63 protein-coding genes and 3 pseudogenes (2 of these 66 running past the window's edge) are annotated in these 53,637 nt (G+C 70.9%); 25 read left to right on the plus strand and 41 right to left on the minus strand.

Going from position 1 to position 53,637, the window contains the following annotated elements:
• Positions 1–595, plus strand: partial view of a methyltransferase domain-containing protein gene (locus tag ABZ562_RS23170; protein ID WP_361482847.1) — the 3' portion only. The gene continues 587 nt to the left of window position 1, outside the view; the window shows 595 of its 1,182 coding nt (coding positions 588–1,182); its start codon lies beyond the left edge, outside the window; the stop codon is at positions 593–595.
• Here the strand turns inward: ABZ562_RS23170 and ABZ562_RS23175 are convergent.
• On the minus strand, positions 592–1,053 hold the full coding sequence (locus ABZ562_RS23175) for an ATP-binding protein (protein WP_361482850.1): 462 nt from the start codon (positions 1,051–1,053) through the stop codon (positions 592–594). The two genes, ABZ562_RS23170 and ABZ562_RS23175, sit on opposite strands and share 4 nt — an antisense overlap.
• Before the next feature lie 158 nt (positions 1,054–1,211).
• On the opposite strand from ABZ562_RS23175, the gene ABZ562_RS23180 reads away from it, so the two are divergent.
• The 3 genes from ABZ562_RS23180 (at position 1,212) to ABZ562_RS23190 (ending at position 2,684) form a co-directional block, all read left to right on the plus strand.
• Positions 1,212–2,063 carry a helix-turn-helix transcriptional regulator gene (locus ABZ562_RS23180; protein WP_361482853.1) on the plus strand — a complete coding sequence of 284 codons (852 nt, stop codon included), beginning with the start codon at positions 1,212–1,214 and terminating at the stop codon, positions 2,061–2,063.
• Positions 2,064–2,090: 27 nt separating this feature from the next.
• A complete protein-coding gene (locus ABZ562_RS23185) occupies positions 2,091–2,294 on the plus strand; it encodes a DUF397 domain-containing protein (RefSeq protein ID WP_361482856.1) in 204 nt (67 codons plus the stop codon).
• 75 nt (positions 2,295–2,369) lie between these two features.
• Positions 2,370–2,684, plus strand: coding sequence for a hypothetical protein (locus ABZ562_RS23190; protein ID WP_055557386.1), 315 nt, complete (start codon positions 2,370–2,372; stop codon positions 2,682–2,684).
• Between the two features lie 23 nt (positions 2,685–2,707).
• On the opposite strand, the gene ABZ562_RS23195 is transcribed toward ABZ562_RS23190, so the two are convergent.
• The 6 genes from ABZ562_RS23195 to tsaB all read right to left on the minus strand — a co-directional run bounded on the left by ABZ562_RS23195 (position 2,708) and on the right by tsaB (position 6,557).
• A complete protein-coding gene (locus tag ABZ562_RS23195) occupies positions 2,708–3,331 on the minus strand; it encodes a hypothetical protein (protein ID WP_361482859.1) in 624 nt (207 codons plus the stop codon).
• Positions 3,332–3,411: 80 nt separating this feature from the next.
• A complete protein-coding gene (locus ABZ562_RS23200) occupies positions 3,412–3,987 on the minus strand; it encodes a hypothetical protein (RefSeq protein WP_361482862.1) in 576 nt (191 codons plus the stop codon).
• 33 nt (positions 3,988–4,020) lie between these two features.
• Positions 4,021–4,275: a hypothetical protein gene (locus ABZ562_RS23205; protein WP_361482865.1), complete on the minus strand. Its 255-nt coding sequence runs from the start codon at positions 4,273–4,275 to the stop codon at positions 4,021–4,023.
• Complete coding sequence (gene tsaD, locus ABZ562_RS23210; protein WP_361482868.1) at positions 4,272–5,372, minus strand: tRNA (adenosine(37)-N6)-threonylcarbamoyltransferase complex transferase subunit TsaD; 1,101 nt, start codon at positions 5,370–5,372, stop codon at positions 4,272–4,274. The genes ABZ562_RS23205 and tsaD overlap by 4 nt, the downstream gene beginning before the upstream one ends.
• Positions 5,365–5,856 carry a ribosomal protein S18-alanine N-acetyltransferase gene (gene rimI / locus ABZ562_RS23215; protein ID WP_361483086.1) on the minus strand — a complete coding sequence of 164 codons (492 nt, stop codon included), beginning with the start codon at positions 5,854–5,856 and terminating at the stop codon, positions 5,365–5,367. The genes tsaD and rimI overlap by 8 nt, the downstream gene beginning before the upstream one ends.
• Before the next feature lie 26 nt (positions 5,857–5,882).
• Positions 5,883–6,557 (minus strand): tRNA (adenosine(37)-N6)-threonylcarbamoyltransferase complex dimerization subunit type 1 TsaB, encoded by a 675-nt coding sequence (gene tsaB, locus ABZ562_RS23220; protein WP_361482871.1) that lies wholly within the window; start codon positions 6,555–6,557, stop codon positions 5,883–5,885.
• 128 nt (positions 6,558–6,685) lie between these two features.
• Between tsaB and ABZ562_RS23225 the strand changes: the two genes are divergently transcribed.
• The gene (locus ABZ562_RS23225) at positions 6,686–7,246 is read left to right on the plus strand and encodes a hypothetical protein (protein ID WP_361482874.1); all 561 of its coding nucleotides are present in this window, start codon (positions 6,686–6,688) and stop codon (positions 7,244–7,246) included.
• A gap of 34 nt (positions 7,247–7,280) precedes the next feature.
• Here ABZ562_RS23225 and ABZ562_RS23230 read toward each other — a convergent pair whose 3' ends face one another.
• The 4 genes from ABZ562_RS23230 to alr all read right to left on the minus strand — a co-directional run bounded on the left by ABZ562_RS23230 (position 7,281) and on the right by alr (position 10,559).
• Positions 7,281–7,466: a hypothetical protein gene (locus ABZ562_RS23230; RefSeq protein WP_361482877.1), complete on the minus strand. Its 186-nt coding sequence runs from the start codon at positions 7,464–7,466 to the stop codon at positions 7,281–7,283.
• Between the two features lie 141 nt (positions 7,467–7,607).
• Positions 7,608–8,102 carry a tRNA (adenosine(37)-N6)-threonylcarbamoyltransferase complex ATPase subunit type 1 TsaE gene (tsaE, locus tag ABZ562_RS23235; RefSeq protein ID WP_361482880.1) on the minus strand — a complete coding sequence of 165 codons (495 nt, stop codon included), beginning with the start codon at positions 8,100–8,102 and terminating at the stop codon, positions 7,608–7,610.
• A gap of 76 nt (positions 8,103–8,178) precedes the next feature.
• Positions 8,179–9,402, minus strand: coding sequence for an alpha/beta hydrolase (locus ABZ562_RS23240; protein WP_361482883.1), 1,224 nt, complete (start codon positions 9,400–9,402; stop codon positions 8,179–8,181).
• 2 nt (positions 9,403–9,404) lie between these two features.
• Complete coding sequence (alr, locus tag ABZ562_RS23245) at positions 9,405–10,559, minus strand: alanine racemase (protein WP_361482886.1); 1,155 nt, start codon at positions 10,557–10,559, stop codon at positions 9,405–9,407.
• A 120-nt stretch (positions 10,560–10,679) separates the two neighbouring features.
• Between alr and ABZ562_RS23250 the strand changes: the two genes are divergently transcribed.
• Complete coding sequence (locus tag ABZ562_RS23250; RefSeq protein WP_361482889.1) at positions 10,680–12,128, plus strand: NAD(P)H-hydrate dehydratase; 1,449 nt, start codon at positions 10,680–10,682, stop codon at positions 12,126–12,128.
• A gap of 255 nt (positions 12,129–12,383) precedes the next feature.
• Entirely contained in the window at positions 12,384–13,151 is a 768-nt protein-coding gene (locus ABZ562_RS23255; RefSeq protein ID WP_361482892.1) for a maleylpyruvate isomerase N-terminal domain-containing protein, read from the plus strand.
• 10 nt (positions 13,152–13,161) lie between these two features.
• Here the strand turns inward: ABZ562_RS23255 and ABZ562_RS23260 are convergent, their stop codons facing one another.
• The 4 genes from ABZ562_RS23260 to ABZ562_RS23275 all read right to left on the minus strand — a co-directional run bounded on the left by ABZ562_RS23260 (position 13,162) and on the right by ABZ562_RS23275 (position 17,525).
• Positions 13,162–14,013 carry a carbohydrate ABC transporter permease gene (locus tag ABZ562_RS23260; protein ID WP_361482895.1) on the minus strand — a complete coding sequence of 284 codons (852 nt, stop codon included), beginning with the start codon at positions 14,011–14,013 and terminating at the stop codon, positions 13,162–13,164.
• A 5-nt stretch (positions 14,014–14,018) separates the two neighbouring features.
• Positions 14,019–15,026: a sugar ABC transporter permease gene (locus ABZ562_RS23265; protein WP_361482898.1), complete on the minus strand. Its 1,008-nt coding sequence runs from the start codon at positions 15,024–15,026 to the stop codon at positions 14,019–14,021.
• A 65-nt stretch (positions 15,027–15,091) separates the two neighbouring features.
• Positions 15,092–16,435 (minus strand): sugar ABC transporter substrate-binding protein, encoded by a 1,344-nt coding sequence (locus tag ABZ562_RS23270; RefSeq protein ID WP_361482901.1) that lies wholly within the window; start codon positions 16,433–16,435, stop codon positions 15,092–15,094.
• A gap of 70 nt (positions 16,436–16,505) precedes the next feature.
• Positions 16,506–17,525 carry a LacI family DNA-binding transcriptional regulator gene (locus ABZ562_RS23275; protein WP_361482904.1) on the minus strand — a complete coding sequence of 340 codons (1,020 nt, stop codon included), beginning with the start codon at positions 17,523–17,525 and terminating at the stop codon, positions 16,506–16,508.
• Positions 17,526–17,706: 181 nt separating this feature from the next.
• Here ABZ562_RS23275 and ABZ562_RS23280 point away from each other — a divergent pair, with 181 nt between their 5' ends.
• A complete protein-coding gene (locus ABZ562_RS23280; protein WP_361482907.1) occupies positions 17,707–19,047 on the plus strand; it encodes a mucin-1 in 1,341 nt (446 codons plus the stop codon).
• Between the two features lies 1 nt (position 19,048).
• Here ABZ562_RS23280 and ABZ562_RS23285 read toward each other — a convergent pair.
• A pseudogene (locus ABZ562_RS23285) lies at positions 19,049–19,600 on the minus strand (GNAT family N-acetyltransferase).
• Positions 19,601–20,015: 415 nt separating this feature from the next.
• Here ABZ562_RS23285 and ABZ562_RS23290 point away from each other — a divergent pair.
• From ABZ562_RS23290 to ABZ562_RS23300, 3 genes are all read left to right on the plus strand, one after another.
• Entirely contained in the window at positions 20,016–20,420 is a 405-nt protein-coding gene (locus ABZ562_RS23290) for a hypothetical protein (protein ID WP_361482909.1), read from the plus strand.
• Positions 20,417–20,668 (plus strand): helix-turn-helix transcriptional regulator, encoded by a 252-nt coding sequence (locus ABZ562_RS23295; protein WP_361482912.1) that lies wholly within the window; start codon positions 20,417–20,419, stop codon positions 20,666–20,668. Before ABZ562_RS23290 ends, ABZ562_RS23295 begins: the two co-directional genes overlap by 4 nt.
• 66 nt (positions 20,669–20,734) lie before the next feature.
• Positions 20,735–20,860 carry a hypothetical protein gene (locus tag ABZ562_RS23300; protein WP_361482915.1) on the plus strand — a complete coding sequence of 42 codons (126 nt, stop codon included), beginning with the start codon at positions 20,735–20,737 and terminating at the stop codon, positions 20,858–20,860.
• A gap of 4 nt (positions 20,861–20,864) precedes the next feature.
• Here the strand turns inward: ABZ562_RS23300 and ABZ562_RS23305 are convergent, their stop codons facing one another.
• Genes ABZ562_RS23305 through ABZ562_RS23320 form a run of 4 tightly spaced genes read right to left on the minus strand, consistent with a single transcriptional unit; the run spans position 20,865 to position 22,471 of the window.
• Positions 20,865–21,401 (minus strand): radical SAM protein, encoded by a 537-nt coding sequence (locus ABZ562_RS23305; protein ID WP_361482918.1) that lies wholly within the window; start codon positions 21,399–21,401, stop codon positions 20,865–20,867.
• Between the two features lie 28 nt (positions 21,402–21,429).
• Positions 21,430–21,885, minus strand: a complete 456-nt coding sequence (locus tag ABZ562_RS23310) for a hypothetical protein (RefSeq protein WP_361482920.1) — start codon at positions 21,883–21,885, stop codon at positions 21,430–21,432.
• Positions 21,882–22,055 carry a hypothetical protein gene (locus tag ABZ562_RS23315; protein ID WP_361482923.1) on the minus strand — a complete coding sequence of 58 codons (174 nt, stop codon included), beginning with the start codon at positions 22,053–22,055 and terminating at the stop codon, positions 21,882–21,884. The genes ABZ562_RS23310 and ABZ562_RS23315 overlap by 4 nt, the downstream gene beginning before the upstream one ends.
• A complete protein-coding gene (locus ABZ562_RS23320) occupies positions 22,055–22,471 on the minus strand; it encodes an ATP-binding protein (protein ID WP_361483089.1) in 417 nt (138 codons plus the stop codon). The genes ABZ562_RS23315 and ABZ562_RS23320 overlap by 1 nt, the downstream gene beginning before the upstream one ends.
• A gap of 176 nt (positions 22,472–22,647) precedes the next feature.
• On the opposite strand from ABZ562_RS23320, the gene ABZ562_RS23325 reads away from it, so the two are divergent.
• The 3 genes from ABZ562_RS23325 to ABZ562_RS23335 are packed head-to-tail and all read left to right on the plus strand — an operon-like array spanning position 22,648 to position 24,757.
• Entirely contained in the window at positions 22,648–23,895 is a 1,248-nt protein-coding gene (locus ABZ562_RS23325; protein WP_361482926.1) for a helix-turn-helix transcriptional regulator, read from the plus strand.
• Positions 23,892–24,428 carry a GNAT family N-acetyltransferase gene (locus ABZ562_RS23330; protein ID WP_361482928.1) on the plus strand — a complete coding sequence of 179 codons (537 nt, stop codon included), beginning with the start codon at positions 23,892–23,894 and terminating at the stop codon, positions 24,426–24,428. Before ABZ562_RS23325 ends, ABZ562_RS23330 begins: the two co-directional genes overlap by 4 nt.
• Before the next feature lie 14 nt (positions 24,429–24,442).
• On the plus strand, positions 24,443–24,757 hold the full coding sequence (locus ABZ562_RS23335; RefSeq protein WP_361482931.1) for a hypothetical protein: 315 nt from the start codon (positions 24,443–24,445) through the stop codon (positions 24,755–24,757).
• Between the two features lie 68 nt (positions 24,758–24,825).
• Here the strand turns inward: ABZ562_RS23335 and ABZ562_RS23340 are convergent, their stop codons facing one another.
• Positions 24,826–25,722, minus strand: coding sequence for an alpha/beta hydrolase (locus ABZ562_RS23340; protein WP_361482934.1), 897 nt, complete (start codon positions 25,720–25,722; stop codon positions 24,826–24,828).
• A gap of 90 nt (positions 25,723–25,812) precedes the next feature.
• Between ABZ562_RS23340 and ABZ562_RS23345 the strand changes: the two genes are divergently transcribed.
• Together ABZ562_RS23345 and ABZ562_RS23350 are read left to right on the plus strand one after the other, a co-directional pair.
• A complete protein-coding gene (locus ABZ562_RS23345; protein ID WP_361482936.1) occupies positions 25,813–26,688 on the plus strand; it encodes a helix-turn-helix domain-containing protein in 876 nt (291 codons plus the stop codon).
• A gap of 151 nt (positions 26,689–26,839) precedes the next feature.
• Positions 26,840–27,259, plus strand: a pseudogene (locus ABZ562_RS23350) (family 1 glycosylhydrolase); the annotation flags it as partial.
• Between the two features lie 31 nt (positions 27,260–27,290).
• On the opposite strand, the pseudogene ABZ562_RS23355 reads toward ABZ562_RS23350, so the two are convergent.
• A pseudogene (locus tag ABZ562_RS23355) lies at positions 27,291–27,536 on the minus strand (holo-ACP synthase); the annotation flags it as partial.
• Between the two features lie 392 nt (positions 27,537–27,928).
• On the opposite strand from ABZ562_RS23355, the gene ABZ562_RS23360 reads away from it, so the two are divergent.
• From ABZ562_RS23360 to ABZ562_RS23375, 4 genes are read left to right on the plus strand one after another with little or no spacing between them, the layout of a single operon-like run.
• Entirely contained in the window at positions 27,929–28,939 is a 1,011-nt protein-coding gene (locus ABZ562_RS23360) for an iron-containing redox enzyme family protein (RefSeq protein WP_361482939.1), read from the plus strand.
• Positions 28,936–30,192, plus strand: coding sequence for an MFS transporter (locus ABZ562_RS23365; RefSeq protein WP_361482942.1), 1,257 nt, complete (start codon positions 28,936–28,938; stop codon positions 30,190–30,192). The genes ABZ562_RS23360 and ABZ562_RS23365 overlap by 4 nt, the downstream gene beginning before the upstream one ends.
• Positions 30,189–31,169 (plus strand): ornithine cyclodeaminase family protein, encoded by a 981-nt coding sequence (locus tag ABZ562_RS23370; protein WP_361482945.1) that lies wholly within the window; start codon positions 30,189–30,191, stop codon positions 31,167–31,169. Before ABZ562_RS23365 ends, ABZ562_RS23370 begins: the two co-directional genes overlap by 4 nt.
• Positions 31,166–32,563, plus strand: a complete 1,398-nt coding sequence (locus ABZ562_RS23375; protein WP_361482948.1) for a hypothetical protein — start codon at positions 31,166–31,168, stop codon at positions 32,561–32,563. The genes ABZ562_RS23370 and ABZ562_RS23375 overlap by 4 nt, the downstream gene beginning before the upstream one ends.
• A gap of 88 nt (positions 32,564–32,651) precedes the next feature.
• Here the strand turns inward: ABZ562_RS23375 and ABZ562_RS23380 are convergent, their stop codons facing one another.
• On the minus strand, positions 32,652–33,020 hold the full coding sequence (locus tag ABZ562_RS23380; RefSeq protein ID WP_361482951.1) for a holo-ACP synthase: 369 nt from the start codon (positions 33,018–33,020) through the stop codon (positions 32,652–32,654).
• Positions 33,021–33,024: 4 nt separating this feature from the next.
• Positions 33,025–34,872, minus strand: a complete 1,848-nt coding sequence (gene glmS / locus ABZ562_RS23385; protein WP_361482954.1) for a glutamine--fructose-6-phosphate transaminase (isomerizing) — start codon at positions 34,870–34,872, stop codon at positions 33,025–33,027.
• A 170-nt stretch (positions 34,873–35,042) separates the two neighbouring features.
• Here glmS and coaA point away from each other — a divergent pair, with 170 nt between their 5' ends.
• On the plus strand, positions 35,043–36,059 hold the full coding sequence (gene coaA, locus ABZ562_RS23390; protein ID WP_361482957.1) for a type I pantothenate kinase: 1,017 nt from the start codon (positions 35,043–35,045) through the stop codon (positions 36,057–36,059).
• Between the two features lie 12 nt (positions 36,060–36,071).
• Entirely contained in the window at positions 36,072–36,992 is a 921-nt protein-coding gene (locus tag ABZ562_RS23395) for a DUF389 domain-containing protein (RefSeq protein ID WP_361482960.1), read from the plus strand.
• Positions 36,993–37,102: 110 nt separating this feature from the next.
• Here ABZ562_RS23395 and glmM read toward each other — a convergent pair whose 3' ends face one another.
• The 3 genes from glmM to rplM form a co-directional block, all read right to left on the minus strand.
• Positions 37,103–38,461 carry a phosphoglucosamine mutase gene (gene glmM, locus ABZ562_RS23400; protein WP_361482963.1) on the minus strand — a complete coding sequence of 453 codons (1,359 nt, stop codon included), beginning with the start codon at positions 38,459–38,461 and terminating at the stop codon, positions 37,103–37,105.
• A 177-nt stretch (positions 38,462–38,638) separates the two neighbouring features.
• Entirely contained in the window at positions 38,639–39,142 is a 504-nt protein-coding gene (rpsI, locus tag ABZ562_RS23405; protein ID WP_361482966.1) for a 30S ribosomal protein S9, read from the minus strand.
• 41 nt (positions 39,143–39,183) lie between these two features.
• Positions 39,184–39,627: a 50S ribosomal protein L13 gene (gene rplM, locus ABZ562_RS23410; RefSeq protein ID WP_361482969.1), complete on the minus strand. Its 444-nt coding sequence runs from the start codon at positions 39,625–39,627 to the stop codon at positions 39,184–39,186.
• A 271-nt stretch (positions 39,628–39,898) separates the two neighbouring features.
• On the opposite strand from rplM, the gene ABZ562_RS23415 reads away from it, so the two are divergent.
• The 3 genes from ABZ562_RS23415 (at position 39,899) to ABZ562_RS23425 (ending at position 43,963) form a co-directional block, all read left to right on the plus strand.
• Positions 39,899–40,771: a hypothetical protein gene (locus ABZ562_RS23415; protein WP_361482972.1), complete on the plus strand. Its 873-nt coding sequence runs from the start codon at positions 39,899–39,901 to the stop codon at positions 40,769–40,771.
• Positions 40,772–41,111: 340 nt separating this feature from the next.
• The gene (locus ABZ562_RS23420) at positions 41,112–43,244 is read left to right on the plus strand and encodes a glycosyltransferase family 4 protein (RefSeq protein ID WP_361482975.1); all 2,133 of its coding nucleotides are present in this window, start codon (positions 41,112–41,114) and stop codon (positions 43,242–43,244) included.
• Between the two features lie 101 nt (positions 43,245–43,345).
• Positions 43,346–43,963 carry a hypothetical protein gene (locus ABZ562_RS23425; protein WP_361482978.1) on the plus strand — a complete coding sequence of 206 codons (618 nt, stop codon included), beginning with the start codon at positions 43,346–43,348 and terminating at the stop codon, positions 43,961–43,963.
• 210 nt (positions 43,964–44,173) lie between these two features.
• On the opposite strand, the gene ABZ562_RS23430 is transcribed toward ABZ562_RS23425, so the two are convergent.
• The 14 genes from ABZ562_RS23430 to map all read right to left on the minus strand — a co-directional run.
• Positions 44,174–45,421: a PP2C family protein-serine/threonine phosphatase gene (locus tag ABZ562_RS23430; RefSeq protein WP_361482981.1), complete on the minus strand. Its 1,248-nt coding sequence runs from the start codon at positions 45,419–45,421 to the stop codon at positions 44,174–44,176.
• Positions 45,418–46,443 carry a SpoIIE family protein phosphatase gene (locus ABZ562_RS23435; protein WP_361482983.1) on the minus strand — a complete coding sequence of 342 codons (1,026 nt, stop codon included), beginning with the start codon at positions 46,441–46,443 and terminating at the stop codon, positions 45,418–45,420. The genes ABZ562_RS23430 and ABZ562_RS23435 overlap by 4 nt, the downstream gene beginning before the upstream one ends.
• Positions 46,440–46,832 (minus strand): ATP-binding protein, encoded by a 393-nt coding sequence (locus ABZ562_RS23440; RefSeq protein WP_361483092.1) that lies wholly within the window; start codon positions 46,830–46,832, stop codon positions 46,440–46,442. The genes ABZ562_RS23435 and ABZ562_RS23440 overlap by 4 nt, the downstream gene beginning before the upstream one ends.
• 64 nt (positions 46,833–46,896) lie before the next feature.
• Positions 46,897–47,307 (minus strand): STAS domain-containing protein, encoded by a 411-nt coding sequence (locus ABZ562_RS23445; RefSeq protein ID WP_361482986.1) that lies wholly within the window; start codon positions 47,305–47,307, stop codon positions 46,897–46,899.
• Positions 47,304–48,182, minus strand: a complete 879-nt coding sequence (locus ABZ562_RS23450) for an STAS domain-containing protein (RefSeq protein ID WP_361482989.1) — start codon at positions 48,180–48,182, stop codon at positions 47,304–47,306. The genes ABZ562_RS23445 and ABZ562_RS23450 overlap by 4 nt, the downstream gene beginning before the upstream one ends.
• Positions 48,183–48,316: 134 nt before the next feature.
• The gene (truA, locus tag ABZ562_RS23455) at positions 48,317–49,168 is read right to left on the minus strand and encodes a tRNA pseudouridine(38-40) synthase TruA (protein ID WP_361482992.1); all 852 of its coding nucleotides are present in this window, start codon (positions 49,166–49,168) and stop codon (positions 48,317–48,319) included.
• A 92-nt stretch (positions 49,169–49,260) separates the two neighbouring features.
• Positions 49,261–49,773: a 50S ribosomal protein L17 gene (rplQ, locus tag ABZ562_RS23460; protein ID WP_361482994.1), complete on the minus strand. Its 513-nt coding sequence runs from the start codon at positions 49,771–49,773 to the stop codon at positions 49,261–49,263.
• 79 nt (positions 49,774–49,852) lie between these two features.
• Positions 49,853–50,875 (minus strand): DNA-directed RNA polymerase subunit alpha, encoded by a 1,023-nt coding sequence (locus tag ABZ562_RS23465; protein ID WP_009715858.1) that lies wholly within the window; start codon positions 50,873–50,875, stop codon positions 49,853–49,855.
• A 105-nt stretch (positions 50,876–50,980) separates the two neighbouring features.
• Entirely contained in the window at positions 50,981–51,607 is a 627-nt protein-coding gene (rpsD, locus tag ABZ562_RS23470) for a 30S ribosomal protein S4 (RefSeq protein ID WP_055556112.1), read from the minus strand.
• A 27-nt stretch (positions 51,608–51,634) separates the two neighbouring features.
• Complete coding sequence (rpsK, locus tag ABZ562_RS23475) at positions 51,635–52,039, minus strand: 30S ribosomal protein S11 (RefSeq protein WP_009715860.1); 405 nt, start codon at positions 52,037–52,039, stop codon at positions 51,635–51,637.
• Positions 52,040–52,105: 66 nt separating this feature from the next.
• Positions 52,106–52,486 carry a 30S ribosomal protein S13 gene (gene rpsM, locus ABZ562_RS23480; RefSeq protein WP_009715861.1) on the minus strand — a complete coding sequence of 127 codons (381 nt, stop codon included), beginning with the start codon at positions 52,484–52,486 and terminating at the stop codon, positions 52,106–52,108.
• A gap of 200 nt (positions 52,487–52,686) precedes the next feature.
• Complete coding sequence (gene rpmJ / locus ABZ562_RS23485) at positions 52,687–52,800, minus strand: 50S ribosomal protein L36 (RefSeq protein WP_003956441.1); 114 nt, start codon at positions 52,798–52,800, stop codon at positions 52,687–52,689.
• Positions 52,801–52,827: 27 nt separating this feature from the next.
• Positions 52,828–53,049 (minus strand): translation initiation factor IF-1, encoded by a 222-nt coding sequence (gene infA, locus ABZ562_RS23490; RefSeq protein WP_003956442.1) that lies wholly within the window; start codon positions 53,047–53,049, stop codon positions 52,828–52,830.
• Between the two features lie 196 nt (positions 53,050–53,245).
• Positions 53,246–53,637 carry the end of a type I methionyl aminopeptidase gene (gene map, locus ABZ562_RS23495; protein WP_361482999.1) on the minus strand. It continues 445 nt past the right edge of the window, so the window shows 392 of its 837 coding nt (coding positions 446–837); its start codon lies beyond the right edge, outside the window — the gene reads right to left on this strand; it ends in the stop codon at positions 53,246–53,248.

Consider the following 53,637-nt stretch of genomic DNA (forward strand, 5'->3'; position numbering starts at 1 on the left):
CGGGGCCGCCCGTACCGTCCCGCGCGCCGCCCTCAAGATCGCGCCCGGGGTTCCGCACGAGGCGGTGCCGGAGGACGCGGAGGCCGAGTGGATCTCGGACCAGGGGAACGTGAAGGAGGCCGTCCTGTGGTTCGGCACCGCCCGCCCCGGCATGCGCCGCGCCACCCTGCTGCCCTCCGGCCACTCCCTGCTCGGCACCCAGCTCCCGGACCCCGAGCCCGGCCCGGTCGGCCGCTGGCTGTACGAACCGGACGGCGCCGTCATCCGCGCCCACCTCGTGGCGGACGTCGCGGCCCGGATCGGCGGCCGCCTCATCGATCCGACGATCGCCTACATCACCACGGACGAGCTGCGCCCGACGCCGTACGCCACCGCGTACGAGATCACCGATGTGCTGCCGTTCAACCTGAAGAGGCTCAGGGCGCTGCTGCGGGAGCGCGAGGTCGGCATCGCGACCATCAAGAAGCGCGGCTCGGCCGTCGAGCCGGAGCATCTGCGCAAGAAGCTGCGGCTCGAAGGGGGGAACGCCTGCACGATCCTCCTCACCCGCTCGGCGGGCGCCCCCACGATGCTCCTGGGACACCCGGCCTCTTAGCTCTTCGGCTCCGCGAGGAGTTCGAACCACACCGCCTTCGCGTACATCCCCGCCGGGTCCGCGTCCGCCGTGCCCCAGGCGTCGGCGAGGGCCGCGACCAGGCCGAGGCCGCGGCCGCGGAGGCGGTCGCCCTCGGGGAGGCGGGCGGCGGCGGGGAGTTGGGCGGAGGCGTCGTAGACCAGGACGCGGAAGCGGGGAGGCTCGATCACCACGCGCAGCGTCAGGCAGTCGCCCTCGGCGTGCAGAAAGGCGTTGGTGGCCAGCTCGGAGGTGCACAGGGTGGCCACCTCGACCAGCGCCTCCTGCCCCACGGAGCCCAGCACGACGGCGACGAAGTCCCGGCAGACCTTGGCGGAGGTGGCGTGCCGGCTGCTCTGGAGCGTGTAGACGTACGGGTCCTTGGAGGGAGCGGGCGGGCGGCGCGGTGGACGGTCGTCGGACTCGTAGTCGGACTCCATGGATCAACTCCCTGCGAAAGGGCCGATATCGCGCGTACCGTTACAACGATCAACGCGCAGTAGCGGCGACGGCACCCAAGGTAGGGCAGCGGCACAAACAACTGCTACGGCCTCGTTGAATTTCCCCGACGATTACTCCTTAAGGGTTACGGAGGGTCATGCCACCCAGAAGCGTCCCGACCGCGCGTCAAGTCCGGCTCGGAACAGAACTGAGGAGGATGCGCGAGGGCGCGGGACTCAGCATCCAGGAGGCCGCCGACCGGCTGGGCATCAACCGCACCCACATCACCAACCTGGAGCTGGCCCGCTTCGGGGTGAGCGAGGAGCGGGTGCGCGCCCTCGCCGCCATCTACACCTGCCCCGACCACGCGTACGTCGACGCGCTCGTCGCCATGACCCGCGAGCGCAAGGGCGGCTGGTGGGAGGAGTACCGGGGCCATATCGCCACCGGCGGGCTCGACCTCGCCGAGCTGGAGTACTACGCCACGAGCCTGCGCGTGGTCGAGCTGATGTTCCTGCCGGGGCTGTTGCAGACCGAGGAGTACGCACGGGCCGTGCTCGCCGAGGCCGTTCCGGCGTGGTCGCCGGCCGAGATGAGGCGCAGGCTGTCCCACCGGATGAAGCGGCGGGACATCCTCGACCGGGACGATCCTCCGCCGTGCACCTTCATCATCCACGAGGCCTGTCTGCGCATGCGGCTCGGCGGACCGCAGCTCATGCGCAGACAGCTGGACAGCCTGCTGGAGGCCTCGACGCGGAAGAATGTCACCGTGCGGGTCATCCCGTTCGAGGCGGGCGGGTTTCCGGTCTCCGGCGTATCGGTCACCTATGCCTCGGGCCCGGTGCCGCAACTGGACACCGTGCAGCTCGACGCCGCGCACGGCCCCATGTTCCTGGACGCCCAGACCCAGCTGACCAACCACCGGGCGGTGCTGGCCCGGACCATGAAAGTGACCCTCCCCCAGAAGGAGTCACGTGACATGATCCACGGCATCGCCCAACGTCTCTGACGGCAAGACACCCCTGAAGGCAAAGACATGTCTGAGATCAACTGGCAGAAGTCCTCGTACTCCACGCAAGGCGACGGCAACTCCTGCATAGAACTCGCCGCCCTGGGACCCGGCGCCATAGCGCTGCGCGAAAGCGACGAGCCCGGCACCGTGATGACCACCACCCCCGCGAAGCTGCGGCCCCTTCTGGATGCCATCAAGGCGGGCGAGTTCGACCACCTTGCGGGCTAGCCCTCCGGACGGGCCCCGGTCATGGCACGATCATCCCGCTGAGGGGCCGGACCGGAGGTGGCAGGGGCATGGAACATGAGTGACGAGAAGCGACCGGTATCGGATCAGGAACTGTCCGATCTCCTTCAGGATGTGGAGGAGATGCTGCGTTACCTGGAGGAGACGGTCGAAGGCCTCGACCAGTTGGCGAAGACGGTCGGCGACGACTGGAAGGGCCCCGCGGCGACCGCGCACAAGAAGCTCCAGCGGGACGCCTACCGGGACGCGGCCCGCGTCCGGCAGATGCTGCTGCACGTCGAGGACGCGACGAAGCGGCGCGGCGAGAGCCTGGGCGAGCGGTATCTGGACCTGCTGCACCGCTTCCAGTCGATGCAGCGGTCGTCCGACTGAGGTGGTACCGAGCCGGGCTTACGTCAGTCGGTTCCCTCGGCGTCGTCGGGGCTGAGTTCGCGGCTGACCAGACGGTAGTAGCCGATCGCCTTGACCAGGCCCAGGCCGCCCGCCGCCGCGAAGACGACGGCGATCCCCATCGCCACCCGGAACGTCTCCGCCCCGAGGTCCGACATCGCCGTGGACGCCCCCAGCACCAGCCCGAGGCAGCACAGCAGCAGCGACGGCAGCAGCCACAGCAGCGCGCTGCCCGACACCCTCCAGTGCGGCAGCGTCTGCGGATCGCGCCCCAGCTCGGCCCAGTCCCGCAGCCGCGCGCCGACGAACACGTCCCGCCGGATGCCCGAGGCCAGGCCCAGGCTGGACGGAACGGTGGCGCCCAGCGCCAGCCCGAGGAAGATCACGCCGAGGATGTGCTCGACGATCTCGCCGGTCACCAGGAACTGGAACCCCGACACCGCCAGCGTCCATCCCAGCGCGAACACCAGCGTCAGCAGCCACAGCAGCAGCGCCCGGTGCGGCGCCATGTACCACCGCGCCAGCGTCCCCATCGCGCGCGCCCGGTCGGCGAGCAGCCCGGCGCGGTCGGGCCACGGACGCATGTCCGGGGCGGGCGGGGGCGGTGGCAGGGCGTCGGGCGGGGTCATGGAACGCAGTCTCTCAGTTCTCCCGGAGGCATGAACTTCATTCCTCCGCGGCTCCCGGGAACCGCGGTCCTGTCGGCCGGTCACCCCTTCCAGTACTTCGCCACCGCCTGCGCGTACGCCACCCGGTGGTCCAGCCCGTCGTCCCGGACCCGGAACCGGCCGCGCACGGACTCGGTCATGACCGCCCGGGCGATAGACGCCCCCTGCCGCTTCCAGGCCGTCCGCAGCGGGGCGCCGATACTGGCGGCGGGCATGTCCGACAGCGCCAGGCCGACCAGGTACAGAAGGACCAGCGGCAGCAGCACCGCGCACAGGAGCAGCGACGGCACCGTCCCCTCCCGCCCCCGCAGCACCGTCCCGTCGGGCAGGTGGATCTCGTACGGACGCCGCCACCGCGTCTTCCGCGGCGGCAGGAGCAGTTCGGCGAGGAGTTCGTGGTCGGAGGTGAGCACGGCGAGGCGGCGGTCGCCCTTCCGGACGACCACGGCGAGCGGCGAGGCCCCGGCAGCGTCGGCGGCGATGACGAAACGCGGCTTGCACCCCTCGGGAGGGGGACGGCCGTCGGGGGCGCCACGGCGCACGTGGAGCGGGTCAGAGCCCCGAGGGCGCAGGAGGTAGCGCTTGGAGTCGAGGTCGCGGGTGAAGGTGAATGTCATGGTGTCTCGCGGTGGAACGGCGTGCTGGTCCCGCTACCCGACCGACTCGAAGCGCCACCGGTGGACCGCCCGGCGCGCCAGTTCCGGTCCCGGCTCGGGGAGTTCGGGAAGGCCCGGGGTGTCGTACGTGCCGTCCCACCACGTGATCACGAGCACCCGGTCCTCGGGCGCGCGGAAGGTCTCGCGGCGCAGCGGCGCGGGGTCCAGGGGCTGACCCGCGGCCCAGGCGAGCAGGTCCTCGCCCCGGCCCTCGACGGCGCGGGCCTCCCACATCAGGGCGACGGTCATGCGTAGAGGTTCTTCCGGCTCAGCTCGTGCACATGGTCATGGTCGTGGGAGGCGGGCGCCGGGACGTGGGGGTCCGTCACCGGGAGGGAGGAGTCGGCCGACAGGTCCCAGGCGGAGGCGGACCGGCCGCGCGCGACCATCTCCGCGCCGAGGGCGGCGACCATCGCACCGTTGTCCGTGCACAGCTTGGGGCGCGGCACGCGCAGGGTGATGCCCGCGTCCTCGCAGCGGCGCTCGGCCATGGCCCGCAGCCGGGAGTTGGCGGCGACGCCGCCGCCGATCATCAGGTGGTCGACGCCCTCGTCCTTGCAGGCGCGGACGGCCTTGCGGGTCAGGACGTCGGCCACCGCCTCCTGGAAGGAGGCCGAGACGTCGGCGACCGGAACCTCCTCGCCCGCCGCCCGCTTGGCCTCGATCCAGCGGGCGACGGCCGTCTTGAGGCCGGAGAAGGAGAAGTCGTAGGCGGCGTCGCGCGGGCCGGTGAGCCCGCGCGGGAAGGCGATCGCGTCGGGGTCGCCGTCGCGGGCGATGCGGTCGATGACGGGGCCGCCGGGGAAGCCGAGGTTCAGCACCCGGGCGATCTTGTCGAACGCCTCGCCCGCCGCGTCGTCGATGGTCGAGCCCAGCGGCCGTACGTCGGCGGTGATGTCGGGGGCGAGGAGCAGCGAGGAGTGGCCGCCGCTGACCAGCAGCGCCATGGTCGGCTCGGGCAGCGCGCCGTGCTCGAGCTGGTCGACGCAGATGTGGGAGGCGAGGTGGTTGACGCCGTACAGCGGCTTGCCGAGGGCGTAGGCGTACGCCTTGGCGGCCGAGACGCCGACGAGCAGGGCGCCCGCGAGGCCGGGACCGGCGGTGACGGCGATGCCGTCGAGGTCGGAGGCGGCGACTCCGGCGTCCTTCAGGGCGCGCCGGATGGTCGGGACCATCGCCTCCAGGTGGGCGCGGCTGGCGACCTCGGGGACGACGCCGCCGAAGCGGGCGTGTTCGTCGACGCTGGAGGCGATCGCGTCGGCGAGCAGGGTGTGGCCGCGGACGATCCCGACGCCGGTCTCGTCGCAGGAGGTCTCGATGCCGAGAACGAGCGGTTCGTCAGCCATGGGTCTTCGTTCCTTGTACGGATGAGGGGGTCGCGAGGGTCGCCGCCGGGCCGGTCAGGCGCATGACCAGCGCGTCGACGTTGCCGGGCTGGTAGTAGCCCTTGCGGATGCCGATGGGCTCGAAGCCGAAGCGCTCGTAGAGGCGCTGGGCGCGGGTGTTGTCGACGCGCACTTCGAGGAGCACTTCGCGGCATTCGAAGGCGGTCGCGGCGGTGAGCAGGTCGGTGAGGAGGCGGGCGCCGAGGCCGGTGCCCCAGTGGTCGCGGGCGGTGGCGATGGTCTGGACGTCGCCGGTGCGGTCGAAGACGGCCAGCCCGGCGTAGCCGACTATCGCCCCGCCGTCCTCGGCGACCGTGTAGTGGCGGGTCGCGGCGCCGCCGCGGGCGTGCGCCAGCTCGGACCAGAACATGCCGGGCGACCAGGCGTCCTCGGGGAACAGGTCCTCTTCCAGCGCCAGCACCCGGTCGATGTCCCACCAGCGCATCTCGCGCAGCACGGGGGTCGTGTCCGTCACTTGGGGGTGACCACCTTGTAGTTGGCGGGCACCTGGGCGTCGGGGCGGCGCAGATAGAGCGGCCGGTCGGGCAGCAGCTCCTCGCCGCGCGCCAGCTTCCCGGCGGCGACGGAGGCCAGCGCGCCCGCCGACTGGTGCTCGGGCATGCCCGGCGGGACGGCGGCGAAGGCGTCCGGGTAGAGCAGGGCGCCCGCGCCGACGGCCGGGAGCCCGGCGACGCCGGGCCGCTCGGTGAGGTCGGCGGGGTGGTCCACGGCGGGGTCGGTGACGCGGGTCAGCGGGTCGTCGTACCGCGCCCAGTACACCTCTTTGCGGCGGGCGTCGGTGGCCACCACGAAGGGGCCGGTGAGCCCGGCCCGCCCGGCGGCGTACGCGATCCCGTCCAGCGTGCACAGCCCGTGCACGGGTACGTTCAGCGCGGCCCCGAAGGTGGCGGCCGTGACCAGCCCGACGCGCAGCCCGGTGTACGGGCCCGGGCCGACGCCGACGACGATCCGCGTCACGGCGCCCAGCTCCACGCCCGCCGTCCGCAGGGTCCGGTGGACGGCGGGCAGCAGCAGCTCGCCGTGGCGCCGGGCGTCGACCTCGGCGGTCTCGGCGAGGACTTCGGCGCCGTCGTGGAGCGCGACGGTGACGGCGGGGGTGGCGGTATCAAGCGCGAGCAACAGCACGAGGACAGCCTACGGCGCCCCGGGAGGCGGTCGCGGTGGACCGGTCGCGGCCGTCCACCGGTGCTACCGTCGTCAGGAAGTGCGTACGGGCGGTAAGCACGTACTGACCGCAGGAGAGGGTGGCCACCGTGCCAAGGAGCAGCACCGGGCCCGCCGTGGCCGTTCTGACCGCGGCCGCGCTGGGGGCCGTCGGCTTTCTCGGCTACCAGGCCAAGGCCACCGCACCCGACCACCGCACCCAGGAGCGGCGCAGCTCGCACGCCAACGACGCCAAGGGCAGGACGAAGGACAAGGCGGCGAAGAAGTCCACCGCGCTGCCCGGGGGCTCCGGCACCGGTGAGCGCGTCGTCTACGCCCTGGGCGACAGCCGGGTCTGGCTGGTCGGCGCCGACGGCAAGGCCACCCGCACCTTCCCGGTGGGCGCCAGCTCGGCGAGCCCCGACCCCGGCACGTACCAGGTCACCTCCCGTAACCCGAGCGGTGTCGGGTCGGACGGGGTGCAGGTGGAGCACATCGTGGTGTTTCACCAGGACGGGGGAGTCACGTTCGGTTTCAGTGCGGCCATGGACGGGACGATGCCCGACCCGCAGGCGCAGAAGAAGACCGGCGCGGTGCGGGAGTCCCGGGCGGACGGCACGGCGCTGTGGGAGTTCGCGCAGCCGGGCACGAAGGTCGTCGTGATCAAGTAACGCCCCGCTGTCGAGCAACCCCTCGCGGGGCCGGCTACGCCGCGTCGCGCTCCGGGCCGTCCCGCCGTGGCTCCACGGCGGAGGGGGCGTCGGCGGGGGCCTCCGCCGGTGGGGTGGAGACGGCGCTCGCCGCCGCGCAGGCCGCCAGCAGGTCCCTCATCGACGGTGACCGGTCATCGCGCCGGGGGTCGTCCAGGGCGGTGGGTTCGTGGGCCGACATGGATGCCTCCTGAGGGTCCTGGGGGCAGGCGGTTAGGCACGCCTAACCACGCTTCCCTTTCCATGTGACCACGTCCGATGCCCGGAGTGCAACATCATGCCGACGGCCTGTCGGAAAACTCTTCCCGAATCTCCCCGGCGCTCAGCCCGCCAGCGACGCCAGGTCCTCGTCCGCCCAGCGCGGCCCCACGCCGGTCACGGCGACGCCGCGCACGTCGCTCTCCTGCGCGTCCGTGCCCGCCGTCCGCTCGATCACCACGTGCAGCCGGTCCTCGGACAGCCCCTCGACCTTGCCCTCGCCCCACTCCACCGCGATCACCGAATCCGGCAGCGAGACGTCCAGGTCCAGGTCCTCCATCTCCTCCAGGCCCCCGCCCAGCCGGTAGGCGTCGACGTGCACCAGCGGCGGGCCGTCGGACAGGGAGGGGTGGACGCGGGCGATCACGAAGGTGGGCGAGGTGACCGCGCCCCGTACGCCCAGGCCCTCGCCCAGGCCCCGGGTCAGCGTGGTCTTGCCCGCGCCCAGCTCCCCGGTGAGGAGCACCAGGTCGCCGGGGCGCAGCAGCTTGGCGAGCCGGCGGCCCAGGTCCCGCATCTGCTCGGGCGAGGTGACGGTCATGCGCGTGCCTACGTCCATACCGGCGATGGTACGGGCCCCGGGAACGCGGTACGTGCCGCCTCGGCCCCCGGCCGAACAGCCGCCGCCGCGGCCGCTACCCCCGGGCCGAGCGGCGGCCCGCGCCGTCCCCGGAGACGCCCCCGGCGCCGCCCACCACCTGGGTCAGCAGCTCGGCCAGATGCCCGTTGACCACCTCGGGGTGCTCCAGGATCACCAGATGGCCGCCGTCCTCCACGACCACCAGCTCCGCGCCCGGCAGCAGCTCCGCGATGGCCTCGCTGTGCTCCATCGGCGTGATCAGATCCTTGTCCCCGGCCAGCACCAGCACCGGAACCCCGTCGAAGGACGGCAGCGCCGCCGCCTTGTCGTGGGCGATGAACGCCGGGTAGAACTCGGCGACCACATCGATCGGCGTCGCCTCGATCAGCCGCTCCGCGAACCGGGCCACCCCCGGGTCCACGTCCTTCGTCCCGAACGAATAGCGCTTGATCAGCCCCGCGAAGAGGTCCGCGGTCGCCCGGCGGCCCCGCTCCACCAGCTCCACCTGCCAGCCGAGCGCCTTGAGCAGCCCGGGCAGCACCCGCCGCACCGCGTTCATGCCGACCACCGGGAGGCCGAAGCTGACCTCGCCGAGCCGCCCCGCCGACGTACCGACGAACGCCGCGCCGACCACCCGCTCGCGGATCAGCTCCGGGTACTGGGCGGCCAGCGCCATCATCGTCATGCCGCCCATGGAATGGCCGACCAGCACCAGCGGCCCCTCGGGCGCCGCCGCGTCGATCACGGCCTTCAGATCGCGGCCCAGCTGGTCGATCGTGACCTGGGTGCCGTTCGTCTGGGAGCAGCCGCGCTGGGACCGGCCGTGGCAGCGCTGGTCCCAGTAGACGGTGCGGACCACATCGCGCAGCGCGGCCCGCTGGAAGTGCCAGGAGTCCTGGCCGAGGCAGTAGCCATGGCTGAAGATCACGGTCACCGGCGCGGTGGCCGCCCGGCGCGCGAACCGGCGCTTGCGGCGGGCGGGCGCGGCCGGCTCGCGTATCTCCTCGACCTCGTAGTACAGCTCCGTGCCGTCGTCGGCGACCGCCCGGCCGGGGACGCCGCGCAGGGTGCCGTACGGGCCCTCCGCGTCCAGCGCCAGCCGCGCCTTGCGCCTCACTCCGCGGCCGACCGTCAGCCGCTCCAGGGCGACGCCCATCGCGGCGCCCGCCGCGACCACGCCGATCGCGGCTCCCGCGAACCCGGCGCCCCGGCGCCAGCCCACGGCCGTGGCCCCCGCCGCGACCTTCGTCGCCGTCTCCACCGTGCTGTCCTCGCCCATGGTCAGATCCCTGTGCCCCCGAGGTCACCCACATAAACGCGCGGGACCCGCGCGCTGATGCGGGTGACGATCTCATACGCGATCGACCCCACGGACCGCGCCCAGTCCTCCGCCGTCGGCTCCCCGTGGTCACCGGGGCCGAACAGCACCGCCTCGTCCCCCGGCTCCGCGCTGTCGCCGCCGAGGTCGACCACGAACTGGTCCATCGCCACGGTGCCCGCGATGGTCCGCCACTTGCCCGCGACCAGCACCGGGCCGGTGCCCGAGGCGTGCCGCGGGATGCCGTCTCCGTAGCCGAGCGGCACCAGCGCGAGGGTGGTCTCCCCCGGGGTGACGTAACGGTGCCCGTAGGAGACGCCGTGCCCGCCCGGCACCCGCTTCACCGCGGCCAGCGAGGCCTTCAGCGTCATCACCGGGCGCAGCCCGAAGTCGGCGGGCCCGCCCAGCTCCGGGCTGGGCGAGATCCCGTACAGGGCGATTCCGGTGCGCACCAGGTCGAAGTGCGACTCGGGCACGGTCAGGGTCGCCGCGGAGTTCGCCAGGTGGCGCACCTCCGGCCGCAGCCCCGCCCGCTCCGCCTGGTCCAGCATCTCGCGGAAGACGGTCAGCTGGGCGGCGATCGACGGGTGGCCCGGCTCGTCCGCGCACGCGAAGTGCGACCACAGCCCGGTCACCCGGATCGTGCCCTCCGCCTCCGCGGCCCGGGCCTCGGCGATCAGCTCCGGCCAGTCGGCGGGCGGGCAGCCGTTGCGGCCGAGCCCGGTGTCGGCCTTGAGCTGGACGCGCGCGGTGCGCGCTGCCGTCCGGGCGGCGGTCGCGGCCTCGCGCAGCGCCCACACCCCGCTGGCCGACACGTCGATGTCCGCCTCGATCGCCTGCCGCCACGGGCCGCCGGGCGTCCACAGCCAGCACATCAACCGGCCCTGGTCGCCCGCCGCGCGCAGCGCCAGCGCCTCCTCCGGCGTGGCCGTGCCCAGCCAGCCCGCGCCCGCCGCGCGGGCGGCGCGCGCGCACGGCACCGCGCCGTGGCCATAGCCGTCCGACTTGACCACGGCCATCAGCTCGGCGGTGGGCGCCGCTTCACGCAGCACCCGAACGTTGTCCCGCAGGGCGGTCAGATCGACCACGGCACGGGCGCGCATCGGTGTCTCGTCCATCTCCGTCAGTGTCTCAGGCCGATCGGCGCACCGGAGGATGTACCGGAATGTGTGCTTCCGGAGTGGACCGGAGTGCGCGCTTCCAAGCGAGGAGTGCCCTCCGTTCGGGAGACTATGGCCATGAGGATCGCCTACAGCGTCGAGACCGTACGAGCCGCTGAACAGGACCTGATGGCGCGGCTGCCCGAAGGAACACTCATGCTGCGCGCGGCAGCCGGACTCGCCGCCGCCTGCGCCGACCTGCTGCACCGGGTCTACGGGGCCCGCGTCGCCCTGCTGACCGGCAGCGGCGACAACGGCGGTGACGCGCTCTACGCCGGCGCCCGGCTAGCCCGGCGCGGCGCCGGCGTCACCGCCGTCCTGCTCGCCCCCGACCGCGCCCACCCCGGGGGCCTGCGCGCCCTGCGCGCGGCGGGCGGCCGCGCGGTGACCGCCGACTCCGGCGCTCTCGCCGAGCGCGCCCTCGCCCAGGCCGACCTCGTCCTCGACGGCATCGTCGGCATCGGCGGCAAGGGCGGCCTGCGGGAGGAAGCCGAGCGGCTGGTCCGGCTGGTGCGCGGCACCGTCGTCGCCGTCGACCTCCCCAGCGGCGTCGACGCCGACACCGGCGAGGTGCGGGGCACGGCGGTGCGCGCCGGCGCCACCGTCACCTTCGGCACGTACAAGCCCGGGCTGCTCATCGACCCCGCGCACGAGCACGCGGGCGCCCTCCGCCTCGTCGACATCGGCCTGGGGCCGTATCTCCCCTCCACCCCTGACGCCGAAGCCCTCCAGCACGAGGACGTAGCCGCCCTCCTCCCCCACCCCACCGCCGAGAGCGACAAGTACCGGCGCGGCGTCGTCGGCGTCGTCGCGGGCTCCGCCCGCTACCCGGGCGCCGCCGTCCTCGCCGTCGCGGGCGCCCTGCGCGGCGGCGCGGGCGCCGTACGGTACGTCGGCCCCGGCGCCGACACCGTCATCGCGCGCTTCCCCGAAACCCTCGTCCACACCGGGCCCCCGGCCAAGGCGGGCCGCGTCCAGTCCTGGGTCGTCGGCCCCGGCCTCGGCGACGGCGCCGCCGCCCGGCACTCCCTGGACGACGTCCTCGGCTCCGACGTCCCCGTCCTCGTCGACGCCGACGGCCTCCACCTCCTCCCCTCCGGCGGCCTCCACGGCCGCACCGCGGCCACCGTCCTCACCCCGCACGCGGGCGAGGCCGCCGCGCTGCTCGGGACGAGCCGCGAGGAGGTCGAGTCCGGCCGGCTCGCCGCCGTACGGGCCCTGTCCGACAAGTACGGCGCCACCGTGCTGCTCAAGGGCTCCACCACCCTCATCGCCTCCCCCGGCCACCCCGTGCGCGTCAACCCCACCGGCACCGGCTGGCTCGCCACCGCGGGCAGCGGCGACGTCCTCTCCGGCCTCACCGGCTCCCTCCTCGCCACCGGCCTCCCCGCCCGCGACGCCGCCTCCACCGGCGCCTACCTCCACGGCCTGGCCGCCCGCCGCACCACCGCCCCGGCGGGCGCCCCCATCGCGGCGTACGACGTCGCGGCGGCCGTCCCGGAGGCGTGGCGGGACGTGCTCGGCTGAGGGGCGCCGCCGGGATTGCCTCGGGGGCCGGGTGCGAGGCCTCCGGGGCAGGGCCCTGGACCGTATATTTACGGCGCCGCTGACGGAGAACGTGTCGTGAACGCCGGCCAATCGGCGCCACACATACACGTCAGCGTCCAGGACCCCACCCCCCTGCGACCCCGCCCCCTCCCGAATCGTCGGCGGCCACCCGCCGGTGGGGGCCCGGCCCGAAATCCGGATGACGCCGAGGAGCTGCGGTCCTAACGTGGCCGGGTGACTCTTCTGGGCTTCGACCGCTGCCGCGCCGAAATCGTCGAGCAGACCGGCCTGTTGAGGGCGTATCTGGCGGGGGCCGACCCGGCGGCCCCGGTTCCGTCCTGCCCGGGCTGGGACCTCGGCCAGCTCGTGCGCCACCTCGGCGGTGCCCATGGGTGGGCCGAGACGGCCGTACGGACCCGGGCGGCCGAGGCGGTGTCGGACGACCCGGTCAACGACGTCCCCCGCCGCACCGGCGAGGACCCCGTCGCCCTGAGCGCCCAGCTCGGCGACGGCGCCGGGCGGCTGGCCGACGCGCTGCGCGACGCCGGACCCAATACGCCGGTGTGGAGCCCGGGTCCCGGCGAGACCGCGATGTGGTGGGCGCGCCGGATGACGCACGAGACGGTGGTGCACCGGGCGGACGCCGCCCTCGCCGTCGGCGCCGCGTTCCACCTGGCCCACGACGTCGCCCTCGACGCCCTCGACGAGTGGCTGACGTACAGCACGCTGCCCGAGGCGTACGAGGGCGACCCCGCCCTCCTCGGCCCCGGCCGCGTGCTTCGTCTTCAGGCCACCGACGCGGGCGCCGAGTGGCTGGTCGACCTCACCGGCGACGCCCCCGTCCTGCGCGACACCGGCGGGCAGGCCACCGTCGAGGCCCGGGGCACCCTGACGGATCTGCTCCTGCTGGTCTACCGGCGGCCCGCCCCCGGTGTGGAGGTCACGGGCGACACGGCGCTGTTCGACCTGTGGCTGACGCGTTCGGGGTTCTGGCTGCAATGACGCCAGGTGCTCACCCCTTGACCGCGGAGCTGGCGACGCCTTGGACGAACCAGCGCTGGAAGAAGGCGAAGACGATCAGGACGGGCAGGACGAGGAGGACGCCGAAGGCGAGGATCTGTCCCCAGTCCGGGGGCTGTTGTCCCTGGAAGACGCTCATCTCCAGGGGCAGGGGACGGACGGACGGGTCGGAGACCATCAGCACCGGCCAGAGGAACGAGCCCCACTGCATGAGGAAGGTGAGGATCGCGACGGAGGCGAACACCGGTTTCGACATGGGGATGATGATCGCGAAGAAGGTGCGCCAGGGGCCCGCGCCATCCAGTCGGGCGGCTTCTTCGATGCTGGGCGGGATCTTCCGGAAGAACGTGTGGAACTGGTAGACCGAGAAGGCGTTGGCGATGAACGGGATCGCCTGGATGTAGAGGGTGTTGCGCTGGTCGTTGAACATGTAGAAGAGCGGCACGGCCACCGACTCGAACGGCACCAGCATCAGCAGCAGGACGAGCGTGAAGACGGCATCCCGGCCGCGCCACTTCAGTCGTGACATGCCGTACGCCGCCATCGAGTTGACGAAGAGGCCGCCGGTCACGACCACGAACGACACCAGCAGCGAGATGCCCATGAAGCGCCAGAAGTAACCGGTGCTGTCGGAGTTCAGGGCAGTCAGCACATGTGCGTAGTTGTCGAAGGTCAGGTGGGTGGGGAGGAAGCCGGTCAGGCCGTTCAGCACCTCGTCGGAGGGCTTGAGGCTGCCCAGGAGCAGGTACAGGACGGGCAGGATGAAGACGAACGCCAGAACACCGAGGACGGCGTAGTCGGCGAGGTGGCGCAGCCGGCGGCGCGGCGCGTGGGTCGTGGCCATGGCTCTCAGTCCTCGTTGTCGGGCCGGACGACGCGGCGCTGGATGAGGGTCAGGACGACGACGATCAGGAAGAAGACGACGGTGATCGCGGACGCCTGGCCGATGTTGTTCTGGTCGAAGGCGGTGGTGACGGCCTGGTACATCACGGTGCGGGTGGCGTCCTCGTCGAGGCCGCCGCCATGGGTGAGGACGTAGACCTGGTCGAAGACGCGGAAGGACAGCACCGAGGTGAGCATCGCGACGAAGACGAGGGTGCCGCGGATGCCGGGCAGGGTGACGTGCCGGAACTGCTGCCAGCGCGAGGCCCGGTCCAGTTCGGCGGCCTCGTAGAGCTCTCCGGGAATCTGCTGGAGGCCGGCGAGCAGGATGACCATCTGGAAGCCGACGCCCTGCCAGATGGACAGCACGATGATCGAGGCCATGGCGGTGGCGGTGTCGCCGAGCCAGTCGAAGGCGCCCCAGTTGCCGAAGGTCACCGCGTGCAGCGCGGAGTTGAGCAGCCCCTCGTCGCTGCGGGCGAGGATGAGCCGCCAGATGACGGCGACCAGCGTCATGGGAAAGACGACCGGCATGAAGAACAGGGACCGGAACAGACCGATCGCCTTCAGCTTGCGGTTGAGGAGGATCGCGAGGGCGAGCGCCAGGCCCGTCTGGAGCGGTACGACGACCACGGCGAAGGTCAGGTTGTTCAGCAGGGCCCGCAGGAACGGGCCGGACAGGTCGGGGTCGGTGAACAGCCGCCGGTACTGCTCCAGACCGAAGAACTCAGGGGCCAGCGGCGAGCCGAGGCGCACGTTGTAGAAGGAGAGGACGAGGGCGTAGCCGAAGGGGATGCCGACGAAGGCGATGAGGCCGGCGACGGCGGGCGCGGACATGAGCAGCCCGTGCAACCAGTCGCGGTTCCTGGGCCCTGAACGCGCCGGACGCTGCGGCCGCGCGGACTGCGCGGAGGTCACGGGCGGGCCGTCCGACCTGCCGGGGAGCGTGGTGTGCGCGGGTTCCACGGTCTTCACAGGGGTTCCTGTTCCCGGCCGGGGGCGGACGCGCCGCCAAAGGGGGCCGCCCCGGCCGATGCGTCCTACGGGATCTTGTAGCCGGCGTTGTCGGAGAAGTCCCGGTCGATGGCGCGGGCGGCCTTGGACAGGGCGCTCTTGGGGGCGGCGCCGCCGTAGACGGCGCTCAGGGCGTCGCTGAACTTGGCGGTGATCGTGGGGTATCCGGCGCTGACCGGGCGGGTCACGGCGACGCAGGACTTGGTGATGTCGCTGTCGCCGCAGGGCTTGGCGAGTTGGTCGGCGAAGAGCTGGAGCGGGCCGCCCCGCTTGTAGAGGGGGCTCGCGGCGAGCGCGGTCTTCGTCGCGGGCGGGGCGCCGTTGGCCTTCGTCATCGCCGTGACGTTGGTGTCGTTCAGGAGGTAGTCGAGGAAGGCGCCGGCGGCCTTGCCGTTCTTGGAGCCCGCGCCGATGCCCCAGGCCCAGGAGCCCTGGCCGGCCTTGGGTCCGTTGCCGAAATCGGGCAGCGGCAGCACGACCAGGTCGCTGCCGAGTGCCTTGCTGTAGGCGGGGTACATCCAGTGGCCGACCCAGCTCAGCGCGACGCGGCCCTTGGCGAAGGCGTTGCCGTCGGTGTTGGGGTCGACGTACGGCTTCCAGGAGTGGAAGGTCTTCATCGCCGACACCACGGCCGGCGAGTCGAGGGCGCCTTCGGCTTTGCCGTCCTTCAGCAGGGAGCCGCCGGCCGACCAGACGACCGGGGCGAAGCCGTAGGTGCCCCATTCGTTCGCGTAGCCGGTGCTCTCCTGGAGGTCGAGCACCTTGCCGCCCGCGTCCTTGGCCTTGAGCGCCTTGAGCGCGGCGGTGAACTGGTCCGCGGTCCAGTCGTCGGACAGGCCGGTCGGGTACTTCACCCCGGCCGCGTCCAGCAGCTTCTTGTTGCCGAAGACTCCGAGCCCGGAGTCGTACATGCCCAGGCCGTAGTGCTTGCCGCCGATCCCGCCCTGGGCCTTGTTCGCATCGGTGGCGTTGGCCAGGGTCTTGGCCGAGACGTAGGAGTCGATCGGGGCGAGCTTCTTGTTGTAGACGAAGTTCGCCATCGTGGGGCCGTCGAACTCCATCACGTCCGGCATCTCGGATGCGTCGGTGGCGGTGATGGTCTTGGTGTAGTCGTTGCCGGGTATCAGCTTCAGCTCGACCTTGATCTTGTCCTGGGAGGAGTTGAAGGACTTCACGGCGCTCTGGAGGGCCGTGTCCTCGCTCTTCTGACCCTGGTGGGCCCAGACGCTGATGGTGCCCTTGCCGCTGCCGGCCGAGGCGGAGGCGTCGCCACCGCTGCCGCCGCCGCAGGCGGCCAGGGCGGCGAGGGACAGGGCGAGGGACAGGCCCGTACAGGCCGTACGGCGGTACCTTCTGCTGGTCGGGCTCATGGTGTCGTGCCTCCGTGCGGTGCGAGGGTTCGTGGTGCGCTGGCGCTTTCCGGCGTTGGGGGGGGACGGGTTACTGGGGTCCGCGGGGGCGCGGCGGTGCGGTGGTCTCGCGCAGGACGAGACGGATGGGCATGTCCACCTTCTCCGGCGGTTCGGCGTCGGGATCGTCCAGCCGGCTCAGCAGCAGCCGGGCGGCCTCGGCGCCTTGACCGGCCACCGGCTGGGCGACGGTGGTCAGCCCGAGGACGTCGGACAGTTCGTGGTCGTCGAAGCCGACGACCGACACGTCGTCCGGCACCTTCAGCCGGTGCCGTTGCAGGGCGCGCAGCGCGCCCATCGCCATCTCGTCGGACTGGGCGAACACCGCGGTCGGCGGCCGGGAGGCGGCCAGGAGTCCGGTCATGGCCCGCTCGCCGCCCTCGACGGTGTAGTCCCCGTCCGCCTCCAGCGCCGGATCGTGCGCGATCCCGGCTTCGGCCAGCACGTCCAGGTACGCCTGGCGGCGCGCGATGGGCGTGGTCCAGTGCTGTGGCCCGCTCGCCCCGCTGATCATGCCGATCCGGCGGTGGCCGAGGTTCACCAGATGCCGTACGGCGCTCTCCGCACCGGCCCGGTCGTCGATGCCGACGACGGTGAAGCCGGGACGGGCTCCGCCGACCGTGCTGGCCAGCGGTACGCCGAGCGAACGCAGCGCGGCCGACTCCTCCTCGTCGGGGATGAGCAGCGACAGCACGGCGTCCACCCGCTTGCGGACCGGCATCTTGGTGAAGAAGCGCTTGCGCGTCTCGGGCGAGCCGAGGTTGTACAGCAGGACGTCGTAGCCGGCGGCGCTGAACACGCGCTCGGCGGCGTCCAGCACGGTGCCGAAGAACCAGCGGCCCACGTGCGGGACCACGACCCCGATGGTGAAGGTGCGCCCGCTGGCCAGGCTGGACGCCGAACGGGACGCCGTGTAGCCGAGCCGCACGGCGACGGCCGTGATCTGTGCCCGCACCTCGTCGGAGACGCCCGGCCGACCGCGCAGGGCGCGGGACACGGTGGACGCCGAGACTCCGGCGGCGCGGGCGACATCGGTGATGCTGACGGTCACGGCACTTTTCTCCCGTCGGTTTCACATCGGTGTGATCTGGGGGTGACGAGACCGTAAGCCCGGCCTCGCTATTGCGCAAGCGTTTGCGTTCAGTTTTACTTGGCCCAATTCTCAAACGAGACCTTCGGGAATCACTGGTCAGCGCACGCGTTTGAGCGCTGCGAGCCGACAGGAACTGTGCATGCGATACGCCCCGCCCGGCCTCTGCGTGAACGACTTCGCCCTGCTCCGCGACGGCGACGGCACCTACGCGGTGCTGCACCTCCAGGGCCCGTGGACGAGCGAGTTCGACCACCTGAGGATGGAGACCTCGTACGGCAGGGCCACTTCCACCGATCTGATCTCCTGGCGGCCCGAGGGCCCCGTCTTCGGCAACGGCCTGCCCGGCCGCTTCGACCAGCAGGCCGTGTGGACCATGCACCCCATCCCGCACGGCGACGGAATGGCGATGTTCTACACGGGCGTCAGCGGGTTCACCCCGGACGGCACGCCGCTCCAGGCGGTGGGCCTCGCGTACTCCGACCGCACCGACGGGACGGGCTGGCGCCGCCACGGCACCGGCCCCGTCGCCGAGGCGGACGCCCGCTGGTACCGCACCGGTGAACACATGGGCTGGCGCGACCCGTTCGTCGTCCGCGACGACGAGTCGGACGGCTGGGTCATGGTCGTCTGCGCGGCCGACGCCTCCCTGCCCGTCGAGGTCAGCGGCTGCGTGGCGTGGGCGACCTCGGACGACCTGGAGCACTGGACGGTCCACCCGCCGCTCGTCTCACCCGGTGACGTGGACGAGCTGGAATGCCCGGTCCTCGAACGTCTCGACGACGGCAGCTGGCTGCTGATGGGCTCGATCGGCGCGACGCGCGGGTTCGAGGCGTGGACCGCGCCCCGGCTGCGGGGACCGTGGACCCGGCGGGGCCCGCTCGGCCCGACCGGCTCGTACGCCCCCCGCGTCATCGCCGGCCCCGACGGCTCCCGCGTCGTCCTGCACACCACCCCCCGCCGGGTCGGCCTCACGGACTCCGGCGATCGCTGCCGCGGCATGCTGGCCCAGCCCAAGTCCCTGGTCGTAACGGAAGGTTCCGCACCCCGCCTGGAGTGGTGGCCCGGCCTGGACGCCTGGCTGCGGGAGGAGACGACGGAGCCGACGCTGCACGCGGTCGGCGACCTCGACCTCTCCGGGCGCGTCGAGGTCACCCTGCGCACCGGCGACGACGGCCCCGCCCTCGCCGTCGGATGCGACGGCAAGAACCTCTGGATCACCGGCCCCGGCGGGGGCGTGACCGGCGAGACCGTCCTGGCCGAGCCCGCCTCGGCCCTGCGCATCCTCACCGTCGGCGAGTACGTCGAGGTCTACGCCGACGGCGTCTTCGTCCTGGCGGACCTGTGCTACTCGGGGCGCCCCGCCCCGTGGACGGCGGTCTCGGAAGGCCGCACCCGCACGATCCCCGTCCGCCCGATCCACCTGCCCGACCCCGGCCGCGACGACGCCTCGGCCGTCTGGCCCGGGCCGGCGGCGCGTTGACTCAACAGCGACTGGTGGCAGCCGGAGCACGCCCGCCCCGATCGAGAACCATCACGTCATGCGGATCGGCCCCGTCCCACGGGTGCGCCTCGCTCACCTTGCGGTACCCCCACGACCGGTAGGCGGCCTGCGCGGCCTCGACACCCGGCCGGGCGTTGAGCAGTACGCGTTCCTCGGTGCCGTCGACAAGGGCCGCCTCATGCAGCCGACGGGCCACGCCCATGCGACGCCACGGGGCGCGTACGGCCAGCTCCATCAGCCCGAACGTCCGACGCCCGTCCTCGCGCCGCAGCTCGTCACCGACCGGCGTGATGAGCCGGTCCCACCAGCCGGTGCTCGGGCTGAGCGGATAGCCGTACGCGATGCCCACGGGCTCACCGTCGCCCGTGCGGGCGAGGGCTCCCCGGAAGATCTTCTTGCGGACCTGCGAGCGGAACCGCCGGAAATTCACCTCGACCGAGTCCGGCTCCTTGCCATACGGAGGCTCCGCGAAAGCCTCGGCGTAGACAAGGGTGAAGGCCTACTCGGCCCGCCCCGCCGCCGCGCCATTCATACGCTCAATAGCAATAATCTTCACCGTCCTCCCTCTCGTTTTGCCTCGCGGATACGCTCTATCACGTCGTGCAGCAGGAGCAGCAACGCTTATGTCAGATCGCTCGAAGGCCTATAACCGGCGCTTCGTCAGTTCGGGGGGTCTGACACCCAGCTCCCCGGCAACCCACCCGCGCCTTCCTGCGCTGGGCAATGCGGTCAAACCAAAAACGATCACCGAGCACACCAGTTGAATATTCATCTTCCAATAAAGGAACCCGAAAGTTCATCAAAGGCCGTCTGACCTGGCCAGTTGCCACCGCGATCCACGAGTAAACGCCCCCAGGCCCTTCAAAGCTCAACTACACCGGGGCCGTAACGACCGACCAAGGCTCAGAGGAACCTCAGATAAGTGAAGATTTGTTGACGCGCCATAGGTGACTCCTGACTGCGCACAGGAAGCCACTACCGGGCAGAGCATCCTCGCCAACATCGGCTCCCTGACCTCGCTGGTCGCATGGATTGGCGGACTGTTTCTCCTCAACCGGCTCCTGGGCAATGCCGCACGCACCGGAATCCACACGCCTCAGACAGCTTCCAGGCTGCGTCTCTTGGGGTGGTGGCTTTTGGTGGGAAGCGTGATCACGCAGACCGTCGCCGCCTTCGCCCAAACCGCGCTACTGGACACCCTCTCCCGCAGCGCGGAACTCAGCGCCGGGGCATGGATTCAAGCCTGGGACCCGCCGTATCTGGCCATCTTGACAGGAAGCGGCCTGTTGGCGTTCGCCCGCATCACCCGGGTCGGCTCTAAAATGCGAGAAGACCTCGAGGGGCTCGTATGACGGCCGAGGGAGACGACGGGCACGCGGTGGTCGTCCACCTAGACCGGCTTCTAAAAGAACGCGGAATTACGTTGGCTTCGCTCGCCGAAAAAGTTGGCGTCACGAACGTCAACCTGTCGGTGTTGAAGAACGGCAGAGCCAAAGCTATCCGATTCAGCACCCTGACCCATATCTGCAACGCACTGGGATGCCAGCCCGGAGACCTTCTCAGCGTTCGAGGGAAGGAAGACGGCACCGCCGAGAGTTAAGCGCATCAAGTATCCCATACACCGAACCGTCGAACAAGCCCGCAAATTTTCTTCGAGGAGAAGCCCGTGTACGGCACCATGGATATTGGCTCAAAAATCGCCCTCACTGTGGTACTTGTGCTGCTAGCCGCCGCAGTTGTAGGCGGTATTGCGTGGCTGAAGAATCGGGACCGCTCCACTGAAGAAGACTGACCCTTCAATTGCAGATCAGCGTGAACCCCCGCGAGTGGCTCCCGCGGTCATCGCGGCTGGGCCACTGGCGGCGACATGCTGGGCCGAGTGCAGCGCCATACTTGTCTGCTTTTGGGATGTTCGCGAGGGTACGGGCGTGGCTGGGCCGGCCGGTGACCTTGTTGTGTTCCTCCGGAGCGTCGGAGTAGTACGACGCCGCCAAGGACATGCCGTCGCGCTGGAGGAGCGCCCACCAGGCTTCGGTGACGCGCACCAGGTTGCTGTAGATCTCCACGCCCAGGCCGAGCGACAGCGCACGGTCGGCCAGGAGCAGGCTGTCCGGGTACAGGGTGGGCTCACCCTCGATGAGCTGGACGCGGCGCACGCCACATTCCGTGGCCTGATCGAGGACGCGTAACCAGTCCTCGCGCGTCATGGTGCCGTGGGTTCCGCCCGGCCCCGAGGCGTTGAAACACGGAGTGCAGGAGAGTTGACACTTCCGGGTCAGGTCCAGCCATAGGAACTCGGTGTCCACGGCGGGGGTCGCAACGACGGTCGCCACAGTCGTGTCCTTTCTTCTTCTGTCGGTGTCATTTCGGGAGGTCGATGACCGTCACCTTGCGCAGCTCGCGGATCATCCGGGAGGCGAGGACGGCGTTGAGGCCGACGTGGCCGTACGGGACCATGACGTTCGAGTCCCGCGTACGCCATCCGCTCGTCGTGAGCTGGTAGTTGGTCCCGGAGATGCCCCACAGCCGTGGAGTCCGGACCCTGAGCACCGCGTAGTCACCTCTGCCCAGATGGGAGCGCTGCTCGACGGACATGCGGGCATGTGGCTCGCACAAGGGCGGCTGCTCCGTCAGCGAGCCTTCCGGCCATGTCGGCGGGTCCCATGGTCTGCGCCAGTTGATGAACAGCCAGCCGTCCTGGTCGCGGCTGGCGACGTGCCCGCAGATCTGGCATTTCATGGCGTACATGCACATCCGCTGCCGAGCGACGTGCATGCTGTCGTAGATCGGCCTGCTCGTACCGGGAAAGTGGGTCATCCGCGCCCACAGAGCCCCTGCGGTATCGCGATCCGTCTCGCGGGGCGCTTGTAGCCGAGTCGCGGCCCGGGCGTCAGCAGGACGGTCAGGTCGGATTCCGGGCCGAGGGTTTCGCCGCTCCACGCGGTGACGAACGGAACGACGGTCGGGCGGGCTACGAGCGGCGGCATCAGGCGCCACCCTTGGCGTGAAGCTCGGCCCAGACGATCTTCCCCCAGGTGCGGTACTCGGTGCCCCAGCGGTCCGCCATGGCATCGACCAGCATCAGCCCGCGGCCGGACTCGTCGTCGCAGCACGGCTCCTGGGCGGTGGGCAGCTGCCGGCATTTGTCCGTGACGGTGAGACGTACGCGATCCCGATCGTGCAGCCGGACGCTGACGCGTACGAGACGGCACCCGCTGTGGCGGGCGGCGTTGCCGACCAGTTCGGAAACGATCAGCATGCCGTCCTCGATGAGGGGGTCGAGGTCCCAGGTGTTCAGCGCTGCTCGGACGAGTCGTCGGGCGCGACTTGCGGACTCCGGCTCGCACGGCATCGTTTCGCTGTAGCCGGGGGCACCGATGGCGTTCGGCCTGATTGCAGTCATGGTCACGGGGTCTTTCCTCCGAGGGCCTGCCTGTCGTCTGATGACCAGTCAACGAGTGCGGACGCGACAAAAACAGGCAAAAGTGCCACCTTTTCGCATACCGCGCACCGGAAGACTTTGCGTGCGCATTACCCGGGGTCTGGTGCGCGCAGTGCTCGAGTGGCTACGTTCAGCTCATGGGAGTCAACGTCATCCTCAAGCGGCGGATGGCCGAACTTGGTCTCACGCAGCACGAGTTCGCAGCTCGGATGAACGATGCCATCGAAGAGATCACAGGGAAGCCGGGGGATGTCTCGGACCGCACCGTCCGCAACTTGGTGAATGGGAGGACCAAGCGCCCCATCGGACGGACCTGTGCGGCGCTGGAGAAGGTCTTCGGGCGTTCGGTCGAAGACTTAGGGTTCACCTCGCCACGGACCGCATCACCGCAGGAGGACCCTGTGCGGCGACGTACTTTCATGACCTCGGCCGCGGGCACCGCAACCGCAGCCGTCGTTCCCGGGCTCGCCGCTCCCCAGCGAGTAGGGCAGAGTGACGTGAAACGGCTGGAGATCAAGTTCGCCGCGATCATTGCCCAGGATCATCGGTACGGCGGACGCGTCGGTATCGAGACGCAGGCGGCCGCCCTGGCCGAAGAGGCGTTATCCCTGCTTCAGCGCGGCACGACCAGCCAGAGAGTCCGCAACAGCATCTACGCGTGCGCGGCCTCGTTCACGTCCAGCGCCCTGTGGGCCGCGATCGACGGCCGTCGTTTCGACGAGGCCCAGCGGTACATGGGCCGGGCGTCCATCCTTGCCGCCATGTCCGGCGATCTGACCATCCAGTTCCGCATCTGGTCCCACGCGGGCAGCCTCTACCGGCATCTCGGACGGCCCATCGACGCCCTGGCCGCGAACGATGTGGCGCGAGGCCTTCCCCTCACCCGCCGCGACCCTCTCTTCGCCTCGCTGGGCCATGCGCGGCATGCCGCCATCTACGGCCTCACGCGCGACGCCGTGGCAGTGGAGCGCGCCATCGGCCAAGCACAGGCGGCCTTCGGCCGTGCCGATCCAGGCATCGACCGACCGGCATGGATGACGGCCTTCTTCGGTCAGGCGGAGATCGAGAGCCTCGCCCTCACGGCACACCTCGGGCTGGGGAACTTTGCCCAGGCTGAGGCCCATGCCCACCGCAGTATCGGACTCCTGCGCCCCCACTTGCTGCGGAGCCGTGCCATCGCCACCGCCCGGCTGGCGCAGGCCCAGCTGGGGCAGGGCGATCTTGAGCCTGCCGTCTCCACGGCCATGACCGTCCCCACCGGCTCCCACCCCCGAGTGACCCGGATGCTGGACGCGTTCGGGGACAAGCTCCGTTCCACGGCGCCCCAGAGCGAGGCTGCCAGGACCTGGGACGCATACACCGACTGCCGAAGGGACGCCTCGTGACCTCCGCGGCCATCGAACTCCGGCACTTCCGTGTCGTGGCACCCGTCTGGGACACGCTGATCTCGGTCTACGCCGAAGTGCGGGCCGACCGGCTGCACGATCCGCACTACTCGGTCGAGCGGTACGGCGAACGCCTGGCCCGGCACGCCTCCGAGCCCGGCTGGGAGGTGGTCGTCGGCTACGACGGGGACGAGGCAGTCGGGTACGCGTACGGCAACACCATCGAGCACGGTGACCGCTATTGGAAGCGGGTCACGCCACCGCCGGCGTCGGCGCTTACGCAGGCCCCGACGCTGGCGCTCAAGGAAATGATGGTCCGTGTGCCCTGGCGGAAGACCGGAGCCTCTCGGGGCATCCATGACGAGCTGATCGCCCGGCGGTCCGAGGAGCAGGTGACGCTCATGGTCAACCCGCTGGCGGGTGAGGGAAAGGTCCATCGGCTGTACGAGTCGTGGGGATACGAGGACATCGGGGAGAGCCGGCCGTCGCCGGACTCGCCGGTTCTGCTGGCTATGGTGCGCCTGACACGGTGACGAAAGGAGCAAGGATGTCGCAAACCGAGGGTGCCCGGCTGTTCCGGGAGGCGTGGATCGCGGGGGTACGGCGGCACTTTCCCGGGGAGCCCAAGCCGGACTATGTGACTCCCTGGGAGGACACCCCGGAGTGGGAGCGGGCGGCTGCCGGGGCGGTGTACGCGCAGGTGCGGCAGTTCCTTGAGGTGAGCGAGGGGCACGCGGGGCGGCTCACGCGGGAGCAGAAAGGGCGCTTCGTCGCGACGTGCTGGACCGCGCAGATGTACCGGCACTTCGACGACCCGAAGCCGGGGTACGTCGCCGACTGGCCGGACCTTCCCGGCTGGTAGCGGGAGACGGACGCGGACATCTTCGAGGCGATCGAGAAGGGCGCCGGCTGATGCGCGTCGCGTGATCCTCAGCCCCTGGATGACGGCAGGTGGGTGGCGAAGAAGGCGGTGAGCCTGGCGACGGCCGGGGTGACGTGCTCGTCCTTGTCGTAGAGGGAGATGTGGGTGCCGCCGTCGATGACGAAGAGTTCCTTGGGCTCGGCCGCCTTCTCGATGGCTTCACGGCTGAAGTACGCCGTGTTCGCGTCGGATCCGATGATCATCAGCAGGGGGCGGGGCGAGATGAGGTGGATCAGGGCGTAGGAGTCGTACTGGATGATCTGGTCGAGGCTGCGGACGGGCCAGGGCCGGACCGCGCGGGGGTGGTGACCGCGTGGGGTGCGGTAGTACTCGTAGGTCTCGGCGTCCACGGCCTCGGTGATCCACTCCTGCCGGGGGACGGCCTCGCCGCGGGCCTCCGCGGTGCGTGCGGCATTCGCGAGCTCCAGGATCGAGCGCAGGGTCTGTGGGTCCTGGGTGCGGCCGAGGCCCTCGCGCGTCACCGATCCCAGGTCTGCCGCGCTGACCGTGGCGACGGCCTTGATGCGCAGGTCGGTCTGGGCGGCGTAGGGGACGTAGCCGCCGGAGGCGCAGATGCCCAGGGCGCCGATCCGGACCGGATCGATCTCGTCGCGGGTGGCCAGGAAACCGACGGCGGACTTGATGTCCTCGGCGCGCTGGAACGGGTCCTCCAGCCCGCGCGGCTCGCCCTCGCTCTCGCCCTGGTAGGCGGCGTCGAAGACCAGCGCGGCGAAGCCCTCGCGGGCCAGGCGCTCGGCGTAGACGCTCGCGGTCTGCTCCTTCACGCCGCCGCTCGGGTGGCCGACGACGACGGCCGGGAGCCGGTCGGCGGTGGGTGCGTCGGGCAGGAAGAGGATGCCCGCGAGTGTGAGGTTGTTGCTGAGGAAGGTGACGTCCGTCTTCATGCTCCCGACCCTGGCAGGCGTCACACGCCGGGATAAGGGGACAGAACCGGCCCCCCTTCCGGACCGGTCCGCGGTGCGAGACTCGATCGCATGAGCAGCGAACTGGGTGACTTCCTCAAGGCCCGGCGCGGGGAGCTGAGCCCCGCGACGGCCGGGCTCCCCGGCGACGGGCGGCGGCGGGTCCCGGGCTTGCGCCGGGAGGAGGTCGCCCTGCTGGCGTCGATCAGCCCCGACTACTACACCCGCCTGGAACAGGGGCGTCGCCGGGCCTCCGAGCCGGTGCTGGACGCCCTGGCGCGCGCGCTGCGCCTCAGCGAGGACGAGCGTGCCTACCTCTTCGAGCTCTCGGGCAAGGATGCCGGCCGGCCGCGCCGGCGGCCCGCCCAGCGGGTCCAGCCGCAGTTGCGGCGCCTGCTCGACGATCTGGCCAGCATCCCGGCCCTCGTCCTTGGCCGGTGCACCGACGTCCTGGCGTGGAATCCGCCGGCCGCCGCGCTGTTCACCGACTTCGCGCTCCTCCCGGAGGACCGGCGCAATTTCGTCCGCCTGGTGTTCTGCGACCCGGTGGTACGGGCCCTGTACACCGACTGGGACTACATGGCGCGGGCCTGCGTGGCGCAGCTGCGGATGGAGGCGGCCCGGGACCCGGCGGATCCGCGCCTGACGACGCTGGTGGGAGAGCTGTCGGTGCGGGACCCGGACTTCCGGGCGTGGTGGGGCGACCACCGCGTGGCCGTGCGGACCGCGGGCACCAAGGCCCTGCGACACCCGGTGGTCGGCGAACTCGCCCTCGACTGGTCCACGCTGACCGACGCGGCCGACCCGGACCAGCACCTCATCACCCTGACCGCGGCCCCCGGCACTCCCTCCCACGACGGCCTGCGCCTCCTGGCCGCCGTCACCGCGGAACCGTCCGCATCGCCGCGACCGGTACGTGGCTCCGCCGGCCTCCCCGGCACTCCCTGAGCACGGTCCCGCCTCCCGCCCGGCAGCCGGCCGTTCATGCCGACGTATCAGCCGACCGCCGCGCCCACAGCCACCGCTGCGCACAGTGAGCCCTTCTCGGTAACCCCTCGCGACGGTTCGTGATCATGGTCAGGCGATGTGGCCGTGTTCGAGCTGGACGAGGATCGGCACCGACGGCCCGATCCCCGCCCCGGACGACGCCGAACGCACCATCACCGGCTGGGAGTACTACCCCGAGGCCGTCGGCCACACCCTGCGCCACACCGCCGCCCTCGTCGGCGATGTCCCGCTGATCGTCACCGAGAACGGCATCGCCACCGCCGACGACAACCGCCGCGTCGACTACTACACCGGCGCCCTCTCCGCGGTCGCCGCCGTCTTGGATGACGGCCTCGACATCCGTGGCTACCTGGCCTGGAGCGCCCTCGACAACTACGAGTGGGGTTCCTGCAGGCCCACGTTCGGCCTCATCGCCGTGAACGCCGAAACCTTCGAACGCACTCCCAAGCCGTCCGCCACCTGGCTGGGCACCTTCGGACGCACCCGGCTCCTGCCGCGGGCCGACCGCTGAAAGCCACGCAAGGGCGACAGCGTCGAGGGCCTCACGCCTCCGCGATCAGCACAGCGGACGCCACCCCGGCGTCGTGGCTCAGCGCGACGTGCCAGGCCCGTACGCCCAGCTCGTCGGCCCGTGCCGCGACCGTGGCGCGCACGGCCAGCGAGGGGCGGCCGCCGGGCGCCGTGCGGACTTCGGCGTCCGTCCAGCGCAGACCGCCCGGCACGCCCAGCGCCTTGGCTACGGCCTCCGTCGCCGCGAACCGGGCGGCGAGGGACGCGGGACCGCGCCGCACGGTCACATCCCGGTCGTTCCCGTGAGCCAGCCATCACCATTTTTGCGCCAAGGCCACAAGAGTTGAGCCTGCACCGAAGGCTGAGCAAATCACCACAAAAAGGCCGAAGACAGTCCCCCTGTGGGAGATTTCAAGCCACGGGAGCCCCCAATTCCACTTTGTGGTATTGATTTAATATGCGACCCGCATTTATCTTTTCTGCGGGCCGGAATCCCGGTCTTCTTTCACCGAAGAATGAGGTGGTCCTTATGTCCATCACCATCAAGCCGGTCGAGAAGCCCGCGATGAGCAAGGTCGCCGGTGCCGTTCTCTGCGGCTGACGCCCATAAGTAATGGAGGGGAGGCGCACCTTGCGCCTCCCCTCCATTAGGCGACGAAAGGACTGCTGCATGCTCAAGCGTGACCTCGAATTCCGTCCGCGCCTCAGGCATTGCACCTTCTTCGTCCCCAGCAGCGGGGACGACGTGCTCATGATCGTCGGCGACCAGCACTTCCAGCTGGAGCAACACGGTGCGCAGCTCAAGGACTTCCTGAACCTCAAGCGCTACCTGGACGGGCGGCACACGGTCCAGCAGATCTCGGAGATCACGAACGTCACTCCGGAGGATGTGCTGGGGATAGTCAACGCGTTCGCGGAGCAGGGCCTGCTGCGCGAGGAGAACCCCGACCTCGAGAACATCCCGGTCGACGTTTTCCTGAAGCAGATCGATAAGTCCACAGCCATGTGGACCGAACAGATAGGCTACCATCGCCTGTGGTCCGGACTCGAGAACCAGGAATACCGCAAGGAGGTATTCCTGGGCCTCATCCTGGAAACGTACCACTACATCAATTCGGCGAGTCGCCACATCTCGACGGCCATTGCCCACTGCTCGGACCCGCAGTGGAAGAGGCTGCTCTCGGAGTACCTCGCCGAGGAATACGATCACGCCTGGATGGCCCGGGACAGCCTCATCCGCATGGGTCTGTCCAAGGAAGAGGTCGAGAACGCCCACCCCATCATCGGCACCTGGTCGTGGACGAACAACCTCTGCGAGATCGCACGCGAGGACACTCTCGGGTATCTGGCGTGCACGAAGCTCTTCGAGGCCCGTGGCACGGAGACCGTCGAAGGCGCCGAGACCCTGCAGCGGCTGGCCGAGGCCTACGGCTACCCGAAGGACTGCCTCGATCCCCTGGTCTCTCACGTCAGGACGGACGTCGAGGCGAACCACACCGGCCTGCTCGAGGAAGCCCTGGAGGGACGCAAGTACATTCCCGCGGAGCAGGCGCACCGCGCGGTCAACAACCTGCACGATCTCAAGCACTCGTTCGACCAGTACAACGACGGAATCATCCTGTACTACTCGGACGTGTCGAACTACATCCCTCGTCTGAAGGTCGACTACTTCAGCCTGTGACGAACCAGCCGATCCCGATGTCCCGTCCGCCGGCCGCCGCTCCGGCAGGCCGCTTCGCCCGCCTTTGGACCGCGTACACGGTCAACGTCGCCGGGGACGAGTTCTACGTTCTCGCCGTCCCGCTGATCGTCTACCAGGTAGGTGGGACAGCCGCTGCCATGAGCCTCGTCTACGCCTGTGCCCTGCTCCCGCAGGTTTTCATGGGTGTCTGGGGCGGCGTGCTGGCGGACCGCCAGGACCGTATCAGGCTGCTTCGGCTGTGTTACCTGTGCTCGGCGTTGGTGCTGCTGCTGGCCTACGCGGTGTTCTCGGCCACCCATGTCAGTGTCGGGGGGCTTGCCACCATGGCAGTCCTGCTGGGCTTCATGGCGCCGGTGGCCGCGGCGAGCTTCGACAGTGCGCTGCCCCACTTCGTTCCCCACCACACGCTGCCCCGCGCGAATGCCGCCACCGAGGCGTCTCGGACAGCCTGTGTGGTGCTGGGCCCTGCGGTAGCAGGATTCGCCGTGAGTCATCTGGCACCCGAACAGGCCGTGCTGTTCAACAGCGTCTCCTTCGCTGTGGCCTACCTGCTGCTCCACCGCATCACCTCTCCGACCGTCCCTGTGGAACCCGCCCACGGAGGGCTCGCGAGCCAGTGGCGCGATCTGACCACGGGGCTGCGGTATCTCGTGACCGGCGATACCGCCGTTCGCATCGGCGTCCTCACAAGTACCGTGGTCAACTTCGTGTTCGGCGCGTATGAACCCATGGTGGTCTACCGCATGCGGCACAGCCTGAGCCTGGGAGCTGACACCGTAGGGCTCGTTTTCGCCCTGTCCGGGGTGGCGTCGGTCGTGGTCGCGCTCCTCCTCTCCTGGAAGGCACCCTCGCGCGGCTACCTCGTGGTCATGGCGCTGTCTGTGACTCTGCAGGGTTTGGCCGTAGCCGGCCTGGGAGCGTTCACCTCGCTGGGAGCCGTCATAGCCGCCCAGGTCGCCTTCGCTACTGGCACCGTGCTCTACACCGTGTACTGGCGCGCCCTGCGCCAGACCGTCGTTCCCGGAGAACTGCTGGGACGAGTTGCCGGTACATGCCGCTCCATCGCCTACGGAGGCGCGTTCCTCGGCAGCTCCGTCTCGGCCGTGGTGCTCAGCAGGTTCCTCGGTGTCGACACGGCGTTGCTGCTGGCCGGTCTTGTCTCCACGACCTTGGGCGTCACGGTCGTCGGTCACGCCTGGACAAGAGCGGTCTCCGGAAAGGGCGCCCCATGACAGTCCTCCTCGGGGCCGGCGAACTGCGGCAGCTGCTGACACCGCGGGCCGCTATGCAGTCGCTGCGCCAGGGCTTTGTCGCAGCCCTCGAAGCGCAGACATCCCCGCAGCGCGTACGCCGGAGTCTGCCGTCGTCCCCCGGGACCATCGCCGTACTGCTGCCAGGACTGCTGACAGGCATCCCTGCGTACACGGTCAAGGTGAACGCGAAATTCCCCGATGCGGAACCGGCGATCTCCGGCATCGTGTGTCTCCACGACCTGCGGACGGGGGAATTGCTCGCGCTGCTGGACTCCGCCTTTGTGACGGCGTGGCGGACCGGGCTGTCGGCAGCTTTGGCCACTGATCTGCTGAGCCCAGCCCGGACACACACGGTGGGGGTCATCGGAGCTGGAGCCCAGGCGGACATGACCCTGCGCGGGCTGGCCCAGCTACGCACAGTGAAACGAGTCGTCATTCATGATGTCGATGGCGGACGAGCTCACCGGATGGCCGAGGCCTGGCAGCAGGCCGGACTCGACTGCTCGGTCGTCGGCAGCGCGCGAGAGGTCGCCCGCGCCTGTGACAGCATCGTCACCGCGACGTGGTCCCGCCGCCCGCTGCTGCACCTTGCTGACGTCCGGCCGGGCTCGCACGTCACCTCGCTGGGCGCGGACGAACCAGGTAAGGCGGAGCTCGATGCCCAGTTGCTGCGACATGCCCGAGTCGTCGTGGACGACCTCGGTCTGGCCATGACGTCCGGTGCGCTGGGGACGGCAGGCCTGCGGCGCGGCGACGCCGCAGCCGTCCTGGGCCAGATCATCGAAGGCACTGCCCCCGCGAGGACCGATGCCGAACAGGTGACCGTCTACACACCGGTCGGCCTGCCCTGGCAGGATCTCGCCCTCTCCTGGGCCGCCTACCAGGCGGCCCTCCAGCAGAGGGCCGGCATCGAGTTCCGGTTCCATCCGCAGCCGGAGAACGGGGGCAGCATATGAGTGCGACCACAACCGCTCCTCGGACAGGCCTCGCGGACATGCGGCTGGTCGACGTGGCGCCTTCGGCGGTCCCTCCACTCGCTCTGTATCAGAGTCCGTGGACGATCGCCCTGGCGATCGCGTTCGCGTTCCGTGGCGCCGGGACCTACGTCATCGATGACATCGACAACGCAGGAGTCGCTCGCGGCAAGGAGGAGCAACAAGACTTCCGCACCATCCGCAAGGAAGTGCTGAGCAAGAAAGGGTGGACCAACTGCCGACCGCTGGCCGCCTTCTGCCCCGACGGGCTGCTCTTCGCGAATCTCTCGCGCGCCGACTACCTGGCGCTGGACCGTCGCATGCCGCTCGCCGTGCTGGCCAAGCACGTTTCCACGACCGTCGAGCGACTCATCCGCGACACCTCCCGCGAGCATGGCATGTGGAGTCTGACCGGCCCGGACCGGGCGATCACCGCCGTCCCCATGCGGACCGCGATGACCGGGCTGCGCGACACCATCACCAAGCACGAAGAAGCCGTCCTGCGCACCCTGGCCCGTCCCCAGGACCATGAGCCGGCACTGCGCAGGCTCCGCCACCTCATGCCGGAACCCCGACCAGAGGAAAACCTGCTGGACTACTTCCAGCAGTGCCTGCGCCGGGGCCTGGAACTTGTGGGCAGCGATGCCCCCGTCCTTTCTGCCGCACGCGACCTGATCCCACCCGACGGAGGCCGCCTACTGCCCCGTTTCCTCCAAGGCGACCCCGAGACCATCGACGTCTACAACGCCGCGGCAGCAATCCAAGGAAGCAGGCCCATCGGCACCGACCACCCACTCCCCTACTACACCGTCGGTCTCTCCGACGGTGCGCGCGCCGACCTGACCCACGCGATACGACGATCCCCGGACCAGGTCATCGCCCCCAAGATCCTCGCCCTGGAAGGGATCGCCGGGATGGCACTGCCGAGGACGACAGCGCACCGGAGCACGATCCTGGCCCGTGAGCACGCTTACCGCGGTCTCGCAAGCGGCTCCAGCCAGGTGTTCTTCGACACCGACTGGCTGGAATCCCTCGGCTCCTGCGGGACGCGAGTCCACGTGGACGGCATCTTCCAGCCGCTGGTCGGCGGCCGGCAGACGATGCCACTCGGTGACCTTGTGATCGAACTACTCCGCCACGAGGAGTCCGGCGAAGAAGACCACCGAGAGGACCCCAGACGACTGTGGACGCTCTGGGCGCTCCACGAGACCCTGGCGGACCTGCGAACGTGGCAGTATCCGGTGCTCGCCTACGCCGTGGCCGGAGACAAGTGGCTGGAGCGGCTCAGCCTGCGCTCGTACGCCGAATACCGCCCCCTCTCTCCGACGCGTCCGACCTCATCCGGAAACGGAGGGTCGGGGCGACCTCAGCCCTGATCAGGGCTGGCGGCATGCGCCGAACCGGGATACGACGGGACGGCAGCGGGCGAGGTCGCCCCACCCCCGCCCACCGCCCCCACCGGCCTCAGCCCTCCGCGATCACCACCGCCGACGCGACCCCGGCGTCGTGGCTCAGCGAGACGTGCCACGCCCGTACGCCCAGCTCGGCGGCGCGTGCCGCGACCGTGCCGTGGACCGACAGACGGGGGCGGCCGCCCGGCTCGGTCCAGACCTCGGCGTCCGTCCAGCGCAGGCCGCCCGGGGCGCCCAGGGCCTTGGCGACCGCCTCCTTGGCGGCGAAGCGGGCGGCCAGCGAGGCGGGGCCGCGGCGCTCACCGCTGGGCAGGCACAGCTCGGCCTCGACGAACAGGCGCGCCGCCAGCCCCGGCGTACGGTCCAGCGACGCCGCGAAGCGGTCGATCTCCGCGACGTCGATGCCCACCCCGACGATCACGCGGTCACTCGACGGTCACCGACTTGGCCAGGTTGCGCGGCTGGTCGACCTCGTTGCCGCGGGCCGTGGCCAGCTCGCAGGCGAAGACCTGGAGCGGCACGGTGGCCACCAGCGGCTGGAGCAGCGTGGGGGTCACCGGGATCTCGATGAGGTGGTCGGCGTACGGGGCGACCGCCGCATCGCCCCGCTCGGCGATCACGATGGTGCGGGCGCCGCGCGCCCGGATCTCCTGGATGTTGGAGACGATCTTGTCGTGGAGGACGGACCGCCCGCGCGGCGACGGCACGACCACGACGACCGGCACGTCCTGCTCGATCAGCGCGATCGGCCCGTGCTTCAGCTCGCCCGCAGCGAAGCCCTCGGCGTGCATGTACGCCAGTTCCTTGAGCTTGAGCGCGCCCTCCAGGGCGACGGGGAAGCCGACGTGGCGGCCGAGGAAGAGGACCGTGTTCTTGGACGCCAGGGTGCGGGCCAGCTCCCGTACGGGCTCCATGGTCTCCAGGACCTCGTCCACCTGGGTGGCGATCTCGGACAGCTCGCGGATCACGGAGAGGATCTCGTCGCCCCACTTGGTGCCGCGCACCTGCCCCAGGTACAGCGCCACCAGGTAGCAGGCGACCAGCTGGGTGAGGAACGCCTTGGTGGAGGCGACCGCGACCTCGGGGCCGGCGTGGGTGTACAGGACGGCGTCGGACTCGCGCGGGATGGTGGAGCCGTTGGTGTTGCAGATGGCGAGCACCTTGGCGCCCTGCTCGCGGGCGTGCCGCAGCGCCATCAGGGTGTCCATGGTCTCGCCGGACTGCGAGATGGCGATGACGAGGGTGCGCTGGTCGAGGATGGGATCCCGGTAGCGGAACTCGCTGGCCAGCTCCGTTTCGCAGGGGATGCGGGTCCAGTGCTCGATGGCGTACTTGGCGATCATGCCGGCGTGGTACGCCGTACCGCACGCCACGATGACGACCTTGCTGACCTCGCGCAGGACGGTGGCGGGGATGCGGACCTCGTCCAGACAGAGGTTCCCGGCCAGGTCGATGCGGCCGAGGAGGGTGTCGGCGACCGCCTTCGGCTGCTCGGCGATCTCCTTGAGCATGAAGTAGTCGTAGCCGCCCTTCTCGGCGGCGGAGGCGTCCCAGTCCACGTGGTACGGGCGGACCTCGGCGGGGGCACCGTCGAAGTCGGTGACGACGACGCCGTCGCGGCGGGCCTCGACGACCTGGTCCTGGCCCAGCTCGATGGCCTCGCGGGTGTGGGCGATGAACGCGGCCACGTCGGAGGCGAGGAACGCCTCGTCCTCGCCGACGCCGACGACGAGCGGCGAGTTGCGGCGGGCGCCGACCACCACGTCGGGCGCGTCGGCGTGCACGGCGACGAGGGTGAAGGCGCCCTCCAGCCGGCGGCACACCTGGCGCATGGCCTCGGCGAGGTCGCCGCAGGACGAGAACGACTCGGCGAGCAGATGGGCGACGACCTCGGTGTCCGTCTCGGAGGCCAGCTCATGGCCGCGGTCGGCCAGCTCGGCGCGCAGGGCGGCGAAGTTCTCGATGATGCCGTTGTGGACGACGGACACCCGGCCCGCGTTGTCCAGATGCGGATGGGCGTTGGCGTCGGTCGGCCCGCCGTGGGTGGCCCACCGGGTGTGGCCGATGCCGGTGGCGCCGCTGGGCAGCGGCCGGTCGGACAGCTCCTTCTCCAGGTTGGCGAGCTTGCCCGCCTTCTTGGCGGCGGCGAGCCCGCCGTCGGCCAGAACGGCGACCCCGGCCGAGTCATAGCCGCGGTACTCCAGCCGCTTGAGCCCGGCGAGGACGACATCGAGGGCGGACTGCCCTCCCACGTAACCAACGATTCCGCACATGCAGTGCAGCGTACGACCCACCGGTCCGGGGGCCGACCACCGCCCGCGCGTCGACCCTCGCATGTGGCCGCATAACGGACGCTTGTCGCGGGGGCGTGCCTGGCACGGGGTGACAGACTCCACGCCCCCCGGCCCGCGCCTCCGGCGGGCCCAGCCATGACAATGAAGGGATGATCACGTCTTCCGCGCGCGAGGCGCGCACCGGCCCCGTGCGCTCCTCGCAGCGGCGGGGCGGCGAGGCGACCCCGTATGTGGACCTCTCCCGCGAAGAGTGGAGCGCGCTGCGGGAGAAGACTCCGCTGCCGCTGACCGCCGAGGAGGTCGAGCGGCTGCGCGGTCTCGGCGACGTCATCGACCTGGACGAGGTACGGGACGTCTACCTGCCGCTGTCCCGGCTGCTCAACCTGTACGTGGCCGCCACCGGCAGCCTGCGCGGCGCGCTGAACACCTTCCTCGGCGACGCCAAGAACGGCCAGGGCCCCCAGACCGGCACCCCGTTCGTCATCGGCGTGGCGGGCAGCGTCGCGGTCGGCAAGTCGACCACGGCCCGGCTGCTGCAGGCGCTGCTGGCCCGCTGGCCGGAGCATCCGCGGGTGGAGCTGATCACCACCGACGGCTTCCTCCACCCCAACGCCGAGCTGCAGCGGCGCGGGCTGATGTCCCGCAAGGGGTTCCCCGAGTCCTACGACCGGCGCGCCCTGACCCGGTTCGTCGCCGATGTGAAGGCGGGCCGGGCGGAGGTCTCGGCCCCGGTCTACTCGCACCTGATCTACGACATCGTGCCGGGCGAGCGGCAGACCGTGCACCGGCCCGACATCCTCATCGTCGAGGGGCTGAACGTGCTCCAGCCCGCCCTGCCCGGCAAGGACGGGCTGACCCGGGTCGGGCTCGCGGACTTCTTCGACTTCAGCGTGTACGTGGACGCCCGTACCGCCGACATCGAGCGCTGGTACCTCGACCGCTTCCGGAAGCTGCGCCAGACCGCCTTCCAGGACCCCTCCTCGTACTTCCGCAAGTACACCCAGGTCTCCGAGGAGGAGGCGCTGGACTACGGCCGCATGATCTGGCGCACCATCAACCGGCCGAATCTCCAGCAGAATGTGCAGCCCACGCGGGGGCGCGCGACGCTCGTGCTCCGCAAGGGCCCGGACCACAAGGTGCAGCGGCTCTCCCTGCGCAAACTGTGAGGAGTTCCTGTCGTGCTGCATCTGCGGCTGATCGTCCCGGCCGACCGGACGGACGCGGTGGTCCGTCTCCTGGAGGGCACCGTGGGCACCGCCCACCTGATCGTCCTGCCCGGCGCCGCCCGCGATCCCGCCGGGGACGTGGTGCTGTGCGACGTGGCGCGCGAGGCCGGTGACGGGCTGCTGGGCGAGCTGCGGGCGCTCGGGCTCGACGAGCACGGTTCGATCGCCGTCGACGACATCGGGCTGTCGCTGTCGAAGCGGGCCGACCGGGCGGAGGCGGACGCTCCGGGGGAGGGCGCGGACGCGGTGCTGTGGGAGCACCTGGCGGACGCCACCCACGAGGAGTCCACCCTGTCGGTGACCTTCCTCGCCTTCCTCGCCATCGCGACGATGATCGCGGCGTGCGGTGTGGTGCTGGACAACGCGGTCCTGATCGTCGGCGCGATGGCCGTCGGCCCGGAGTTCGGCCCGCTGGCCGGGCTGTGCACCGCCCTGGTCCGGCGGGCCCCACGGCTGGCCGCCCGCTCGGCCCTCGCGCTGGTCGTGGGGTTCGCGGTGGCGATGGTGCTGACGACGGGCTTCAGCGTGCTGATGGACATCTTCGGGCTGTTCAGCAAGGCCCAGCTGGACGCGGACCGCCCGAACACGGACTTCATCTGGAAGCCGGACATGTTCTCGTTCGTGGTCGCCGTGCTGGCGGGCATCGCCGGAACGCTGTCGCTGACCTCCGCGAAGTCGGGGGCGCTGGTGGGCGTGGCGATCTCGGTGACGACGGTCCCGGCGGCGGCCAACGCGGCGGTGGCGCTCGGGTACGGGGAGGTCGACCAGATGGTGGGGTCGATCGAGCAGCTGCTGCTGAACCTGGCGGGGATCGTGGTGGCGGGGACGCTGACGCTGCTGGCGCAGAAGTGGCTGTGGGCGCGGCGGGGGTGAGCCCCCGACCGGGGCTCACCCCCGGACCCGGCTCCTCGAACTCCCCCGGCTACCGCTGGGAGGTGTCTCCGGAGGGGCTGGAAGTCCAGCCCCTCCGGCGCGGAGAACCGTCAGCCCAGGGCCGACTTCACGGCGTCGGCCAGGCGGCCGGCCACGGAGCGGGCCTGGTCGATGTCGGCGGCCTCCACCATGACGCGGACCAACGGCTCGGTGCCCGACGAGCGCAGCAGGACGCGGCCGGTCTCGCCCAGCTCGCGTTCGGCCTCGGCCACGGCGGCGGCCAGGTCGGCGCTGCTGGAGACGCGGGACTTGTCGACGTCGGGGACGTTGATCAGCACCTGCGGCAGGCGCTCCATGACCCCGGCCAGGTCGGCCAGGCTGCGGCCGGTCGCGGCGACGCGGGCGGCCAGCAGGAGGCCGGTGAGGGTGCCGTCACCGGTCGTGGCGTGGTCGAGGACGATGACATGGCCGGACTGCTCGCCGCCGAGGGCGTAGCCGCGGCTCTTCATCTCCTCCAGCACATAGCGGTCGCCGACCGCCGTCTGGACCAGCTCGACGCCCTCCCGCTGCATGGCGAGCTTGAAGCCGAGGTTCGACATCACGGTGCCGACCACGGTGTTCCCGCGCAGCGTGCCCGCCTCGCGCATGGCGAGGGCGAGAACGGCGAGGATCTGGTCGCCGTCGACCTCGCGGCCCACGGCGTCCACGGCCAGGCAGCGGTCGGCGTCACCGTCGTGGGCGACGCCGAGGTCGGCGCCGTGCTCGACGACGGCGGCCTGGAGGCGGGCCAGGTGGGTGGAGCCGCATCCGGCGTTGATGTTGAGGCCGTCCGGCTCGGCGCCGATCGTAACGACCTCGGCCCCGGCGCGGGCGAACGCCTCCGGGGAGACCCGGGAGGCGGCGCCGTGCGCGCCGTCGATGACGACCTTGAGTCCGTCGAGGCGGCCCGGGAGGGCGCCGACGAGGTGGGCGACGTAGGCGTCGAAGCCCTCCGCGTAGTCGCGGACGCGCCCCACCCCGGCGCCGGTGGGCCGGTCCCACGGCTCGCCGGAGGCGTGCGCGCGACAGGTGGTCTCGATGCGGTCCTCCAGCTCGTCGGCGAGCTTGTGGCCGCCGCGGGCGAAGAACTTGATGCCGTTGTCGGGCATCGGGTTGTGGCTGGCGGAGAGCATCACGCCGAGGTCGGCGTCGAGCGCCCCGGTCAGATGGGCGACCGCCGGCGTCGGCAGGACGCCCACCCGCAGCACGTCCACGCCCGCGCTGGCCAGCCCCGCCACCACGGCGGCCTCCAGGAACTCTCCGGACGCGCGTGGGTCCCGCCCGACCACCGCCACCGGCCGGTGGCCCTCGAAGGTTCCCACCTCGGCGAGCACGTGTGCCGCCGCGACCGACAGGCCGAGCGCCATCTCAGCCGTCAGATCGGCGTTCGCGACGCCGCGCACACCATCCGTACCGAAGAGTCGTCCCACTGGTGTCCTCCGAGATTACGAGCTGAGGGGGCTGAAAGCTTGCGTGGAGATTGATAGACGCTTGCCTGTAGGTATACGCCCCCTGGTGGCGATAGCCGAACGCCCCGGAGGCACGGGTGGTGCCGCCGGGGCGTGTCGACAGGCGGCGGAAACCGCCGAACCGCGTGGTGAAGCGGATTAACGCTTGCTGTACTGCGGCGCCTTACGGGCCTTCTTCAGACCGGCCTTCTTACGCTCGGTGGCGCGGTCGTCACGGGTCAGGAAGCCGGCCTTCTTGAGCGGGCCGCGGTTGTTGTCCACGTCCGCCTCGTTCAGCGCGCGGGCGATGCCCAGGCGCAGCGCACCGGCCTGACCGGAGACGCCACCACCCGAGATGCGGGCGACGACGTCGTAGCGGTCGTCCAGCTCGAGCACCTTGAAGGGCTCGTTGACTTCCTGCTGGTGCACCTTGTTGGGGAAGTACTCCTCAAGGGTGCGACCGTTGATCTTCCACTGGCCGCTGCCCGGGATGATGCGGACACGGGCCACGGCGTTCTTGCGGCGCCCGGTGCCGGCGGCCGGCTGCGGGTCGCCGAAGCGGGAGGCCATCGACTCGGAGGTGTACTCCGACTCGATCGTCTCCACGCTCTCGGTGGTGTACTCCTCGACATCGAGGGGGGTCTCGGCGGTGGTCTCGGCCACGATGCTCCTCAGCTTCTCTTCGTCTTAGGGGGTGGCCGGACTTACTGCGCGACCTGGGTGATCTCGAACGGGACCGGCTGCTGAGCGGCGTGCGGGTGCTGGTCACCCGAGTACACCTTCAGCTTCGAGAGCATCTGACGGCCCAGGGTGTTCTTCGGGAGCATGCCCTTGATGGCCTTCTCGACGGCCTTCTCCGGGTTCTTGTCCAGCAGCTCGTCGTAGCGGACGGAGCGCAGACCACCGGGGTAGCCCGAGTGGCGGTAGGCCATCTTCTGGGTCCGCTTGTTGCCGGAGAGGTGCACCTTGTCGGCGTTGATGATGACAACGAAGTCACCCGCGTCGACATGCGGCGCGTACACCGGCTTGTGCTTCCCCCGCAGGAGGGTGGCGGCCTGGCTGGCCAGACGGCCGAGAACAACGTCGGTGGCGTCGATGACGTGCCACTGACGCTGCACGTCGCCGGGCTTGGGGCTGTACGTACGCACGGTCGTAGCCTTCGCTTCTTCAGTGAGTGTGGTCCTGACAAGGCCACCCGGACGATCACGACAGCCCTGGCCGCACCTCGGTGACGCATTCCGAGTGCCTGCCGCTGGTCATCGGCCCGGTGAACCGGCGTAACGGCCACTCACGTGAGAACGAGCAAGCCAATACGCATAACGAACTGGCAGAATACCGGCCCGCCCCCACGGGGGTCAAAACGCCTCCCTGGCGGTTGACGGGTCCCCGGCGTCACCAGGCCCCACTAGGATGCGCGCCATGAGCTTTGGGCAAGGGGGGCCGTACGGGCCCGGGGGGTCTCAGCCACCTCAGTCGTCGCGGCCGTCCCCGTCGTCGACGCCGGACTGGGCCGCGATGGCGGATCACACCGCCGCGCGCGGCCGTCGCCGCCGGTGGCTCTTCATCGGGGGCGCCGCGCTCGCGACGGCTGCCGTCGGGGCCATGGTCGCCACGGCGGTGGTCAGCAGCAACGACAAGGGCGGCTCCCCGGACGACTCGGCGAACCACCTGCCCTCGCAGCCGACGCTGCCGCGCGAGTCGGAGACCCCCGAGCCGTCGTTCTCCGATGTCGCGCCGCCGGCGCCGCCCAAGCCGCTGGACATCATCTCCGACGTGAAGCGGGACAAGGCGCCGCTGAGCGCCAAGACGCTCTTCCCCGACGAGGAGGCCGCGAAGGAGGGCCGCTCGTACACGAAGGGGGCGACCGCCTCCACCTCCAGCTGCGCGTCGGGCACCCAGGGCGCCCTGGGGTCGGTGCTCAGCGGCAACGGGTGCCGCGAGCTGCTGCGCGCCACCTTCGCCCGGGACGGCGTGGCGGTCACCGTCGGCGTCGCCGTCTTCGACGGGCGGGCGGGCGCGGAGAAGGCGAAGAACGGATACAAGCCGAACGTGGCGTCCCTGCCCGGCGGCGGGGTCCCGTCGTTCTGCCGCCAGACCGCGTGCCGCACCTCGGCCAACGCGATCGGGCGGTACGCGTACTTCACGATCTCCGGCTACACCTCGGGGAAGAAGGTCACGCCGGCGGACACCCAGGCACTGCAGGCCGGGCGCGATCTGGCCGACTACACCTTCCTGCGCATCCTGGCCCGCGGCAACGCGCAGGCGTCGGCCGCCGCCGGCACCACCGGCTGACACCACCGCCCGGCGCCGCGCCCGGGCCGCCCCTGCCGCCGCCGGACCCACCCTCCGTCATCCCGCCCGCCCCGCACCCCTCCGGGCCGGGCGTGGACTCACCATGCGGCCAAAGGTTGTACAGCTCACACTGAATGTGGTGGATCCCATATCACCACATGCATAAGCAACTTTTCCGCCTCCACGCTGTCTTACCGACCGATCGTTCCTTACTCGCTGCATACCGGCATCACACCGGCATCACACCGGCCGGATGCAGGCTCGGTCGGACTCGAACGAACGCACATCGGGAGGGGAGGGGCGTGTCGGGGCGGATCGACGGCGCCGCGCGTACATCACCATGAAGATCGCTTTTCTGCTGCACAACGCCTATGGAATCGGCGGCACCATCCGGTCGACCTTCAACCTGGCCGGGGCGCTGGCCGCCCGCCACCGGGTGGAGATCGTCTCCCTGATCCGCACCATCGACACCCCGGGCCTGCCCCTCCCCGCGGCCGTACGGCTCAGACCCCTGATCGACCAACGCCCGGGCGCCCCGCGCGAGTCGAGCGACCTGGGCAACCCGCTGCTGCAGCAGCCCAGCGCCCACGTACCGGCAGCCGAGTCCAAAGGCACCGTCAACTTCAACGCCCTCACCGACCAGCGCCTCGCCGCCTACCTGGCCGCCACCGACGCCGATGTCGTCATCGCCACCCGCCCCGGCCTGGTGATCTGCCTCGCCGCCCTCGGCCAGGAGGGCCGCTATCTGCGGATCGGCCAGGAACACCGGCTGTACGAGACCCACCGCGCCGAGATCCGCACCGCCTGCGACGCCGCCCTCGCCCGGCTCGACGCCAACACCTCCGTCTCCGAGGCCGACGCGCGGACCCACCGCGACCGGCTGCCCGGCATCCCCACCCTGCTGACCGGACTGCCCAACTGCGTGCCCGCCACCGGCATCGAGCCCTCAGACGGCAACGCCAAACTGGTCGTGGCCGCCGGCCGGCTCATCCCGGTCAAGCGCTACGACCTGCTGGTCGCCGCCTGGGCCACGATCGCCGCCAAACACCCCGACTGGCACCTGCGGATCTACGGCCGCGGACCCCAGGCGCCCGCGCTGCGCCGCCAGATCGACGAACTCGGGCTCGCCGGGCACATCACCATGATGGGCGCCCACTCCCCCATCGAGACCGAATGGGCCAAGGGCTCGATCGCCGCCGTCACCTCCCGCGAGGAGTCGTTCGGCATGACGATCGTCGAGGCGATGCACTGCGGCGTGCCCGTCGTCGCCACCGACTGCCCGCACGGGCCCGGCGAGATCATCACCGCCGGCCGGGACGGGCTGCTGGTCCCCGTCGGCGACGCCGACGCCATCGCCGAGGGGCTGCTCACCCTGATCGAGGACGAGCCGCTGCGCCGCTCCATGGGCGCGGCGGCCCGGGTCGCGGCGCAGCGGTACGCACCGCCCCGGATGGCCGCCGCGTACGAGGAGCTGTTCGACACGCTGTTCACGGCCCGGGTCGCCGCCGGGGCGCCGCGGCCCGTGCCGGCGCCCGACCGCTCCCGGTCCTTCGTCCCCCGCCCCCTGCGCGCGCTGTCCCTCGCGGTACCGGCGCGCCCCTTCGGCCCGCCTGCCGACCGGGCGCCCCGAAAGGCCTTCAAGAGCACGGTCAAGCAGCTGATCCGCAAGCCGCTGCGCCCGGTCGCCTCCTGCCGGATCGACGCCGACGGCATCATGACGGTGCTGGTCGAGCCCGCCGGCGTCCACGGCACCGGCCTCTGGCTGACCCTCACCCACCGCCGCGGCGGGGGCGCCCCGGTGCGGGTGCCGCTGCGGCCGCCGGTCGCCCCGGGCGCGCCGTGGACCGCGACGCTGGACCGCGGCGCGATCGACCTGGCCGAGGGCCGCTGGGACGCGCATGTGGTGCGCTCCTCGGACGGGGTGCGCCGCCGGGTGATGTGCCGGTTCGCCGAGGGGCGCGGGCTGGTGGGCCTCGAACCGCTGCCCGGCTCCCCGTTCTCCTGGTGGATCCCGTACTCCACCGTCGACGGCTATCTCGCGCTGCGCGCCTGGCGCCGCCCGGCGCACGCCGAGGCCCGGGTGATCCGCGCCGAGGCCGACGGGCTCACCGTCGAGGGCACCCTGCACGGCGCCCGCTTCGGGCCCGACGCCACCCCGAGCGCGGTCGCCACCCCGCGCGGCGCGGCCCTGCCGTTCACCACGGGTGTCACCGCGCTGGACGCGACCCGGTTCCGCTTCACCCTCCCGTACGAGCGGATCCACGCGGCGCGCGGCGACGGGACGGGCACCGCCCACTGGGACCTGACCCTGCGCAAGACCTCCGACGCCACCACCGCGATCCGCATAGGCCGGGTCGTCGGGGACATCCTCGACCGGCACACGACGGACCTCCACCCGGTCACCCACGGTGTACGCCCCTACCTGGGCAAGGCCGAGGACCTCGCCATCAGCTGTGCACCGCAGGTGAATTGAGTGCGTGAGCCGACGAGTGCGCCGCGTTTGGCCCTGGCCACGGCGGTAACACTCGGTGATGCCAAGCCTCGAGCGAGGAATTCTCTGCGGAAGGCAATCCGATGTCAGTCACGCTCATCATTCTGGTAGCGGCACTGGTGGCCATGGTGGCGCTGGTGTTCGCGCGGCCGGTGCGGCAGAGCAGCCGCGACGGCCTCATCAGCCGGTTCGGCCCCGAATACGACCGGGCCGTCGCGCGGCACGACGGCGACGCGAAGGCGGCGCAGTGGGAGCTGAGCGAGCGGCTGCGACGCTACGGCGAACTGTCGATACGGGCGCTGACGCCGGAGTCCCGGGAGCAGTACGCGGCCCGCTGGTCCGGCCTGCAGGAGCGGTTCGTCGAGTCGCCCGCGCTCGCCGTGCGGGAGGCCGACCGGCTGCTCGGCGCGCTGGCGGCCGAGCGCGGGTATCCGGCCGAGTCCCCGGAGCAGACGCTGGAGGCGCTGTCCGTCCGGCACGCCCAGGCGATCGACGGCTACCGGCGGCTGCACACCGAGGCGGAGCGGGCCCGCGCGGGCCATGTCCCTACCGACCGGCTCCGGGAGGCGCTGCTCGGCGCCTACCCGCTGTTCGAGGAGCTGGTCCGGGCGCAGCCGCACGACCGGGCGCTGTGGCGACGGCGGCAGCGGCGCCACCGGCCCGCGGTCCTGCGCTCCTCCCACGGCCTGCGGTCCTCCTAGGGCGTGTTTCGAAAGTCCCGCCTGCCCCGCGACGCCTGGCACGCACGCTCGCTGCGTTGTCGGGATCGTCCGAGTAGGCCCGCCCCCAGACTCCGTCCGGGAGGTGCCCCCGCGAGGACGACCCTCCGCCTTGCGATCGCACGCACCAGACGCCGCGGGCCCCGCCCTCCGGGCGGACGGCGCTACTTTCGAAACACCCCCTGGGGACCGTCAGGACCGGACCCGGACGGCCAGCGCGAGGGTGTCGTCCGGGTGAAGGATCACGGTGTGCATATCGTCCGCGATGGCGCCGGGGATCTCCTCGATCGGGGCGTGCAGATGCTCGTACGCGGCCTCGATCAATCGCTTCTCGCCCTCCACGGGGTCCCGTCGGCTCTCGGTGAGCCCGTCGGTGTAGAGCAGCAGGAGATCCCCCGGCGCCATCTTCTCGGTCAACAGCCGGTCGCTTCCGGGCATCGGGAAGCCGATCCCGCGCCCCCGGGCCTCCAGATAGCGCGCCGTTCCGTCGGCGCGGGTCAGCAGCGCGGGCGGATGGCTGCCGTTGGCCACCCACAGCTCACCGGTGGCCGGGTTGATCCGGGCGAGCAGGACGGTGGCCATCACGGTGCGGTCGAACGGCAGCAGGATCTCGTCGGTGCGGGCGACGATCGACTGGAGGTGGTGGCCCTCCAGGGCGAGGGTGCGCACCGCGTGGGTGACGTTGAGGGCGCTGCGGGTACTGGTCACCCCGTGCCCGAGCGCGTCCACGATCGTGATGTGCACGGTGCCGTCGGGCAGCACGAACCAGTCGTACAGGTCGCCGCCGGTGGGCGCGTCGGTGCCCGCGGGCGCGTAGTGGACGGCGAGTTCGAGGCCGTCGACCTCCAGGGGCGCCGGGCGCAGCGCGTCCTCCAGCTCGCGCAGGGTCTGGCCGTGGGCCTTGCGCAGCCGCTCGTCGCGCTCGTCGAGCTGGACGTAGAGGGCGAGCACACCGCTGTTGGTCTCGGCGAGTTCGTCCTTCAGGCGGCGGTGTTCGGCGGTGAGCGCGTCGGTGTGGGCCACCACGGCGCGCAGCTCCTCCTCCACCAGCGCCGCGTCGTCGGCCGGGGAGTCCGGTGCCGTCCCATCGGCCGGGGCGTCCGCTGCCGGGGCGGCCTGCAGCCGCCACACCACCTCCCGGTCCGTCACCGCGTCGGCGGGCAGCGGGAGCGCGGCGGCGGTCTCGGCGGACGGCAGGGCCGCGGGGCCGTCTAAACCGAGCGCCAGGGTGAGCAGCCCGGACCGGTCGTCGTCCTCGCACTGGAACGTCCAGCTCAGCGAGGTGTGTCCGGCCGCGTGCAGGGCCGGTTCCGCGACGGCCGCGACGGACAGGACGAGCCGCCCGCGCAGCCCCGGGTCCAGGGCGTGGTCGCGGGCCACGCGGCGCACCGCCCGGCCGAGTCCGTCCGCCGTGTCGCAGCCGATGGTCCGGGTGGTCATGGGTGCCTCTGTGGGGGCCTGGCCGTGAGAACCGAGGCATCGTCGCGGTTGCGGCGATGGCCATGGGCGAGTGCGGCGGACAGCAGGGGTGGCGGGAGCCGGAGCAGGAACGGTGACGGATCGCGCGCCCATCCGGCGTCGATGCCGTCGCTGTGGAGCACCGCGGTGGCGCCCCGCGGCAGCGGGAAGCGGTGGACGTGCGGGACGGGCATGGACCAGCCGACGACGCCGGGCTGTCCGGTGAGCCGGGACTGCACGCCCTGGTGGGTCAGGGCGAGCACGCGGACGTTGCCGATGCCGCAGTACTCGGCGTGGTCCGCGTGGAGCCGCACCAGCCCGGCCGCGGCACCGCGGGTGTGCCGCAGCGCGCGGTGCATGCCGGTCAGCAGCTCGCCCAGCGGCCGCCCGGGGTCGGCGTGGAAGGTGCGCAGCGCGATACCGGCCGCCTCGGCGGCCTGCGTCCCGTGGCCCAGCCCGTCGAGGACGACGGCGGTGCGGGTGTCGCCGGTGTCGGCGACGGCGCAGGCGTCGCCGCAGTCCTCCTCCCCCTCGACGGCCAGGCACACCGAACCCACGCCCTGCGACGCGGCCGCCCGGTCGCCGGGCGGGGTGAGCCGGGCGCAGGCCCAGGTCCCGACCTCGGTGTCCCGCCACGTACCGGTGCGGATGAGGAAGTGGGTGGCGAGCCGGCTCACCGCGCCGAGCCCCACCCCGAGGGTTCCGGCGGTGGTGTAGCCGTCCGCGAGGCAGCGCTTCAGCTCGGCCATGCCCGGCCCGCGGTCGGCGGCCACGATCTCCACGCCCTCGCCGAGCGGCACGGGCTGGATGTAGAGGGTGCCGTCGCTGGCGTGCTTGTCGAGGTTGGTGGCCAGCTCCGAGGCGACCACGGCCGCCTGGTCGGGCAGCGCGCCGGGCAGCCCGCACGCCCGCGCCGCCCTCCGCGCCGTCTCCGCCGCCAGGTGGACGGCGCTGTGGTGGTCGATCCGTACCTGGGCGGTGGGGGCCACCGTCGTACGGGTCACCGGATCGTCCACCGGGTGGCGATCACGACCGTTCCCTGTCCGGCGCCGGTGTGCACCGTGAACTCGTCCATGAGCCGGCGGGCGCCGCCCAGCCCGTGGCCGAGCCCCGAGCCGGTGGTGAAGCCGTCGGTGAGCGCCGTGTCGAGGTCCGCGATGCCGGGCCCGTCGTCCTTGACGGTCAGCCGCAGTCCGCGCCCGGCGGGGCCGCGTACCTGCTGGACGGTCAGGGTGCCGCCTCCGCCGTGGACATAGGCGTTACGGGCCAGCTCGCTCGCCGCCGTGACGACCCGGGTCTGGTCGACGATGCCGAACCCGGCCTCGACGGTGGCCGCACGCACCGCGTGCCGCACCGCCAGCAGGTCCTCCTCGGTACGGACCTGATGGGTCACGGGCGCGCCCGGCTCGCCGTCGCCCGCGCGGGGCGCCGGGGCCGGCCGGGAAGCGACGGTGGACTCACCGGGCAGCGCCACGTCGGGACCCTCCCAGGGGTTCCTGGGCCTGGCGCCACCCCAGTGCGGCCAGGCCCTGTTCCGGGTTGAGTGCGGTCTCCACACCGACCAGTTCGATGCCCAGCTCCACCAGGGTGATCGCCACCGGCGGCCGCATGCCCGCCACGATCACCCGGGCGCCCAGCAGCCGGGACACCGTGGTCAGTTCCATCAGGGTGCGCGCCACGAAGGAGTCGATGATCTCCAGCCGGGAGATGTCGATGAGCACCCCCCGCGCGCCCTCGGCGGAGATACGGGTCGTCAGCTCCTCGGTGAAGGCGATGGCTGCCCGGTCGTCCAGCTCGTTGAGCAGTCCGGTGACCAGGACGTCGCCCAGCCGCAGGATCGGAACGCCCGCCGGGCGGTGTTCGCTCACCGGCTCTCCCCCGCGTCGCCGCCCGGGCCGGGGCCGTCGATCAGCTTGATCGCGGCGGCCAGCGCGTCGGCCAGCGTCGCCCGCGTGAGGATGGTGGACAGGTCGATGCCGAGCTGGGCGATGGTCTGCGCGATGGACGGCCGGATGCCGCTGATCACACAGTCCGCGCCCATCAGCCGCACCGCGTTGACGGTCTGCATGAGGTGCTGGGCGACGGCGGTGTCCACCGTCGAGACGCCCGTGATGTCGATGATCGCGACCAGCGCCTCATGGTCCTGTATCGCCTGGAGCAGGTTCTCCATGACGATCTGGGTCCGCGCGGTGTCCAGCGTGCCGATCAGCGGCACCGCCAGGACCTGCTTCCACAGCCGCACCACCGGCGTGGACAGCTCCATCAGCTGCTGGCTCTGCCGCCGGATGATCTCCTCGCGGCCCTCCACGTACGTCTCGAAGGACAGCGCCCCGGCCACATCGAGCAGCCGGTTGATGAAGACCGCCGTGGCGAACAGCTCCTCGGCGTCCCGGGTCTCCCGCTGTACGGCCTTCAGCAGCGCCTCCTTGAGCGCCAGCACCGCGAGCGAGGTCGCGGTCGGCGTCGCCCCCGCCCGGGCCCGGCGCATGGACAGTCCCACGACCGCCTGGTGCAGCCCCGGGTGGGAGGTGACGACCCGGTCCACCGGGACGTCGCTCTCCAGGCCGGGCACCAGGGCGTCGATCAACGAGTCGGCCTCCTCGCGGAGTTCGGCCTCGCTGATGTCGGTGCCGAGCAGTGCCTGCTCCAGCTGCAGGGCGACCCAGCGGTCGGCGATCTCCTCGTCGCGCTCCCGCAGAGCCCTCGTCAGCTGTTCACGTACGGCGGCCTCACTGGTACTCACGCGGTTTGAATCCCTTCCCGGTCGGCCACCCGGTCTCTGCGGCGCAAATATTATCGATCCCCTGTGCCCCGGCTCCAGACACAGATTGCGCGACATCGTGTACCCGCTGGTCGCGATCACACACCCGTCGCAGGTCAGCAGCACCCCGCGGTCGGCAGCGAGCGCTTGTTGCGGGCCTCCTTGTTCCGGGCCGCGAGCAGTTCGTCGGCCGGGTAGCCGACCTCTTCGAGGGTCAGGCCGTGGGGGCGTACGACATGGACCGCCGAATCCCGCACCCCCGCCGCCAGCACCTTCCCCGGCCAGTCCACCGGGCGGTGGCCGTCGCCGACGAACAGCAGCGCGCCGACCAGCGAGCGGACCATGTTGTGGCAGAAGGCGTCGGCACGCACCGTCGCCGTGATCACGCCGTCCTCGCCGCGCTCCCAGCTCAGCCGCTGGAGGGTGCGGATGGTGGTGGCGCCATCCCGCCGCTTGCAGTACGCGGCGAAGTCGTGCTCGCCGAGCAGCGGCGCCGAGGCCGCGTTCATGGCGTCCGTGTCCAGCGGCCAGTCGTGCCACAGCACATGGCCGCGCAGCAGCGGATCGACCCCGCCCGGATGGTCCACCACCCGGTAGGCGTACCGCCGCCAGACGGCCGAGAAGCGCGCGTTGAAACCGGGCGGCGCCTCGGCGACCCGCCACACCCGTACGTCATGCGGCAGCCGCCCCGCCAGCCGGCGCAGCAGCTTGTCCCGGTGCTCGGCCCACACCGGCTCCGGCAGATCGACGTGCGCGACCTGTCCCCGGGCGTGCACCCCGGCGTCGGTGCGGCCCGCCACCGTCAGCTCGTAGGTGTCCGACGACCGGGTCACCGTGCGCAGGGCGCTCTCCAGCTCGCCCTGGACGGTGCGCCGCTCACGCTGCTTGGCCCAGCCCGAGAAGTCCTTGCCGTCGTAACTCAGGTCCAGCCGGACCCGTACGAAACCGGGCGCCGCCTCGTCACTCACCCAACCGTTCCTCTCCGCACCTCGCAACGCGGAACGGGCCCGCACCCAGAATCTGGGAGCGGGCCCGCCCGTACGACAAGCCTTCAGACGCCTCAGGCGTCCTTGGACTCCTCCGCCGGAGCCTCGGTGGCCTCGGCCTCGGGGGCCTCGTCCTTCTTGAGGTCCGCGGCGGCCTGGTCGCCGGCGGCGTCCTTCGCGGTGCGCTTGGTGGCGGCCTCGGCCTCGCCGACCGCCTCCTGCTGCACGGTCAGGGCCTCGACCAGCTCGATGACCGCCATCGGGGCGTTGTCGCCGCGACGGTTGCCGATCTTGGTGATGCGGGTGTAGCCACCCGGCCGGTTCTCGTAGCGCGGCGCGATCTCGGTGAAGAGGGTGTGCACGACGCTCTTGTCACGGATGGACTGGAGCACCAGACGGCGGTTGTGAAGGTCGCCCTTCTTCGCCTTGGTGACCAGCTTCTCCGCGACCGGGCGCAGGCGGCGGGCCTTCGCCTCGGTGGTGGTGATCCGGCCGTGCTCGAACAGCGCGGTGGCGAGGTTCGCCAGCAGGAGCCGCTCGTGCGCAGCGCTGCCGCCCAGACGGGCGCCCTTGGTGGGCTTCGGCATGGTGTATCTCCTAGATGTCTGCACCGGCCGTATCAGGTACCGGTGTCAGTTACCGACGAGCGTGTGCCCGCCGGAGGTATCAGTACTGCTCGGTCTCGACGAACCCGGCGTCCGCGTCGTCGTCCGCGCCGAAGGCGTCGGCGGCGGCGGTCGGGTCGAATCCGGGCGGGCTGTCCTTGAGCGCGAGGCCCATACCGGCCAGCTTCGCCTTGACCTCGTCGATCGACTTGGCGCCGAAGTTGCGGATGTCGAGCAGGTCCGCCTCGGACCGCGCGACCAGCTCACCCACGGAGTGGATGCCCTCGCGCTTGAGGCAGTTGTACGACCGGACCGTGAGCTCCAGCTCCTCGATCGGCAGCGCCAGATCGGCGGCCAGGGCGGCGTCCGTCGGGGACGGGCCCATGTCGATGCCCTCGGCGTCCACGTTCAGCTCGCGGGCCAGGCCGAACAGCTCGACCAGGGTCTTACCGGCCGACGCCATGGCGTCGCGCGGGCGCATGGCCTGCTTGGTCTCGACGTCGACGATCAGCTTGTCGAAGTCGGTGCGCTGCTCGACACGGGTCGCCTCGACCTTGTAGGTGACCTTGAGCACCGGCGAGTAGATCGAGTCGACCGGAATCCGGCCGATCTCCTGGCCGACCTGCTTGTTCTGGACGGCGGAGACATAGCCGCGACCGCGCTCGACGGTCAGCTCCATCTCCAGCTTGCCCTTGCCGTTCAGCGTGGCCAGGACCAGGTCCGGGTTGTGCACCTCGACACCGGCCGGCGGGGCGATGTCGGCGGCGGTGACCAGACCCGGGCCCTGCTTGCGCAGGTACATCACGACCGGCTCGTCGTGCTCCGAGGAGACGACCAGCTGCTTGATGTTGAGGATCAGGTCGGTGACATCCTCCTTGACGCCCGGCACGGTGGTGAACTCGTGCAGGACCCCGTCGATCCGGATGGACGTGACCGCCGCACCGGGGATCGAGGAGAGGAGCGTACGACGCAGGGAGTTTCCGAGGGTGTAGCCGAAGCCCGGCTCCAGCGGCTCGATCACGAACCGGGAGCGGAACTCGTCGACGACCTCTTCGGTCAACGAGGGACGCTGAGCGATCAGCATGGGGTTTCCTCCAGTCTCCGGCGCCCGCTATTTGACGCCGAACCCTTCAATGGTACGGGCGGTACGTGCCAAACGGCGCCGTACCGCCCGTATCGTCCCGCTCTACTACTTCGAGTAGAGCTCGACGATCAGCTGCTCCTGCACCTGGGTGTCGATCACCTGGCGCTCGGGCATCGAGTGCACGAGGATGCGCAGCTGCGACGGAATGGCCTCCAGCCACGCCGGCACCGTCCGCTCGCCCGCCTCGGCCACGGCCACCTGGAAGGGGGTCATGGTCCGGGACTTCGCACGCACCTCGATGATGTCGTTCACGGCGACGCGGGCCGACGGGATGTCGGTCTTGACGCCGTTCACGGTGAAGTGGCCGTGACGCACCAGCTGGCGGGCGTGGTCGCGGGACTTGGCGAAGCCGGCCCGGTAGACCACGTTGTCCAGCCGCGTCTCGAGGATGCGAAGAAGGTTCTCACCGGTCTTGCCGGACTTCTTGTTCGCCTCCGCGTAGTAGCCACGGAACTGCTTCTCAAGGACACCGTAGATGCGGGTCGCCTTCTGCTTCTCGCGGAGCTGCAGCAGGTACTCGCTGTCCTTGGTGCGCCCGCGACCGTGCTCACCCGGGGGGTAAGGACGGATCTCGATCGGGCACTTCGCGCTCTCGCACTTGCTCCCCTTGAGGAAGAGCTTCTGCTTTTCCCGACGGCAACGCTTGCAGTCGGCCCCGGTGTAACGCGCCATTTTCTAGTTGTCTCCTACTTCAGCCGGTCAGACGCGCCGGCGCTTGGGCGGGCGGCATCCGTTGTGCGGAGTCGGAGTGACGTCCTGGATCGAACCCACCTCCAGGCCGGTGGCCTGTAGCGAGCGGATCGCGGTCTCACGGCCGGAGCCCGGACCCTTGACGAACACGTCGACCTTGCGCATGCCGTGCTCCTGCGCGCGGCGGGCGGCCGACTCGGCGGCCATCTGCGCGGCGAACGGAGTGGACTTGCGCGAGCCCTTGAAGCCGACGTGGCCGGCCGAGGCCCAGGAAATCACGTTCCCGGTGGGGTCCGTGATCGAAACGATGGTGTTGTTGAACGTGCTCTTGATGTGAGCGTGCCCGTGGGCGACGTTCTTCTTCTCCTTGCGGCGCACCTTCTTGGCGCCGGCCGTCCTGCTCTTCGGAGGCATTCCTGAATTCTCCCGTGGAGGTGGTCGGTCCTACAGCTCGGACCGCTTGGCAGCGTCCGGTGCGGACTACTTCTTGCCCGGCTTCTTCTTACCGGCGATCGCGCGACGCGGGCCCTTGCGGGTGCGGGCGTTGGTGCTGGTGCGCTGGCCGTGGACCGGCAGGCCGCGGCGGTGACGCAGACCCTGGTAGCAGCCGATCTCCACCTTGCGGCGGATGTCGGCCTGAATCTCACGACGGAGGTCACCCTCGGTCTTGATGTTGTTGTCCACGTACTCGCGGATCTTGACCAGGTCCTCTTCGGCCAGGTCGCGAACGCGGGTGTCCGGGTTCACACCGGTGTTGGCGAGCGTCTGCTGGGCAAGGGTGCGACCGATGCCGAAGACGTAGGTGAGGGCGACCTCGACGCGCTTTTCGCGCGGGAGATCAACGCCTGCAAGGCGTGCCATGAATCTGGCTCCAGGTGGTTGTCGGAGGTCTTCCACAGCACCACTCCCGGCCGGTCGGGCCGGGTCCCCGGCCTCCGACCGGGGGTGTCGTCCCCGATGTCATGACAACGGTGACGGGAACGGGTGACTGCGTATGTACGTACGGTTGTGCGTCGCGCGAAGATCGCTGCGAGAAGTGCAGGTCTATCGGCCGGCGTGCGTCAGCCCTGGCGCTGCTTGTGGCGCAGGTTGTCGCAGATGACCATGACCCGGCCGTGGCGGCGGATCACCTTGCACTTGTCGCAGATCTTCTTGACGCTCGGCTTGACCTTCATGGTGTGAGGTTCTCCGGGTCGTGAGATCTACTTGTAGCGGTAGACGATCCGTCCGCGCGTGAGGTCGTACGGAGACAGCTCCACGACAACCCGGTCATCCGGCAGGATGCGGATGTAGTGCATGCGCATCTTGCCGCTGATGTGCGCGAGGACCTTGTGACCGTTCTGAAGCTCCACCTTGAACATCGCGTTCGGCAGAGACTCGATCACGGTGCCCTCGATTTCGATGGCGCCTTGCTTCTTGGCCATGTCCTGCTTTCGGGATCGGCTACCTTGATCGGCTCGCCACATGCGGGAGGGCATGCGTGAGCCGACGTGTCAGTCTACGTCAGGGCATCCCGAAACACGAATCCGGGGCAGCATGCCCGGATTCCACGGTGTTTATGCCAAAGAAGATCACGCAGGGCGACGGGACCGGGCCGGTTCGGGCCGGCGAGTCCGGTCCTCAGGCCAGCGGGTCCGGCGCGGTCTCCACGCCCAGCTCGGCCAGCTTCGCCTTGCCGCCGTCCACCGCGGTCAGCACCAGCGGGCCCTCCTCGGTCAGCGCGACCGAGTGCTCCCAGTGGCTGGACCAGGTGCCGTCGTCCGTCTTGACGGTCCAGTCGTCGGCCAGGACGTGCGTCTTCGCGGTGCCGAGGCTCACCATCGGCTCGATCGCGATGCAGAAGCCGGGCACCAGCTTCGGGCCCTTGCCGCGCTTGCGGGAGACGTAGTTCAGCAGGTGCGGGTCCATGTGCATCTGGCTGCCGATGCCGTGGCCGCCGTAGTCCTCGATGATCCCGTACTTGCCGGAGGCCGGACGCGGCTGGCGCCGGATGTAGCCCTCGATCGCCTTGG

This window comes from Streptomyces sp. NPDC019937, from assembly GCF_040631655.1.
GTDB lineage: Bacteria > Actinomycetota > Actinomycetes > Streptomycetales > Streptomycetaceae > Streptomyces.

Bases quoted from the DNA above. Each gene is read 5' to 3' on its own strand.
- ABZ562_RS23175 (WP_361482850.1), bottom strand. From the start codon at position 1,053: ATGGAGTCCGACTACGAGTCCGACGACCGTCCACCGCGCCGCCCGCCC.
- ABZ562_RS23180 (WP_361482853.1), top strand. From the start codon at position 1,212: ATGCCACCCAGAAGCGTCCCGACCGCGCGTCAAGTCCGGCTCGGAACA.
- ABZ562_RS23185 (WP_361482856.1), top strand. From the start codon at position 2,091: ATGTCTGAGATCAACTGGCAGAAGTCCTCGTACTCCACGCAAGGCGAC.
- ABZ562_RS23190 (WP_055557386.1), top strand. From the start codon at position 2,370: ATGAGTGACGAGAAGCGACCGGTATCGGATCAGGAACTGTCCGATCTC.
- ABZ562_RS23195 (WP_361482859.1), bottom strand. From the start codon at position 3,331: ATGACCCCGCCCGACGCCCTGCCACCGCCCCCGCCCGCCCCGGACATG.
- ABZ562_RS23200 (WP_361482862.1), bottom strand. From the start codon at position 3,987: ATGACATTCACCTTCACCCGCGACCTCGACTCCAAGCGCTACCTCCTG.
- ABZ562_RS23205 (WP_361482865.1), bottom strand. From the start codon at position 4,275: ATGACCGTCGCCCTGATGTGGGAGGCCCGCGCCGTCGAGGGCCGGGGC.
- tsaD (WP_361482868.1), bottom strand. From the start codon at position 5,372: ATGGCTGACGAACCGCTCGTTCTCGGCATCGAGACCTCCTGCGACGAG.
- rimI (WP_361483086.1), bottom strand. From the start codon at position 5,856: ATGCGCTGGTGGGACATCGACCGGGTGCTGGCGCTGGAAGAGGACCTG.
- ABZ562_RS23230 (WP_361482877.1), bottom strand. From the start codon at position 7,466: ATGTCGGCCCACGAACCCACCGCCCTGGACGACCCCCGGCGCGATGAC.
- tsaE (WP_361482880.1), bottom strand. From the start codon at position 8,102: ATGGACGTAGGCACGCGCATGACCGTCACCTCGCCCGAGCAGATGCGG.
- ABZ562_RS23240 (WP_361482883.1), bottom strand. From the start codon at position 9,402: ATGGGCGAGGACAGCACGGTGGAGACGGCGACGAAGGTCGCGGCGGGG.
- alr (WP_361482886.1), bottom strand. From the start codon at position 10,559: ATGGACGAGACACCGATGCGCGCCCGTGCCGTGGTCGATCTGACCGCC.
- ABZ562_RS23250 (WP_361482889.1), top strand. From the start codon at position 10,680: ATGAGGATCGCCTACAGCGTCGAGACCGTACGAGCCGCTGAACAGGAC.
- ABZ562_RS23260 (WP_361482895.1), bottom strand. From the start codon at position 14,013: ATGGCCACGACCCACGCGCCGCGCCGCCGGCTGCGCCACCTCGCCGAC.
- ABZ562_RS23270 (WP_361482901.1), bottom strand. From the start codon at position 16,435: ATGAGCCCGACCAGCAGAAGGTACCGCCGTACGGCCTGTACGGGCCTG.
- ABZ562_RS23280 (WP_361482907.1), top strand. From the start codon at position 17,707: ATGCGATACGCCCCGCCCGGCCTCTGCGTGAACGACTTCGCCCTGCTC.
- ABZ562_RS23295 (WP_361482912.1), top strand. From the start codon at position 20,417: ATGACGGCCGAGGGAGACGACGGGCACGCGGTGGTCGTCCACCTAGAC.
- ABZ562_RS23310 (WP_361482920.1), bottom strand. From the start codon at position 21,885: ATGACCCACTTTCCCGGTACGAGCAGGCCGATCTACGACAGCATGCAC.
- ABZ562_RS23315 (WP_361482923.1), bottom strand. From the start codon at position 22,055: ATGCCGCCGCTCGTAGCCCGCCCGACCGTCGTTCCGTTCGTCACCGCG.
- ABZ562_RS23320 (WP_361483089.1), bottom strand. From the start codon at position 22,471: ATGACTGCAATCAGGCCGAACGCCATCGGTGCCCCCGGCTACAGCGAA.
- ABZ562_RS23325 (WP_361482926.1), top strand. From the start codon at position 22,648: ATGGGAGTCAACGTCATCCTCAAGCGGCGGATGGCCGAACTTGGTCTC.
- ABZ562_RS23335 (WP_361482931.1), top strand. From the start codon at position 24,443: ATGTCGCAAACCGAGGGTGCCCGGCTGTTCCGGGAGGCGTGGATCGCG.
- ABZ562_RS23340 (WP_361482934.1), bottom strand. From the start codon at position 25,722: ATGAAGACGGACGTCACCTTCCTCAGCAACAACCTCACACTCGCGGGC.
- ABZ562_RS23345 (WP_361482936.1), top strand. From the start codon at position 25,813: ATGAGCAGCGAACTGGGTGACTTCCTCAAGGCCCGGCGCGGGGAGCTG.
- ABZ562_RS23360 (WP_361482939.1), top strand. From the start codon at position 27,929: ATGCTCAAGCGTGACCTCGAATTCCGTCCGCGCCTCAGGCATTGCACC.
- ABZ562_RS23370 (WP_361482945.1), top strand. From the start codon at position 30,189: ATGACAGTCCTCCTCGGGGCCGGCGAACTGCGGCAGCTGCTGACACCG.
- ABZ562_RS23375 (WP_361482948.1), top strand. From the start codon at position 31,166: ATGAGTGCGACCACAACCGCTCCTCGGACAGGCCTCGCGGACATGCGG.
- glmS (WP_361482954.1), bottom strand. From the start codon at position 34,872: ATGTGCGGAATCGTTGGTTACGTGGGAGGGCAGTCCGCCCTCGATGTC.
- coaA (WP_361482957.1), top strand. From the start codon at position 35,043: ATGATCACGTCTTCCGCGCGCGAGGCGCGCACCGGCCCCGTGCGCTCC.
- ABZ562_RS23415 (WP_361482972.1), top strand. From the start codon at position 39,899: ATGAGCTTTGGGCAAGGGGGGCCGTACGGGCCCGGGGGGTCTCAGCCA.
- ABZ562_RS23420 (WP_361482975.1), top strand. From the start codon at position 41,112: ATGAAGATCGCTTTTCTGCTGCACAACGCCTATGGAATCGGCGGCACC.
- ABZ562_RS23425 (WP_361482978.1), top strand. From the start codon at position 43,346: ATGTCAGTCACGCTCATCATTCTGGTAGCGGCACTGGTGGCCATGGTG.
- ABZ562_RS23430 (WP_361482981.1), bottom strand. From the start codon at position 45,421: ATGACCACCCGGACCATCGGCTGCGACACGGCGGACGGACTCGGCCGG.
- rplQ (WP_361482994.1), bottom strand. From the start codon at position 49,773: ATGCCGAAGCCCACCAAGGGCGCCCGTCTGGGCGGCAGCGCTGCGCAC.
- ABZ562_RS23465 (WP_009715858.1), bottom strand. From the start codon at position 50,875: ATGCTGATCGCTCAGCGTCCCTCGTTGACCGAAGAGGTCGTCGACGAG.
- rpsD (WP_055556112.1), bottom strand. From the start codon at position 51,607: ATGGCGCGTTACACCGGGGCCGACTGCAAGCGTTGCCGTCGGGAAAAG.
- rpsK (WP_009715860.1), bottom strand. From the start codon at position 52,039: ATGCCTCCGAAGAGCAGGACGGCCGGCGCCAAGAAGGTGCGCCGCAAG.
- rpsM (WP_009715861.1), bottom strand. From the start codon at position 52,486: ATGGCACGCCTTGCAGGCGTTGATCTCCCGCGCGAAAAGCGCGTCGAG.
- rpmJ (WP_003956441.1), bottom strand. From the start codon at position 52,800: ATGAAGGTCAAGCCGAGCGTCAAGAAGATCTGCGACAAGTGCAAGGTG.
- infA (WP_003956442.1), bottom strand. From the start codon at position 53,049: ATGGCCAAGAAGCAAGGCGCCATCGAAATCGAGGGCACCGTGATCGAG.